This is a genomic window from Bacillus sp. T2.9-1 (assembly GCF_950097965.1).
Lineage (GTDB): Bacteria > Bacillota > Bacilli > Bacillales > Cytobacillaceae > Niallia > Niallia hominis.
The window spans coordinates 1-57,671 of the sequence record NZ_CATNHG010000108.1; the positions used below are offsets into that span (position 1 = coordinate 1).

Sequence of the window (57,671 nt, forward strand, 5' to 3'; positions counted from 1 at the left end):
TTTATTATTTTATGCATAGAAAAAGTCCTTTATAATGGATAAGTCAGGTGGTAACCCGTCCAAATCCACTAAAAAAGGACCAATCTCATGGACAAGATTACACGAAAAACTTCATTTGGACAATGGTTTTCGCCAATTAATCTTCAATTATTTGAAGAACAGGTGAAAACATTGAAATTAGATTGCTATACGAAAAAGTTAACGACAGAATCATTCCTAAAACTATTACTTTTTGCACAATTAGAAGAAGTTGAAAGTCTTCATGCGTTAAGTGATTGCCTTTTTGATGATCATCTTCAAAAGGAAATCGACCTTGATTCTATAAGCATTTCTCAGCTCTCGCGCCGTTTAAATGGTCTAAATCCAGATTTGTTTCAAAGACTTTTCCTTGATTTAGTCGGACAAATTCACGCCAAAACACACTACACAAAACTTGTCATGCCGTTAAAAATTATTGATTCAAGTACTTTGCCACTAAATTTGACCAATCATAAATGGGCGAAGTTCCGCAAAACTAAGGCAGGCGTAAAGTTACACTTACGCCTTGTATTTATGGAAAAGGGAGAATCCTATCCCGAAAAAGCCGTGATGACAACGGCAAGCGAACACGATCGTGGTCAACTTGAGATTATGGTTGACGATAAAGAATGCATGTATGTGTTTGACCGAGGTTATCTAGACTACGAGCGTTTTGATCGCATGACCGATGAAGGCTACTTTTTTCTTTCTAGGCTACGAAAAAACGCAGTCGTACGGGAGGTTTATGATTTTAAACTACCCAAGGATTCATCTGTTTTGTCGGATCAAATGGTGTTGATTGGTACAACTCAAAACCGAGCTGAAAACTATTTTCGACTTCTAAAAATAATAGATTCAAAAGGTAATGAACTTCATTTAATCACAAATCGTTTTGACTTAAGCGCCGAAGAAATATCGGAAATGTATAAATCACGATGGGCAATTGAGCTGTTTTTTAAATGGATTAAACAACATCTCAATATCAAGAAATTCTACGGTCAAAGTGAATGGGCGATTCAAAATCAAGTGTTTATCGCACTTATTGTTTTTTGTCTTCATGTTCTGGTACAACTCGAAACAAAAAGTAAGCGGAAAACCTTGCAAATTAGCCGTTATTTAAGGGCAGCATTGTGGAAACCAGCACATGTCTGGCTTCGCAAAATTGAAGGAAAAGCCATTCCTTAATCAACAAATTGTTGTCGTTGCACAGGTATAATTGTAAATAAATTTCCAAATGGACAGGAGCCGCCTTTAGAAAGGTANTCAATATCAAGAAATTCTACGGTCAAAGTGAATGGGCGATTCAAAATCAAGTGTTTATCGCACTTATTGTTTTTTGTCTTCATGTTCTGGTACAACTCGAAACAAAAAGTAAGCGGAAAACCTTGCAAATTAGCCGTTATTTAAGGGCAGCATTGTGGAAACCAGCACATGTCTGGCTTCGCAAAATTGAAGGAAAAGCCATTCCTTAATCAACAAATTGTTGTCGTTGCACAGGTCTAATTGTAAATAAATTTCCAAATGGACAGGAGCCGCCTTTAGAAAGGTAATTACTTTTTTGGCTCTAAGTAGAGTAAACAATTAAACTGAAAATTATGACACTATTTACGCAACACTAGTGAGTTATAATATACATAAAAGTTCGTGTTTATCATTTGGGAAAAAGGTTTAAAAACGAATTGAAATAGAGCGGAGGACGCTCGACTCCTGCGGGAAATAGAGGAAAGGCTGAGACCCCGTAGCGCAATGGAACGACTTAGTTTTTACACTTGATATATTTAAAAACATAGATAACCAACATGAGAAAGTAGCTTTATTTAAGAGCTAAATTAGAGATTGTTCTTTTTAAAAATTATTTATTTAGTTTTATCCCAGCCTCTTCTTTTTCCCTTTCTCTGTCAGCAATATGCAATAGAATACTACTCCAAATTATGTTCTATGAAAACAATCATTACAGATAGAAAATTTAAATCTAGATGACAGCTCTTTTCCACACTTTCTACATGTTTTAACACGCTTTTTCCCTTTAATTCCAGCTTTCAAATGATCATTTATTTGATCACTCAATTCTCCTCTTAACTTTTCCCAATAATATGCTTCTGTTCTTCTTTCCAATTTATATAAAAATAATAAATGAAGGCCGATAGCCTTATACGATAACTCTAACTCCTCCAAGCTGTCTGTTTTTAGTTTAGGTTCTGGTAAATCCTTATTTTCAACAATTGCCTCCATATTGATTTTCCATTGAGCACGTAAGGCTGCTTCACTTGTTGCAAACGGAAGCTTCAAGAAGCTGAATAAGTCATGTAAGGACATTCTAGCTTCCACCATTGTATCCATTATCATTTCATATAATAGTACTTCCTCTGCTAAGGATGCCTTTTTTGTTCCCTCTGGACTTTTAAAGTGTCCCCATAAATAGAAGAAAAGCCCAAGGTTATTAGAGTACTTTTGAAATCTTTCTAATACAGCATTAGTCGGTGCAATCGTAAATCCATAAAGATCATTATCCTTTTTTTCTAATAAATACTTCATCTTTTTACGATCGCTTGTAAAAGCAACTCTGCCAATATCGTATATTCCTTTTCTTCCTGCCCTACCTGCAATCTGCTTCACTTCCTGAGAGCTTAACATCCTTCTTCTTATACCGTCAAACTTGTCATTTTCTAAGAATACGATTCTTCTTATCGGCAAATTAAGCCCCATTCCAATGGCATCTGTGGAAACAATTACCTTTGTTTCTCCTTCAATAAACCGCTGCATTTGTTTTTTTCTAGCTTCTGGAGGCATACTTCCATAAATTACACTTACTTGCCAGCCATTTCTTTGTAACTCAGAAGCCGTTTCTAATACACCTCTCCTTGAAAAGCAAACAAGCGCATCTCCTTTCCTTGTTTTGCTCAATTGAAATAAATCCCCTTCTATTTGTAACGGCGTATCCCTACGATACTCGTGGACTTCCACATTTGCATCGCCTAGTAGCTGCAGAAGCATATTTTTTGCATGTAGACTTGCGATAATATGAATCTCTTTTGCATTTGCCTTCGTTATTGCTCGATACCATGAAAATCCCCGTTCCTTATCTGCAATCATTTGGGATTCATCGATAACCACTACGTCATAATATTCTTTCTCATGAAACATTTCTACTGTACTAGACTGATGTTGTGCCTCTAGTACAAGCTTTTCCTCTTCCCCTGTTTTAAGAGAGCAAGGTACACCTTGCTGATTTAGTTTTTCATAAATCTCTAATGCCAGCAATCTTAATGGAGCCAAGTATAAACCACTGTCTGCCTCCATCATGCGATTAATTGCTTGATACGTTTTACCAGTATTCGTTTCTCCGGTATGCAATACATATTTTATATTTCTACTAGTTGGAGGATAGTATTCTTTACCAAAAATATCCTCAATCATTCTTGCTTCTTCTTCTTTTCGCCGCCTTTGTTCCTCGCGATCCTCCGCTTCTTTCAGTTCTTTTCTTTTGCGATCCTTCTCCATTATCTCCTTATGAATCTCCATATCAAAAGGAATATCTAATAGCTTCTCTAAATCAATTATATATTCAGGAAATAAATCTTCTAGAAACTCTCCTGTAATTTCTTTAAGTAACGGCGTACTTGCTTCTAGTAAAAAGGAGTTGGATAAGGATTGATTAAATACTTCTTGATATTCCTCCTTTATACGTGTTGGTAGTTTATCTTTTACCCATGAAGGAAAAAAATCAATGAGATGTTGAAAAATTAAATTTTCATATGTTTCTGTTCTGTCTTCTAAAAAGTAAAATTGGTTATAAGACATGTCCATTTCATTCGATAGATATTCTTCAAACGTTATTTCCATGGAAGGCAAAATAATCCCATTTCTATCGATCTCAACAGCAATATTACATCCCGTTAAATAGCGTATATAAAGAAAAAGTTCCTCATAATGTTTTTCCATTAATTGTTCTATATAATAAGAGAATTTAGCGGAATATTTACGCTTTCTTTCCAAATCATTATTTTCCTCTACATGTTGTAAGTAGATTTTCCGTATCTCTTTATATCTATTTTCCCATTTCTCTTTATGGTCGCCTATATGTGCTTTAAGCCAACCCTCATATGAAAATACATCAACATCTCGAATTTCATTTCGAAACAATCGATTTATATCCTTTTTATTAAGATCACTTATATCAAAACCTTTACTAGTAAGATAATCCTTTTTTTCAGAATAACGAATATGGCTGGCAGCTGTATTAATCCATGTGTTTAACCATATTTGCTCGATAAACACCTTTCGATCAGCCATGTATTGTTCAAAGGATGGTTTAGTTTCTTGTTTTTCTAAATACTTATTTACGTCAGCCATGATAAGCGTTTTTGTTTGTTGAATCGCTTTATCGTATTGGGATTTTAATATTGAATTGACCATTTATGAACTCCTATGATATATATTTCCACTCTTCTTTTACTTATTTTCCTTTATTTTAGCGTAGTCATGTAAATTTTTTAATATTTTTTGGATTTTCTTGTGTTTTTGGATGGGAGTTTTACTATTTATAGAGAACACAGCCTTCCTTTCTTCGACAAGATACTGTTTAGTCAAGTAAGGGTATGTCGGTTTTTATCGTTTTTTAGAAAACGATTTTTCCTCCATTTAGGATTACATATGTAATGATAGGGGAAAGAAAAAGAATACAGATTCATTTCCTGAGAAATGAAAAAATCCTTGCATCTTGGCAAGGATTATTGGGAGGTCTTCTTTAATAGATTAAATTTGATGCTTATTTTTTCTTTAGGCTCAATTCTCTTTTGTACTTCTCTAACTCTTTCGTAGTACAACGCACAAAGTGACCTGGAGTAATTTCTCTTAACTCTGCTGGCTCACTAGTGTCATGTACGGATGGATCATAAGCGATTCTTGTACGTTCACGCTCATAACGTGGATCTGGAAGCGGAATTGCCGATAATAATGATTTTGTATATGGATGAAGTGGATTATCATAAAGCTCATCTGCTTCTGCTAACTCAACCATATTTCCCATATACATAACACCAATACGATCACTTATATATTTAACCATAGATAGATCATGGGCAATAAATAAATAAGTTAATCCACGTTCCTTTTGTAACTTTTTCAATAGGTTAACAACCTGTGCTTGAATAGAAACATCAAGTGCAGAAATTGGCTCGTCACAGATGATGAAATCTGGCTCTACAGCTAGCGCACGAGCAATCCCAATTCTTTGTCGTTGACCACCACTGAATTCATGTGGAAAGCGTGTAGCATGCTCTTTGTTCAATCCAACTACTTCAAGTAATTCTTCTACTCTCTGACGACGTTCTTCTGGTGTTTTTGCAAGCTTATGATTATCAATACCTTCTGCAATAATATCCAGTACCGTCATACGCGGATTAAGAGAGGAATGAGGATCCTGGAAAATCATTTGCATTTTTCGGTTAAACTTGCGAAGCTCTGCATTTGATTTTTTTCCATGCACATCTTCGCCTTCAAATTTAACTTCTCCACCTGTTGCATCATAAAGACGGATAATGGTTCTACCTGTTGTAGACTTTCCACAACCAGATTCACCAACAAGACCAAATGTTTCTCCCTTAAAAATGTCAAAGGATACACCGTCTACCGCTTTAATGATTCTATCTCTACCAGCTGAAAAGTGCTTTTGCAAATTCTTTACTTCTAATAATTTTTCGTTAGTCAACTTTTTTCACCGTCCTTGCGACCTGTTTTGGAGAAACCAAGCATTCTTTGTTTAACCGCTTCTGGTGGCTCAATCTTTGGTGCATCTTCATGTAATAGCCAAGTTGCTGCATAATGTGTATCAGAAACTTTAAACATTGGTGGTTCCATCACTGTGTCAATTTCTAGTGCAAATTGATTTCTAGGCGCAAAAGCGTCTCCTACTGGAGGCTTTAACATATTTGGTGGGCTTCCAGGTATAGCAAATAGTTCTTCATCCTTACTATCAAGTGTAGGCATTGATCCAATTAATCCCCAAGTATAAGGATGCTTTGGATTATAGAAAATATCATCTACTGTACCAATTTCAACAATTTTACCAGCATACATAACAGCTACGCGATCAGCAACATTTGCTACTACACCAAGGTCATGGGTAATAAAAATAATCGCACTCTCCGTTTTCTTTTGAATGTCCTTCATCAATTCAAGGATTTGAGCCTGAATCGTAACATCAAGTGCTGTAGTTGGTTCGTCAGCAATTAAAATCTTCGGATTACACGCAAGCGCAATTGCTACAACCACACGTTGACGCATTCCGCCTGAAAATTGATGTGGAAATTGATTAATGCGAATTGCTGGCTGTGGAATGCCTACTAATTCAAGCAACTCAAGCGCACGTTTCTTAGCGTCAGCTTTATTCATGTTTTGATGCTTGATTAGACCTTCCATGATTTGATTCCCGATTTTCATTGTAGGATTCAAAGAAGACATTGGATCTTGGAATACCATAGAGATATCTTTTCCGCGAATTTTTTGCATATCCTTCTTCGATTTTTTAATAAGATCTTCGCCTTCAAATAAAATTTCTCCACTTTTTATAATACTTTGTGGTTCAGGAAGAAGTCTCATTAAAGCATTGGAAGTAACGGATTTACCAGAACCGGATTCTCCTACAATTGCTAGTGTTTCCCCTTTATTTAACTCAAAGCTAACACCGCGAACAGCTTGTACTTCACCGTTGTAGGTGTTAAATGATACTCTTAAATCTTTGACTTCTAATAATTTACTCATTTATAAACACCTACTCTCCTATTTATGCATTTTTGGATCGAATGCATCACGCAAACCATCACCTAATATATTGAATGCAATCATTAATACTGATAATACAGCCGCTGGGAAAACTAGTAAATATGGGTACAATCGTAAATTGGCAAACCCTTGCTGAATTAAAGCACCTAGTGAAGCATTAGGTGGGACAATACCAAGTCCGATAAAGCTTAGGAATGCTTCGAAGAAGATAGCTCCTGGAATGGAGAACATGGTATTAACAATAATAATCCCAGTTATATTCGGAATTAAGTGTCTTCTAATTATCGTACCATTTGATGTTCCTAACGTTCTAGCAGCAAGAACAAATTCTTGATTTGTTAGCTTTAATACTTCTCCACGAACAATACGGGACATACCTATCCATCCTGTAATTGCTAATGCAATAACAATGGAGACAATACCAGGCTGGAGAATAAGCATCATTAAAAGAATTATTACTAGGTTTGGAATCCCTACTAATATTTCTGCAATACGCTGTAATACGTTATCAACTCTTCCGCCATAGAAGCCAGAGACACCACCGTATGTTACCCCAATTAATAAATCAAGAATTGCAGCAACAAATGCAATGATTAAGGATACTCTTGTACCTTCCCAAAGTCTTGTCCATTGGTCACGACCAAGTGTATCAGTACCAAACCAGAAATAGGTATCATCCATCTCCTTTGCTTCATAGATATGAAAGGTTGCTTTAACAGCAGCAGAATTTCTTGAACCGTCTCCTTCTTCAAGGACTTTAATATCAACAAACTCATCTGTACTTTTATAACGAGCCATTGCCTTTGTAGTTGCATCTTCCACATCAGTGCCTTCATATCGACCTGATAATGTACCATTTAGACCCAACCAAGAAACATTCTCTAATAATGGCACCCTAGGCGGAAGCTTTGCTCGAGAAAGTTCCTGATCATCGTTACCATAGTCATTCATACTTGGACCAATTATACTCATAATAATAATTAACAAAATTATGAATATGCTAACTATAGCAGGCTTGTTTTTCATTAACGTTCTTCTTGCATCCTGCCCAAAGGTTCTACTTGGTGCCGTTATTTTTTCACTAACATTTTCTTCTTGATTAAGAGGCTTAAATAAATTCTTATCAATTTGATTAAGATTTTTCTTTTCCATTTTATTTATTACCTCCTGCAATTCTAATTCTAGGATCGATTAATCCATATAGGAGGTCAATAATTAATATAATGATTACAAACCCAAAGGCAAACAATAATGTTGTCCCCATAATTGTCGGATAATCATTTACATTAACAGATGATACAAATTGCTCTCCAATTCCAGGAACAGCAAATATTTGCTCAATTACTAAGGATCCTGTCATTAAGCCAACCGCCATTGGCCCAATTACTGTAACTAAAGGAATCAATGCATTACGTAATCCATGCTTGAAAATAATTCCTGCTTCACTAACTCCTTTTGCACGAGCTGTCGTTATATAATGTGAATGCAGAACCTCGATCATTTCAGTTCTAGTGAACCTTGCAGCTACAGCTAGTGGTGAGATTGCTAGTGCAATAGTTGGTAGAATCGTATATTCAAACCCATCCCAAAGCGCAACAGGTAGTAAGTCCCATTTCACCGCCAAGAAATATTGTAATAGTCCTGCAAATACGAACGATGGAACTGATGTCCCGAGTACCGCTATAATGGTGGATGTAAAATCGATGGGACCATTCCTATAAATAGATGCTATTAAGCCCAGTAGAATTCCAACAACAGTTCCCAGCACTAAAGCCTGTCCACCTAAAAGCGCAGAAGGGCCAATTTTAGACGTTAGAATATCTGTAACCGGCGTATTATCAAATGCAAACGAAACCCCTAAATCCCCCTGCACTAGGTTTCCTAAATAACGTACATATTGAACAGGGATCGGATCATTCAAACCATATTTTTCCAATATAATTGTTTTTTGTTCTTCACTTAATTTATCGTCAGCCTTCAGCGGACTTCCTGGAAGGAACTTCATCAGGAAAAAGGAGACTGTTGCGATAATGAACAGTGTTATTAACATATACCATAAACGTCGAAGTAAGTATCGAGCCATCTGTGCACCTCCTAATTTTCTTTGTTTATTATAGCATAATAATTTATTTTTGCTATAATCAGAATTTTCCTACTCAAAAATACAAGAGAGTATATGCTATAAAAGCATACACTCCCTCTTATTTCATAGCATCGAATTTTTCAAAAAAGCGAAATTACTCTGCAGCTCCTACACTAGTCCATTTGTATTCATATGTTGGTCCAAATGGATTTTCGATTAAGCCTTGAATTTTTGGAGATGATAAGAATGCACCACCGCGTTGGTAAACAGGAGCAATCGCTGCATCTTCAAATAGAATTTTTTCAGCTTCTAAGAAGTTTTGGTAACGAGCTTCATTATCTGTAGCAAGTGTAGTTGTAGTTTCTTCTAACAATTTATCATACTCTGCATTTGAGTAACCCATTTTGTTATTTCCGCCATCTGTAACCCATAGGCTTAAGAAAGTATATGGATCAAGGTAGTCAGGACCCCAACCAGCTAATTGAAGATCGTAATCTTGATTAGTATCTAAATCTAAACGTTGTTCAAATGGTACTTGTTTTAAAGTTACTTTTAAACCTGGTAGATTTGTTTGTAATTGGTTAGCAAGATATTCGTTCATTGTTTTAGATACATCGGTATCTCCACCTAGGAATTCGATTTCCACTGAATCAGTTCCTAATTCTTCCAAACCTTTTTCCCAGAACTCTTTCGCAGCAGCAGTATCAAATGTTACAAGATCTCCACTAACTTCACGGAAATCACCACTACCGTCAGGCATTGGAGTAAAGTCTGCTGGAACTAGACCATTAGCAACTAATGAACCGTTATTTAAAATTGTATCTACTAAAGCCTCTTTATCAAACGCACGGCTGATAGCTGCGCGAATATTTTTATTAGCAAGTGCTTCGTTTCTTGTTTGATTTATTTTCAAATAGAATACAGAGTTGTCAGCTTTAATTGTATAATCTTCATCAGAAGAATATTGGTCAACTAAGTCTGAAGATAAACCAGTACGGTCTACTTCGCCTTTTTCATAAAGGTCAACCGCTGTTTGAGCTTCTTTTACTACTACATAGTTAATTGTTTCTAACTTAACTGTATCTGCATCCCAGTAAGTATCGTTTTTAGCAAGATTCCATTTTTGAGAAGTACTTTCCCAGTTTTCTAACGTGAAAGGACCGTTAGCTAGTAGATTTTCAGAGCTAGTAGCGAATGCATCGCCTTTTTCTTCAACAAATTTTTGGTTCAATGGTAAGAATGTACCAAAAGAAGTTAAAGATTCAAAATAAGGTGTTGGGTTAGCAAGTTCAACAACTAAAGTATAATCGCCGTCTGCTTTAACTCCCAAGTCTTCAACTGGCATATCACCTTGGCTAATTTCTGCAGCGTTTTTAATTACGCCACCCATCATATATGGACCGTACTCAGAACCTGTATCAGGATTTACAGCACGTTGCCAAGCATAAACGAAGTCATTAGCAGTTACAGGATCTCCGTTTGACCATTTTGCATCTTCACGTAACTTGAATGTCCAAGTTAAACCATCTTCAGATACGTCATGGCTTTCAGCGATACCAGGAACTGCTTTAGCGCCTTCACCTAAACGGTATAGACCTTCCATAGTAGCACCTAAGAATTGGAAACCATATTCATCTGTTGCCATTGATGGATCCATAGAAGGAATCGCATCTCCGTTAATTAAGTTTAATACTTGTTCAACATTTTCTTCTGATGAACCATCAGTACCTTCAGAGGCGTTATCATCGCCACCAGAACACGCTGCTAAAAATACACTCAGTATCAGTGTAAGTGAAAGCAGCCAAGTTAATTTTCGCTTCATTAAAAAAGACCCCCCATTGTTATATTATTCTGTAAATTACATCTAAAAAAGAAGCTAAAGTGAGTATACTATTATTCTAGTAGAGTTGTAAAGACTAAATATAGAGATAATTTCAAATATTGCTATAGTGCACTAGCGTGATTTTGCATTAGAATAACAAAGATAGCGCTTACTTTTATATTAAAATTCTAAAAATTTATATTAAAAATATAGCAAAAGATATGGCAAAAGAACGATTAATTGTTAAAAATATCCATATCCCAATATACTTTTCTCCCATAAATTAGAAGACAGTATTATTATTGTAGAATTTTATAATAGGATATATTTACATTATTAGTTCTTTTCTTCCTTAATATTGTAATTAATAATACGATTCCTCCTAGTTTAATTCAACTATATGAAAAAGAAGGTGACACTCTTTTTGACTATTTAATAGTATATATGCTCAATATTTTATAGTCATATGACTTCCGAAAATGTACATTCTATAAAAGTTAGGTTAAAATACGATTATTCGTGTTGCAAACATACTTAGTAAAGGTGAATAAACATGCTTAATAAAAAATGGTCTCTATTTCTAATAAATATCTTTATAACGGGAATTCTTTTTTTTATTTTTTCTTCTGAATATACTTTTGTTTCTTATATTAATACTGTCTTTTATCTTACTTTCTCTTATATCGTTGTTTTTCTATTTCAATATATTGCAAAAGGAGGCTTTTTTGACGGAGTAACGTTCAGCTTCCGAAGATTCCATCACGTGATTCTTAAAAATGATGACTACTTGGATGAATGGAAGGAAAAACCACTTCCATCTCAAAAGTTTAACAAAAGGTTTTACGCTACAATTAAATTTCAAGTACTACTTCTTTTGATTTATCTATTCATTTTGCTTTTCATTCACTATATTTAATACTACTGTTTTTATAGTCCTTTTTAATGAAGACTTTCCCATTAAAGAGGCTGGAACAAAACTAAATAACTAGTCTTTAAAGACGAACAATCTTTAATTTAGCTCTTAAATAAAGCTACTTTCTCTTGATGGTTATCTATGTTTTTTAATATAGTTAAGTGTAAAAATTCAGTCGTTCCATTGCGCTACAGACGCACGATGCGCCGGGGAGGAAGCTGAGCCTCCTCGCATGCTAGGGCACTGAAAAACTGCAATATAATCATAATTGTTGGTGGCCGACTTTTAAATTCGGGTATTTCATTTGTTTTCCGAGGCGACAGCTCGCTTTCCATGGGGCGAGCGCCGAGCCGCTTCGTCACTGCGTTCCTGCAGGGTCTCGGACTTTCTCGCAACTCCCATAGGAGTCGAGCTGTCGCCTCTCCAAACCAACTTTATATTCGCTTTCAAATAAATAAATACTTATTTAATTTGGAGAAACTATACTTTTTCAGTGCCCTCCTCGCATGCGCTGCGGGTTCTAAAGCGTCTCTATTTCCCGCAGGAGTCGAGCGTCTTCCGCTCCATTACACTTCGTTTTTAAACCTTTTTCTAAAAAACAAACACGAATTTTTTTGTAAATTAATTACATTATAGTTCTTGTTTAATGTTGGTAGAAATGCTTATTTCCCAGCCGCTTTATTCCTTTATATAGAAAAGTTTTAACTTATACCCCTATCCATTTTTTAAATGTAGGAATATTTATTCAATTACAACATTAAAATTGTATATATAGTGTTTTCCCATTATAATAGTGTTGTTAAAAAATTGAAATGAGGGGGATGTATGAATGAAATTGAAAGCGTTTCCACCTGTTAAAGGCAAGCATAACCTTGAGAACTATGAGGACTTGTACCAACATTTCAAATGGGACCAAGCAGAAAAGGAATTTTCTTGGCATCAGACTGGAAAAGTTAACTTAGCTTATGAAGCAATTGACCGTCATGCTGAGAATTACCGTGCCAACAAAGTAGCCCTCCACTATTTTCATCCATCAAGAAAAGAGACATACACATTCAAAGACTTAAAGAAATTATCAAATAAAGCTGGAAATGTTTTAAAAAAAGTAGGAAACGTAAAAAAAGGCGATCGAGTGTTTATTTTTATGCCTCGTTCCCCTGAATTATATTTCGCTTTAATTGGAGCGATAAAATTAGGAGCCATCGTTGGTCCACTGTTTGAAGCATTTATGGAGGATGCCGTAAAGGACCGTCTCCATGATAGTGAGGCAAAAGTTATCATTACTACACCTGAGCTTGTAAATAGGATTCCACATACAGAATTACCAGCTTTAGAAACAATTTTTATTGTTGGGGAAGATGTACAAGAGGATGATAAAACAAAAGATTTCCTTCAATATTTTCGCTCTGCTTCTATTGAATTAGACATAGAATGGGTTGATCGTAAAGATGGATTAATCCTTCACTATACCTCTGGTTCCACTGGAAAACCAAAAGGTGTGCTTCATGTCCACAATGCGATGATCCAGCACTACCAGACAGCAAAGTGGGTCTTAGATTTACAAGAAGATGATGTCTACTGGTGCACAGCTGACCCTGGTTGGGTAACAGGTACCTCCTACGGCATTTTTGGTCCTTGGCTAACTGGCTCAACAAATGTGGTTGCAGGTGGGCGCTTTAGTCCTGATATTTGGTATAAAACGATTGAAACATTTGGAGTGACCGTTTGGTACAGTGCACCTACCTCATTCCGGATGCTAATGGCAGCTGGGGATACGGTTACCGAAAAATACACCCTCTCCTCCTTGCGTCATATTCTAAGCGTAGGTGAACCGCTAAATCCGGAAGTAATCCGGTGGGGTCACGAAGTATTTGGACATCGCATTCATGATACTTGGTGGATGACTGAAACTGGTGCACAGCTGATATGTAATCTACCTTGTATGGATATCAAGTTAGGCTCAATGGGGAAACCTCTTCCAGGGATAGAAGCTGTTATTCTGGACGATAACGGAAATATTTTGCCGCCAAATCAGATGGGGAATTTAGCCATTAAAAAAGGTTGGCCATCAATGATGCATACAATTTGGAATAATCAGGAGAAGTTCAATAGTTATTTTCAACATGATGAATGGTATGTTTCTGGTGATTCCGCTTATATGGATGAAGAAGGTTACTTCTGGTTTCAGGGACGGGTGGATGATGTTATTATGACGGCTGGAGAAAGAGTTGGTCCATTTGAAGTGGAAAGCAAACTAATTGAATTTCCGGCAGTAGCAGAAGCAGGTGTAATTGGAAAGCCAGATCCTATTCGAGGTGAAATTATTAAAGCCTTTATTGCACTAGTTGACGGCTATAAAGAAACAGATGAATTAAAAGAAGAAATACGTATATTTGTAAAAACAGGCTTGGCCGCTCATGCCGCTCCAAGAGAAATTGAATTTTGCGAAAAGCTTCCTAAAACCCGTAGCGGAAAAATAATGAGACGTGTTTTAAAGGCTTGGGAACTCGGACTCCCTACTGGCGATCTTTCTACAATGGAGGATTAAAATTCAAAATAATAGGAAAAGAAATGGAGTGCTTCTTCCATCTCGAAATGGGAGTGCACTCCTTTTCTATTTTTTTTGCTAGAAAAGGAGTATTTTTCGATTTCATAAGTCTAAAGGTTGGTGTTCATCTCCTTTCTATGGCAAAATAAAAATGGTCTACTGTATTAGAAATTTTAATCTTGCACAATTATTAAAGCGTTTTCTATTAATAGAAGGGACTGAGAAACGTGAGAACAATCAAACTAGGTAGCAGTACTTTAGAAGTGCCTGTAGTAGCGGTTGGCTGCATGCGTATTAACTCATTAGAAAAAAAGGAAGCAGAGCAATTTGTACAAACTGCTTTAGAACAAGGGGCTAACTTCTTTGATCACGCAGACATTTATGGTAGCGGTACTTGTGAAGAGATATTTGCAGATGCTATTCATATGTCTCCAAGTGTACGCGAAAATATTATTTTGCAATCCAAATGTGGCATTCGCAAAGGAATGTTTGACTTTTCAAAAGAACATATCTTAAACTCCGTTGATGGAATATTAAGTAGGCTAAAAACAGAATACTTAGATACCCTTCTGCTTCATCGTCCCGATGCTTTAGTTGAACCTGAGGAAGTTGCAGAAGCATTCCAAATTCTTGAGCAATCTGGAAAGGTTCGTCATTTTGGCGTTTCTAACCAAAATCCGATGCAAATACAACTATTGCAAAAATATGTGAAACAGCCTCTTGTGGCTAACCAATTGCAACTAAGTATTACAAATGCCAATATGATTTCTAATGGAATCAATGTAAATATGGAGAATGACTCTGCAATTAATCGTGATGGCAGTATTTTAGACTTCTGTCGCTTGCATGATATTACAATCCAGCCTTGGTCTCCATTCCAATATGGTTTTTTTGAAGGGGTATTCCTTGGAAATGAAAAATTTCCTGAATTAAATCAACAAATAAATGAAATTGCTGAAAAGTATCAAGTCAGCAATACAACTATTGCGATTGCGTGGTTATTGCGCCATCCTGCTAACATGCAGCCGGTTATTGGAACAATGAATGTGGATCGTTTAATCGATTGCTGTAAAGCAAGTGATGTTCATTTAACACGAGAAGAATGGTACAGTATTTATCGCGCTGCTGGGAATATCTTGCCTTAATCCACAAAGGAAAATATGACTTTAAAAAGCCAGTCAACAACCACAAAATTGCGAGTTGTTAACTGGTTTTTTATTATCGATTATCTACTTTTTCTGGATACATATCATGGTTCATTAATCGATGGGCTGCCATCTCTTCAAATTTAGTGCCCGATTTTCCATAATTGCACCATGGATCAATTGATATTCCGCCACGTGGAGTGAATTTCCCCCAAACCTCGATATATCGAGGATCTAATAGTTTGATTAAATCATTCATGATAATATTGACACAATCTTCATGAAAATCACCGTGATCGCGAAAGCTAAATAAATATAATTTAAGAGATTTGCTTTCTACTATTTTCTTATTTGGGATATAGGAAATATACATTGTGGCAAAGTCAGGCTGTCCAGTTATTGGACAAAGGCTAGTAAACTCTGGACAATTAAATTTTACAAAATAATCTCTATCAGAGTGGAGATTATCTACCGATTCTAACACCTCTGGTGCATAATCACTTTTATATTGAGTATTTTGATTTCCTAACAAAGTTAAATCTGTTAATCCTTCTTCTTTCTTTCTTCCAGACATTTGAGCTCCTCCTTGTTTGGTGTTTCCCAACACTGCATAAAAGAGAGGTATTTTACCTTACGCAGAAACTAGCTGAATAAAACAAAAAAGCCATATCCTTTTTATGGACATGGCGTTGATTGCATGTATCCATAGTTTTTTATAGAGGGTATTCGCTATGAACCTCTCCCGTCTCAGTACGGGTATTTCGTTTTTAACTATATAGAAATCGCGAAATTTCGTCAATTAGAAATAAATAACTTTCTCTCTTCATGAAGATGTAACGTAATTTTTTTAATGAATCCACAGCCTCAATCGTTCCAATATTAATTTTCCTATCCAAAAAAATCAATCTATGCCTACTTGTGCTGAACTTCTATTGTTTCGATTCCTTCTTCTTCCATTTCAGCCTTTAAATCATCTTGTACTGTTACATCCGCAAGCTTTACTTTAGAACGATAGGCAGAACGCACGACTACATGGGATGCGACAGGTGAGGTTAGGAAAACAAAGAAAATTCCTAGAAATAAACGAATACTAAAAGTTCCCTCTATGATAAAAAAGACAAACGTTCCAACAAGAGTAAAAAGTACTCCCATTGTAGAGCCTTTGGATGCAGCATGTGATCTCGTATAAACATCTGGAAGTCTTATTAGTCCTAATGAGCTAAGAAAACAGAAGATAGCGCCAAAAAATATAAGTAGAACTGCTATAAGCTCAATCGGATTGTTTTCGCTCAATGACTACACCTCTTTCAATATATCGTGCAAAGGCAATGGTTCCAATAAATGATAGAATCCCTATTAATAAAATTACTTCAAAAAAACCTGTATTTCGAAGCAACACAGAAAAGATAGCTACTCCGGCAATTAAATTAATCCCCAAACAATCAAGCGCCTGAATTCTATCTGGAGCAGATGGACCTTTGACCAGCCGAAAAACCGTTGCAAATATAGATAGAACAAGTAAAATTAAGGATCCAACCAATAGATTATCAATCATAACGAGTCACCCTCTTAATAGCCTTTTCAAATTTTTCCTTCGAACGAAAGATGGATTCTTTTTGAGCGGGTATATCCATTGCATGGATAAAAAACTTATTATTATCAGAAGTGACCTCCACAACAACTGAGCCCGGGGTTAAATTCATTAATAAGGCTAACAAGGAAACCTCTAATTCCCCCTCTAATTCCGTCTCTAAGGAAAATATTCCTGGGGAAATATTAATCCTAGGTTTTATTATTTGTCGAATGACGACTACACTCGATGTAAACAGCTGTTCAATAAAAACAACGAACAACTTAATGACTGCAAAAAATGTCTCTAAATAAAAGTTAGTTGACATATAGCGGCGCAAGATAAAGAGAACGAGAATTCCAAATAAATAACCAGTAAAGAAGGTCAATACATTCCAGGTGTCTTGCAAAAACATCCAAATGACACCTATTAACAAGTTAATTAATATTTGCATAGGCATATTAATCACCTCTTTCCATCCATTTAATTACTCCTTTTATTTTCCATTTCCCAAAACAGCCTCTATATAATAAAGAGGATTCATTAACCCTTCCACTGCCATATCTACATATTCATGTATTCCTTCTGTCCCAATGCCTAAAGCAATCGTCAAGAAAGTAAGCACAGAAATTGGCAGCATTAATCCTTTTGTTGTCCCTTTTTCTTCTTCAAGTGTTAAATCCGTATATCCCCAAAACACCGACATAAATACTTTCATAATAGAGTAAAGAACAAATAAACTACTAATCAGTCCGAATGCGCCTAGCCAATAGTATCCTGCAGTAAATGTCCCCTCTGTTATAAATATTTTACCTAGAAAGCCACTTAAAGGAGGTATCCCTGATAAAGACAATGCTGCAATAAAGAACATCCAACCTAACTGAGGATGCAAGCGAATCAATCCGTTCATCTCATCTAATTTACTTGTTCCTGTTAGATGGATTATGGTGCCTCCTAATAGGAAAATAAGTGCTTTAATCACCATATCATGAATGAAATAATAGATAGAACCAGTCATCCCTACCGTTGTATAAGTAGCGACTCCTGCTAAAATAAAGCCGACACCAATGACCACATTATAGGTCATTACCTTATAAATATCTCTATAGGCAACCGCTCCGATTGCCCCAAGTGTCATCGTAATACCTGCAAGGATGCCAATTAATAAATGTGTTATTTGTACTTCATGATAAAAAATCAAAGTAAATACTCTGATAATTGCATACATTCCAACCTTTGTTAAAAGGGCAGCAAAAATAGCGGATATAGCCGTCGGTGGTGCACTATAAGAGCCTGGAAGCCAGAAGAATAAAAATAGCCCCGCCTTTAAACTAAACACAATTAAAAATAATATCGCTACGGTTGTCATTAATCCATCTTGACCAACTTCGGCAATTCGAACCGACAAATGTGCATAATTTAGCGTTCCTGTAATCGCATATAAATAAGCAATTGCCACTAGAAATAGAAAAGATGAGATAATGTTTATTAAAATATATTTGATTGATTCCCTTAACTGAACTCTTGTTCCTCCTAATGAAATTAATACATATGAAGCAACAAGCATTACTTCAAAACAGACAAATAGATTGAAAATGTCACCCGTGAAAAAAGATCCGTTAACCCCTGTTATTAAGACCAAAAATAAGGGATAAAAATAATATTTTTCTCTTTGCTCACCAATTGAATGAAATGCGTATAATAAACAACAAAATCCAATAATACTAGTAACTAAAACAAGAAGCGCTGCAAACATATCTGCAACCATGCTTACGCCAAACGGCGCCTCCCATCCCCCTAACTGAATGGACTGTATTCCTTCTGCTTTAATTTGAAAGATTAAAATAATCGTTACAATAAAAACAGAAATAATTGCTATTAGACTTAATATTCGATGAAGCGTAACTTTGTCTCTAAAAATCACCATAATCATCGCAAAAACGATAGGAAGGATGATCGGCAATATTACAATATTATTCATCCTCATTACCCCTCAATAAATCTGTATCATCGGTGCCAAGCACTTTAAATGCTCGATAGCTTAGGACTAAAAACAAAGCAGTCGTTGCAAAGTTTATAACAATAGCTGTTAGCAGCAATGCTTGCGGCAACGAATCAGCAAAAGTGTGATCGGTTATTCCTAAAAGGGGAGGACCACCTTTTTTCAATCCCCCCATTGTAATAATAAGCAAGTTTACACCGTGACCAAGTATAGATGTTCCTAAAATTATTCGTAATAATGTCTTTGTTAAAATAAGATAAATTCCAATGGAGAATAATACTCCCACTAGAATAGACATTAATGTCTCCATCAGCGATCATCCCCAATCGTCATAATAATGGTTATCGCTGTACCGATAACGGCTAGAGCAACGCCAATATCAAAAATGACAGCTGTCGCTAACTCTGTTTTTCCGAAAACAGGCAAGTCAAAATATCCAAATGCTTGAGTCAAGAAAGCTTCCCCAAATACCATTCCACCAACACCTGTTAAAACAGCAATTAATACACCTACCCCTGCTAACACTTTAAAATCAACAGGAATATTTTTTCGAACAGTCTCAATATCAAAAGAGAGAAAAAGCAAAATAATCGCGGCAGCAAAGGTAAGTCCGCCAATAAATCCCCCACCTGGAAAGTGATGTCCAGATACAAATAGATTTATGGCAAAGGTAAGGATAATAACGACGGCAACCTTTGTGACACTTCGAATGATAATATCATTTGGTTTCTTCATTCTTATCCCCTCCTACAAGCCTAACTTTTATTAATGTATACACTCCTAGACCAGCAACTGTAAGGACAAGGATCTCTAACATTGTATCTATCCCTCGGAAATCAACTAAAATAGCATTAACAATATTCTTTGCTCCTGCCAATTTATAGGAATCTTCATAGTAGCTCGAAATAGAGTCAAATAGATGGGTACCATTAGCTGAAAGAGCAACAATTGTAACAACTGCGCCTACTCCTATTGAAATAATGGCATTGACCGCTTTGAAACGAATCCTACTAATTTCCTTCTTTAATTGCGGCAAATGATAGAAGCACAGTAAGAATAAAACGGTTGTCACTGTCTCAACTACTAATTGTGTGAGTGCCAAATCAGGAGCTCTAAAAAGTACAAAGAAAAACGAGACAAGAAATCCTAGGGCACCAACTGCTACAATGGATGTAATCCTTGATTTAGAGAAAAGAACGGTAACCGAGCTTATAATCATTGCAATAACTATGCCAATATCAAAAAAACTAATTGGTGAGTCCTGAGACATATCGAACGTGACCCCATTAAACAACACGAGAGATCCCCCGATTATGACAATAAGGAATCCAAATATATAGACTAAATAATCACGAAGGAATCCTGTCATATAAAAATCTGTTATTGATTTTGCCACCTTCTCCATATATTCCAAACTAAGATTATATAAATTGCTTAAGGTGATAGCTTGTGGATAAAGGCGATAAATCTTATACCATTTTTTTAATAGTAAATATAAGATAATTCCAACAGCCACAACCCCAATCGTCATCCAAAGTTCTGTGTTGAATCCATGGAAGGCACTGATCTTTTTGGATTCCACCGTATGCGCAAGAGATGGTAAAACCGATGCAAAAGCTGGCTTTAATAAATACTTGGAAACAACATTAGGGATAAAGAAGAACAGAATAACTAATGCCCCTAAAATAATCGGCGAGACTAATAAACCAATTGGTGCTTCATGAATCGCTTTATCTAATTTTGGCGCTTTGTTTTTTCCTTTAAATGTTTTGAATACCAAGATCATGCAATAGATAAAGGTAAAGACACTTGCAATCCACGCAATAATGGGAATAATCATACCCAGATATGGAAGATTAAATATTTCCATATGGGAGGCATTCACTACAGCAGTAAAGAACATCTCTTTACTTAAGAAGCCATTGAATGGAGGAAGACCCGCCATTGAAAAGCCACCAATTACAGTAAGCGTAAAGGATACGGGCATTAAGTGAATTAATCCACCAAGTCTCCGAAGATCTCGAGTACCAGTCTCATGGTCAATAATCCCTACAACCATAAATAAAGAACCCTTAAAGGTGGAATGGTTTACTAAATGAAAAATAGCTGCAAAAATAGCTGTTGCATATAATCCCGCTTCTTCTACTCCTAAATCCTTATATAATGCAGCAGAACCTATACCCAGTAAACTCATAATCAGTCCCAATTGACTAATCGTTGAATAGGCTAATAATGCCTTTAAGTCTGTCTGTTTCACTGCATTAAAGGATCCATATAATAAAGTGAATAAACCAATTCCTACAACAAACCAAAACCACTCTGCTGTGCCGCCAAAAATCGGTGTCAAACGAGCAACTAGATAAATTCCTGCCTTTACCATCGTGGCAGAGTGTAAATACGCACTAATGGGCGTAGGTGCTTCCATAGCATCAGGCAGCCAGATGCTAAACGGAAATTGCGCCGATTTTGTAAAAGCGCCAAGCAAAAGAAGAATCATGGCTGGTATAAATAAACCGTGATTTTGGATTAGATGGACATTCGCTAAGGTCTCTCTAATACTTGTCGTATCTGCCATAATAGAGAGCATGATCAGTCCTGCTAACATAGCTAGCCCGCCAAAGACAGTAATCAACATTGCTTTTTGGGCACCATATCTTGAGCGATCTCTTTCATACCAATAAGCTATTAGTAAAAAGGAGGATACACTAGTAATTTCCCAAAATACATATAAAACAAAATAATTATCAGATACTACTAGCCCAAGCATCGCCCCCATAAATAACAATAAATAGACATAGAAGTTATGCAAAGCTTCCCGGTGTTTTGATAAATAGAATATAGAGTACAGAATCACCAAAGCCCCTATTCCAGCAATCAATAAACCAAATACTAAGCTTAGTCCATCCAAATACGTAGTAAAGTTAATATTATAAGCAGGTATCCAGTTGACTGTAGAAGTAAACACCTCTCCTTTCGCTATTTTAGGGATGTACATCAATAGGAAAAGAAAAATGGTGAATGGAACAAACAGGACGAACCAACCTGTATGAATCCGAGGCGTTAGCCTTTTATATATAAAAGGTACAATTAGTGCAAACATAAATGGCAGCAATATCATAAAATGTAACCATGTCATTTGTTGTATCCTCCTCCTTTTATGCAAGTTTATATTTTGGGTTTTCTTGAGATAAAACGTATTTATAATGGAAACTATGTCTAACCTTACTATTAGTAAAAGAAACGGATAATAATTGTCATTTGGATAATTTAAGAAATGCATTGACTCATAAAGTAGCATACGTTATAGTCATACATAGTTTATTATTAGTGGTGTAAATCATTCACATCTATTGAGGTGAAAAAAATTATGGTAAATGGAAAAGAACGCATGGATGAAAGTATTCTAGTATGCGTTTATTACGGACCTAACGGTGAACGCCTTATACAAAGAGGCTGTAAAATAGCGAATATGCTTGATTGTCCACTTTATATCCTTACGGTTGATCCGAAACCATTTGATGAGTTGGATGCAGAAAAATCAAATTATATTGCTAGATGGAAAGAATTAGCTAAACGTCATAGTGCCGACGCGTTTATCATTAAAGATAAGGAATCGAGACCAATCTCTAAAGTGATTGCAGAAGTAGCTAGAGAGAAGAAAATCACACAAATTGTTCTTGGTCAAACTGCACAAAGCCGTTGGGAACAAATTGCTAAAGGCTCCATTATTAATTCCTTATTGCGTGAAATCCCTTTTGTTGATCTTCATATTATTTCTGTTGCACGCTTTTTGAAAAACCCAGAAGGCCAATATGAAAAAGGTGTACGTGCATATTTAGTAAAAGAGGGAAATGGCTATCGCCTAATTTTCAATCATACAAAACATGTAATGTATGAGGGAATTTTCTTTAAAGAACAAGGCACTGATTTCAATAATGGTGTTTTTAAATTTATGAAAGATAAAGATACATTGCAAGTTCAAGTCCATGAGGACATCATTAACGAATTAACTAATGTTGATATTGATACAGATGCTAGTAATGATGATGACTATTTATAAGTTTGACTAATCTCCACCTAGTTTGGTGGAGGTTTTTTTAAAGATTGACATCCACTTTTACTAAACGCTTTTCTTGCTTATCAATCCCAATATACTTTAACGTTTCTGCCCTCGATGTATGATTATATACATTCATCAATAAGGAAATCGCAATCCCTTTTCGATATGCATGATAGCCAAAAGTTTTTCTCAACGTATGGGTTCCAATTTTCCCGGGAATTCCAACTAGCCTCGCCGCCTTATTAATAATCCGATAAGCTTGCTGGCGAGTAATTGGTTGATTATTTTTCTGTGACTTAAATAAAAACTCATCCTCTTTAAATTCGCGTTCCTCCATATATTTCTCTAACTCCGTATGCACCTTACCGTTTAAATAATATGCCTTTACTTCGTCAGCATCATGAAGATACAAAAACTCTTTCATTCCAGATTCATCTTTTACATCCTGAACCTTCAATGCAAGTAAATCGCTTACTCTTATCCCAGTATTTATACCTAACACAAAAAGCAACAAATCTCTTTGTGATTGTTTACGCAATACTTCTTTAATTGCATTAATACTTTCAATTTCTTTTATAGGATCGACATATTCCATCCGTTCGCCTCCTAATAATGTTACATAACTATATGTTATCATCATTTAAGTAACATTACAACGAATAAACTTTAATCTTAATTTTTTCTTTTGTAGTATGCTTCTTTTGTTTTGGAAATAGTCTGTTGAAGACGTTTCTTTGGAAAATGCTTTTAGCTGTAGTAGAGAAGGGGGTTTTGATTGATTTGAAAACGAATAGGAACGTGTTTTTTCTATTACCTTCTTTTTTATGAAAAATGGGCTTTGTTTTGACCACTCTGTTACCTTCGCGCTTCTTTTTTCTTCCATTCGAGCTTAGAGACGGGTTTGTTACCTCCGCGCTCCTTTTTTCTTCCGCTCGGGATCAGAGACGGATTCTCTGTTACCTTCCTGCTCGTTTTTCCTTCCATTCGGGCTTAGAGACTATTTTTTTAACTTGCTAATATCCTTTGAATCAACTCTCACATAAATAAAAGCAGTAAATGTCTCCCATCTACTGCCTCGTCTAATGATTAATATTCGAAATTCACTATCCATTCTTCTCCTGTTTTCATATCTCTCACTTTATACATATTGCCTGCCACTTCCTCGTCTCCTAGTATAATCACCTTTTTGACACCTTCTTTATTTGCTTTATCTAAAGCTTTCACCAGTTTTTTCTTTCCTAACTCGAGCTCTACTTTAAAGCCTTTGTCACGAAGTGTTTTCGCAACTAAAAAAGCTTCCAGCGGTCGACCAATCGGAATAATATAGTAATCCAGCTTTGCATCATCAAAATCTATTTTATCTAATAAAAGAGCAGATAATATAACATCCAACCCAAAGGAAATACCCACTGTTGCATAGGTTTGCTTTGAGCCAATTAATCCGCCTATCGCATTGTCATATCTTCCGCCGCTACCTATGCTCGACTTTATTCTCTTATCAGTTAAGAAAATTTCATAGATTGTTCCAGTATAAATTTCAAGACCTCTCGCAAGAAACGGATTGAATACGCAATATTGCTCCAGCCCCAACTTCTTTATATACGATTGTAATTCATTCCATTCTTCCAGCCCCTTTCTAATGCTCTCTTCTTTTTCTGCCAGCTGTTGATAGTACTCTATTATGCCGATTAAATCCTTTTGTAAAAAAGCATCAATCTCCTCTATTACTGTTTGTTCTAATCCAGCATCTCTTAGTTCTTCCTTTATTTTTTCTTTACTAATTTTTTCTATTTTATCTACTATCAAAATCACCCGATTTATCAATTGATCCGCAATATTCAATTGACGAAGAAACCCAACTAATAATTTTCGATTATTGTATTGAATCGTTACTTCCATCTTTAATTTATCAAAAATATTCAAAGCCATCATCATAAGCTCTGCTTCTGCCATTTGCGATGGAACACCTACAATATCGACATCACATTGTGTAAACTCTCGATATCTCCCCGTCTTTATCGGACCATCTCGAAATACTTTGCCAATCTCATAGCGTTTAAAAGGCATTTTTAGCGTTGGATTCGTCGCTACCACTTTCGCAAAGGGAATAGTTAAATCATAGCGCAACGCCAGCTCCCTTTTGCCACGATCAGAAAGAGTGTACATTTCTTCTAAAATTTCCGCTCCACCTGCGTATTTAGAAGCAAGCAATTCTTGGTAATTTAAGATAGGTGTCTCAAGCGGTTTGCAGCCATACTGAATAAATACATCTTCCATTGTTCTCCGAATATTTCTTCTGATTTCTTCCTCTCTCGGTAAATAATCCATTGTTCCTTTAACATTTTGGTAAATCATCTTCTTCATTTTTTCATGCCCCCTGTTTAAAATAAAAAACCGCCCTTGATTTAAGTAGTTAAAACTTAATCAAATGCGGTTTCATGAGAAATAGTCTTCCTATGTACGATTTTTAAATCGAAATAGCAAGACTACTTTTTATGATGATGTAATTGTGAAAGGTTGATGCTGTGCGTACGTTTAACCATTTCAATCACCTCTTATTTTCCAAATACTTTAACATATTGGAAATTATAAAACAAGACCCACTTTACTTTTTAATAAGTGGTTAACTTTCCTCACCCATTTTTATGTTTGCATCGCCATATTTCATCAGAAAAGAATCTAACATTTTAGTATGAATCTCCGGCTGTTCATCCTGAACTAAATGTGCCGCAAAAGGAACAACTGCAATGTGCATATTCGAATTTATTTCTTGATAATAGCAAGCGCCCTCTATCTCGTCTCTTTTTCCTTCGCCTACTATGCAAAGAATCGGCATCTTTAATGCATGTATATCCTTAATTTCATGAAATGGATACCACGTTGAATCTTGTGTTATTAAAAGGGCTTCTCTCCAATCCCCTCTATGAATTTGGTTGAAATAATCAGCTACCTCTTCCTTTTGCAAAAGGTGACTTTGTTGCTCTATGTCTTTAAGATGTAACTCTTCCCAATTATCAGGCTTTAAGGGCATAATCCCCGAGATAGTTAAACTCTTTACTTTTTTAGGATGCTTTTTTGCAAAAATGATGGCTACCAATGCTCCTATTGATCCTCCTACAATATGAGCAGAGTCTATTCCTACATGCTCCAACGTTTCAAACAAATCATTAGCAGATTCATCAAAGAAATTAGAAAAATTGGATACTACAGAATGCCCATGCCCTCTTAAATCAGGAGAAATCACCTGATAATGCCTTTGAAAAAAAGCTCTTTGATACTCAAAATCTGTTAACCCTGTTTGCAAACCAGTATGAAGAAATACAATCGGTTCTCCTTTTCCTTGAATAGAAGTATGTAATATCACTCAATTCCCTCTCCTTATTTCCCTAATTTTCTAAATTTTATATTTCATCAAGTATAACCGATTTTTCACAGTAAATATATGGTACACTTGCTAAATTAGACGTTAATTAAAAGGTGTTGAGACAATGATAAAAGAAATCTGCGTAGAAAACTTCACACTCGTCCCAAGAGCTATTCAAAATGGTGCAGATCGGATTGAGCTCTGCGATAATCTATCTGTAGGGGGAACGACTGTTAGCTATGGTGTTGCTGCTAAAACTATCTCCTTTTGTCGAAATACCAATACTAAAGTAATGGCAATTGTTCGTCCAAGAGGTGGGAATTTTATTTATACCGAAGATGAAGTGGATATTATGTGCCAGGATATTCATCTTTTTAAACAGCTTGGTGTTAATGGAGTGGTAATTGGTTGTTTAAATAAAGGGCAATGGATTGATGAAGAAGCAATGGAAAGATGCTTAACCGCTGCTACTGGTTTGGAGGTTACCTTTCATATGGCCTTTGATCATATTGCTCCTGAGTTAAAGAACCAAGCAATCGACTGGCTCATTTCCCATCGGGTAAACCGGATATTAACACATGGTGGTCCTCTATCTACTAAAATTGAAGATAATATACCTACGCTGAAAAGTTATATCGAATACGCTGCTGGAAAAATCATTATTCTTCCTGGTGGAGGGATTACCTCTGCTAACCTTCCAGTTCTATCTGTTCAGTTAGAGATGAAAGAAGTCCATGGATCAAAAATTTTTGGAGCATAGTAAATTATCGGAAACTACATAGTAAAAGGAGATATCCTAAACGGATACTCCTCAGATTGTAGAAAAACCCCCTATTTTTAAAAGTATGATTTTGAAAAAAGGGGGTTTTTGATGTTTTAATTGATTTCGACCACAATATATGGTTCGCAAGATATTATCAAACCACTATATGTTGTATAGTGAAATTGTGAAAAAAGCTGTCGAGACTTTCTCGACAGCCTGAGGAGATATCCTAAACGGATACTCCTTTACTACTTTTACCCTCTAAAAAAATCCTTCAACACTTGAAAATCCTCTCTAACATCAATCTTATTGGGCTCAACACTTTGTAATCTTTCAATAATAGCTGGAAGCTCGTTTAAATCCTTATTATCGGTATACTCAATAAATGATAATTCATGTAGCCAATCATTATACGAGTGCTTCGCTTTTCCGTAGCTATTCCCGAATACCAAGCAAGGAGTCTTTGTGATAATTGAAAAGATCATTGCATGCAACCGATCTGTGATTATTAATTTTTTAGAACCAATTTTATCAAGCATTTTTAATAATTGAGTTTCACGATCAGCATAATCAATCACATCAACTTCTGAAAGCACCGTATCCGTTCGTTCCACTGGATTATCTTTTCCAACCAAGTTCATTAAGTCTGAGACAAAATTTTCTTCTGTTACTTTTTCCTTGTCTGCTCTTAGAACAAATAGAACACCTTCCCTTTCAAGGTCCCTTGGTTCAATGGAAAGGGATAGCACCATATCTGGAGTGTACAGTACATTTGCTTGGAAAGTATCTTTTAAGATTTCTAATGTCTGATTCTCTCTTGCTACTAAAGTGAGGTTAGGATTTTTGTTATATGCTTCTTGGCTTTTTTTCTTTTCTGCTTGTCCTTCCTCTGTATCCTCAAAAAAGGCAGATTGAGGGAACACAATCGTTCGGTAATCTTTAAATGACTCGATGACCTTTCTGCGATCCTCCTCAATATCCAAGTACAGGCTTCCTAAATTTCCTCCACCGGTAAAACAAACAACATCATCCGTTTTAATAATCTTTTTAACTAAATCGATTCCTTCCTCTGTTGCATAATCCATAATTTCAATATATTCATAGTAAGGGAAGCAATTTTTAATAAATTTCTCTTCCGCATACGCTATGGCCTGATCGCCAATATTTGTATAACTCGGAGAGCCAAATAGAAACACTTTTCTTTTATTATTAAATAACGCTTCCTGATTTACATTCGGAGCAATTCCTTTTACTATATGAAACTCTTTTCTCGCTTGGTTTAACATAACGCCATTCCTCCTTCTATAGATCTTGTAGTTTTTGTCATATACCCCAAATGAGCAATATTTATTCCCAAATTAGTCACTTTCTCTCTTACTTCTTCTGTTTCCATGCCAATAGAATGGCCTTGCCATCACTTGGTGCATTTTCTCCATAATCAAAAGGAAGCAACGCAAAGAAGATATAGTATAGGGAGAAATACGCAAACTGATAGAAAAAGGAGCTTCTTGGGAAAACATCCTGCATAATGAATAAATTTATTACTAAAACGGACAATAGATTAAATAAAATTCCTCCACTATGAATTAAAATCCGTTGCCATCTCTTTTTTTCTTCAATTCCTTTATAATAGCAAGTTGCATCTATAAAATAGAACAAATGAACATGGATGGGACCAATACAGAATAGCTCATTCCCCTTTCCAACGATCAAATCACCCTTTCCGCCAAACAGCCAAACAAAAAAATGGTGTCCAGAGGCATGAATCAAGCTAACAATAGGCAATATAACGAAAAAGGCCCATGCGAATTTATCAAGATCGTCTAGAGAAAACATCCTCATCCTCCCTTCTTCCTATCAGGATGAACTAGTTTACAGATTATTACTCTTTTAAATTTGATATAGTTAAGATACCTCCATACTCTAAAAGTAAATCCTCCATTAGATATTTGATAGATTTTGGAAATATTTATACTATATAATGGATTTATCTGATAATTTCATAGAAAGGAGAACTATTTTGATACAAAAAATTGGACAAATTGGCGTAACAGTAAGAAATTTAGAACAAGCCGTTCACTTTTATAAAGAAAAACTTGACCTTCCACTTTTGTTTCAAACAGATAATATGGCCTTTTTTGTTTGTAACGGTTTGCGTTTACTCATCACTCTACCTGAAAATGAAGAATTTGATCATCTAAGCTCAACCATCTATTTTCAAGTGGAGGATATCAAATCAGCTTATGAGAAGTTATGGAAGAAGAAGGTTCTTATGGAAAGTGAACCACACCTTGTTGCTAAGATGGGAACTACCGAAACCTGGATGGCCTTCTTTCGTGATTCCGAGGGGAATATGCATGCATTAATGAGTGAGATAGAGGCTGCCTGATTAGGTAGCTTTTTGTTTTTACTTTTTGGGTTAGGTTGATGAACTTTATTCCTCAAGCTTTGTTTATTCCGTTATTATTCACCTGCTTAAAGCCACACATTCTTCGAGATGCCGGCTTTTCTTTTTATTTAGTTGAATAGCTATGAAAATCTTCTCTTGTATCCTTATTCCTGTGCTTACCTTCCCTTTTATAGGGGGCAAAGCAATTGCTTACCTTTTCCCTTTGTATTAGACAATTTCCATTCCCCTGTACCTTTCTTTTAAAAAAATATAAACTCATGCAGGTATGGTTCTTTATTAAACCATTTAAAGCCTCCAAGTTTCACGTGAAACAAGGAGGCTTTTAACAATATATTTATATATTTCCTAGAAAATAATCTAATTCACTTCTTCCTTTAAACTAAAAATGCAAACAATTTGATGATAGGAGCTAAAGTTTTTATAGCTATTCTCTTCCAAAATGCCACATCTGCTTGCTCTACATCTTCTTTTGCTTTATAGCTTCCATCTTCTGAAACCTGAAGACTATGGTTATCGACCGTTTTATTTAGTTCTTTCTGCAAAAAGTGAGCAAATTCTTCACTATCAATCAAAAGCATGGTTTCTGTGTTTAGGAACGTACTTCTGGCATCTACATTGTAGGAACCAATCAAACTAATTTTTTCATCAAAAATATATGTTTTTCCATGAAGGGACTCTGTCTTTTCCTGATATTCAAATAATTCATCGACCCAATTAATGATATAGTGTCTGTTTGACCAATATCCTGAAAAAGCAACCATATTAGGTGTTGATGCAGCAGAGTTTGTCAGCACCTTCCAATGATCTACTTTTATTTTCTCTGGCTTTACATATTCAAGCATTTTCTTCGTAGGAACAATATATGGACTTTCTAAGTAAATGGACTTTGTAGATTGCTCGGTTAAAGAAATTAGTTCCTTCCAAATTAATGGATCTTTATTAACCCGCTGATGTGGATTGTGCAGCAAAAATACCTTGTCAGTTGAATAAGCATCTTTTTTCCAATCTATTGCTTTATCTATTGGCAATGGATACACATCTTTTGCATGTGTTAGAAGGTCCATTGCTTCTTCCGCTTTTTCTTTCCCTAATTGTATCTTCCTATGTGATATTTTTTTAACTGCATTCTTTGAAAAAGGATGTTCCCAAACATATTGATAATAATCATCTATTTTCATTAATACACTGGTATCCTTTTGTTCCTCTGTAAATACAATAACATCTCGATCATTTGACGCTCCTTTTGTTCCTGCTGCGCTAAAGTATTTATCCCCTATATTTCTTCCACCCACTATAGCAAGTTCACTATCAATGATAAATAGCTTATCATGAAATCGATTATTCCATGTCCAAGGCTTTCCTAAATGAAGAGGTTCATAATACTTCAATTCAATATTTGGATGAGTAAATATCGCATAGCTATATAAACGTAAATCTTTGTTGAATTGATTGACTATGCCATCTAATAAAAGCCTTACTTTGACACCACGATTGGCTGCATCAAACAAACAGCCGAAAAATAAATCTGCATATGGTCCCTTATGTATTGCATAAGTAGATATATCAACAGATTTCTTTGCATTCTTTATCAATTGTAGCCTTGCTAAACCTGAGTCTTCCCTATCTTGTAATAAAACGACTTTATCAGGCGAGACCACTTTTTTATCATTCTGATTGAGTTTAGTCGCTGGCTTCCAAAAAGGGTCTGCCTTGGGATGATAAAAATAAGGAACAACGACACAAGAAATTACAATATAAAGAAGGTAAACTCCAACAAATACCATGATTGTCTTCAGACTATGACCGATCATATTGTCTCCCACCATTTTTTATCTTATTCTTACTATCTTCTCCCTAATTTGAATTATTATTAAAAAGAAAAATTCTATTGAATACTAATTACTATTTATTGTTTTAAAAAGTATTCATGGAGGAGTAGAAAGAAGTCAGTCTTGATTCAATAAAGTAGGGATTTAAAAGAGGCTGAGACATAAGCATTTCAACCAACAACAAACACGAACTATAATGTAATTAAATTACATTATAGTTCGTGTTTGTTTTTTAGAAAAAGGTTTAAAAACGAAGTGTAATGGAGCGGAGGACGCTCGACTCCTGCGGGAAATAGAGGAAAGGCTGAGACCCCGCAGCGCAGCGAGGAGGCTTAGCTTCCTCCCCGGCGCATCGTGCGTCTGTAGCGCAATGGAACGACTGAGTTTTTACACTTAACTATATTAAAAAACATAGATAACCATCAGAAAGTAGCTTTATTTAAGAGCTAAATTAAAGATTGTTCGTCTTTAAAGACTAGTTATTTAGTTTTGTCCCAGCCTCTTTTAATGATCTTATATCCAAATCTTAAATAAACCATCATTGATTCCGATGTTATACATATAATAAATTCCAAATAGGATACTGATGCTTCCTGTGATTTTTGTAAAAAGGGCATTTACCGTTACCCCTTTGTTTGAGAATACAAATGGGACACCTAATACAGTAGTAAATAGTAACATGCCGACACAGGTCCCTATACCAAAAATAATGATATAAATTGCACCTTCCCATATGGTATGTACTGTACTCATCGTTAATAGAACCATTGCTGCACTTCCCGCAAGCCCATGAACTAATCCTAATAAAGTGGACTTCCAATAAGAAGTTGCTCCATTTCTGTGATGGGAATGTGTTTTTCTTTCTTTTAAAAAAACATTTGAAATTCCTAAATAAACAAGGACGATGCCAACTATAAATTCCAAAGACATCGCTACTGGATCTGATATTTCCTGTTTTAATCCAATGACAATTAACCCAAATACAAATAATGTAAAGGTATGTCCAATTCCCCAAAATACCCCAGACAAAGAGGAATTCCATAAATTTTTGCTTCTACTCGCAATCGTAGAAACTGCAATTACATGATCTGGTTCTAATGCATGCTTAAATCCAAGTATTAGTCCAAATAATAAGATGGACAGCAATCCAAATTCCATTATTGATGTTCCTCCGTTTGACTTATTATGTTAGTATTTTCTCCATCTAAGTGCTTCTTTTCCTAAAAGAAACTTCCGTGCATAGGTATGCACTGATTGAAAGATTCTCTCAATTACTCCGGTATTACAAGCTAAAATGCGTAAAATGACTCCATTTTCAGGTAGTTTGGAAATACCAAGGCGTATATCCTCTTCCTCCTTTTCCACTAAGTGATTCAATTCTTGATAAAAGGAGCGATCCGCTTGGTCATGTACAAGTACAAGTGTTCCAATATGGGTGAAACCTTCCATTTGCATAATAGATGTAAAGTCTTCTTCCGGTTTCAAATAAAGATGATCAAAGAAGATTAGTTTATTATTTCTATATATTTTTTGCTTGGAGCGAATCCATGCATATTTAAAGAAACTCCCATCCGCCGCCCATCCAGGAGTAATGATATCACTAGCAAAATAACAGGATCCTTCTTCCATATGTACAACTGTATTTTGAAAATATTTAGCTTGTTCATAAGCGATTATAGGATCAGGAAAGTGTTCTAATATACTATTTCTTTCAAGGGTAATCACCGTATCTTGCTTCACATAGTCCATTGGTGTTCGATATATTTTTGTAGAGGATTGGGTGGTAACAGAGATTGCGGCGTCTTCCTCCACACAAATGGATGTTTTATATCTATCTCCATCCACATAACCTCCTCCTACATGAATACAATAAATGGATGGTGCACTTTCTTCTAAATAAACTGGCCGCGTAATTTTCATAGCTCCTTCATAATAACAATCACTAAGCACTGTTTTATGTTGTCTTTTCTTTGCAGAAAATTGCAAAACACCTGTATAAGTCATTATCTATAGTCCAATGAGAAATGCTTGCTTTTTAATCCATTCCACTACTTCTGAAAGTCCAATTTCCTCTTTCAAGTTTGTAAAAATATAAGGCTTCTCTCCTCTTGCTGCAATCGTATCTCGCTCCATTACTTCCAAGCTCGCACCAACATATGGAGCTAAATCAATTTTATTAATAATAAACAAGTCCGATTTAATCATCCCTTGCCCACCTTTTCGTGGGATTTTTTCTCCTTGAGCTACGTCAATAATATAAATAGAAAAATCTACAAGCTCTGGACTGAAGGTTGCAGCCAAGTTATCTCCACCACTTTCGACAAATATTAGCTCTAAGTCTGGATGTAATTCCTTTAGCTCATCAATAGCTGCGAAATTCATTGACGCATCCTCTCTAATGGCGGTGTGAGGACATCCTCCTGTTTCTACACCGATAACTCGATCTTCTGGCAACACACCATTTTTCAGTAAAAATAATGCATCCTCTTTCGTATAAATATCATTTGTTACAACGGCCATGCTAAGCTCATGTTGCATAGAACGAGTTAATTTTTCAACAAGCAACGTTTTCCCTGCACCAACTGGGCCTCCGATTCCAATTCGTATTGCTTCCATTTATTTCACTCTCCATTTGCTAAATAATTAAACTTATGACATAAAAAGACGGACATGTAACTGTTCATGCCTCATTTGTGCTATCTCAAGTCCGGGACTAACACTCGCAAAATCATCTATTGTTAACCCCATAATGGTATCCACACACGTATCTATTAACGGCTGGATTTCAACCAGTATCTTTTGTCCATTGGTTTGTCCTAAAGGGATGCCGCGCACAGCATTTTGAACAAGGGAAGAGACGGATGTGAAAAGATAGGTTTTCATAGCAAGCACTTCTTCCACATTCAAATAGTGAGCAAGAATCGCAAATACAATGCTTGTATGTCCAAAAGCATCCTTTTCTTTTATATGGGAAATATATTTTGTTATATTAGCAGAGTGATAGAGGTCTTGGCAGAGCTTAGCCATCCTTTCCCCCATTCTTTTATTTCCCATTCTTGTTTCTTCAGCTAGAGAGGAAACGTATAAAATTCTATCTACTTCTAAAACTTTATCCCAGCTACTTGTTGCGATTCCTTCATATGCTAAGTGAAAGGCAAGACCATCTACATAGACGAGCTGTTTCTTTAAATAAATTGTTAATGCCTCATAAAAGCTGTGCTTATCCGTAACTGTCCCTTCTTGGATATATGTTTCCAAGCCAAAGGAGTGAGAAAATGCCCCCGAAGGAAAGTTAGAATCACTTAGCTGTAGCAATGGATATAAAGAATTAGTCATGGCTATGCCCAATATGGCGGAAAGCCTGCTTTACCTTTCGATTCTCTCTTTTATAGGGAATTAATAATTGCTGTAATAATTCTTCAACCAAATAATCATATTGAACAATCATTTCATTGCCTTCAAATTGTGCAGGTAAATGACGGTTACCAAGCTGGTGTGCAATTTCACCCATTTGCTGGATGCTTAATGGCTGAATGGTTAGAACATCATCTTCCTTCACAGAAATGACAATCATATTCTTATCATCCATGTATAATACGTCTCCATCAAGGAGTTCCCTCTTATCTGCTAAGCGAATGCCGATTTCCTTTCCATGGTCTGTCACAACTCGCTGGACTCTTTTTAATAAATCATCACTGTGCAAATAAACTCTTTCTACGTGATTTGCTCTTTTTTCTAATGTTGCTATATTTCCGACAATCTTTTCAATAATCATCTTAATCACCTCAAAATAAAAAATATCGCTGTGCCATTGGCAGCGTCTTTGCTGGCTCGCATGTCGCAAGCTTTCCATCCACCTTTACTTCATAGGTTTGCGGATCAACTTCAATGGTTGGCGTCTCTCCGTTAAAAAGCATATCTGCTTTTTTTAATTTTCTTATTCCAGCAACAGGCTTAACTATTTTTTGCAAATTAAGCGCTTGATGAATTCCTTTTTCATAGGCTGCTTTTGAAACAAATGTCATCGAGGTTTGATATTTTGCACGACCAAAACTTGCAAACATCGGCCGATAAAAAACAGGCTGTGGTGTGGGAATACTAGCATTAGGATCCCCCATTATGCTATGTGCAATTAAACCTCCTTTTAAAATAAGATCCGGTTTCACTCCAAAGAAAGCAGGATCCCATACAACTAAATCAGCTAATTTTCCTACTTCAATGGATCCAACATAATCAAAAATCCCATGAACAATTGCTGGATTAATCGTATATTTTGATACATATCGCTTTAGACGAAAGTTGTCGCCAACTCCCTTGTCTTCCTCCAGTTTCCCTCTTTGCTTTTTCATCTTATCCGCCGTTTGCCATGTTCTAGTAATTACTTCCCCTATCCTTCCCATAGCTTGAGAGTCTGATGAAATCATGCTGAAGATGCCTAAGTCATGAAGAATATCTTCTGCTGCAATGGTTTCTTTGCGAATACGAGAATCAGCAAATGCAATATCTTCCGGAACCGATGGATCTAAGTGATGACAAACCATCAGCATATCTAAATGCTCTTCCAGTGTATTTATCGTATAAGGTCTTGTTGGATTTGTAGAAGATGGCAAAATATTCGAATAACTAGCTGCCTTTATAATGTCTGGTGCGTGGCCCCCACCTGCGCCTTCTGTATGATAAGTATGGATAACTCGTCCATCAATGGCAGCAATGGTATCTTCAACAAAGCCGCCTTCATTTAAAGTATCTGTATGTATTGCTACCTGCACATCATATTTATCCGCAACTTTTAAACTTGTATCAATAGCTGCAGCTGTAGTCCCCCAATCCTCATGCAGCTTCAAGCCTATCGCTCCTGCTTCAATTTGCTCTGCCAACGCGTCTTCACTTGATGCATTCCCTTTTCCAAGAAACCCTAAATTCATCGGAAAGGCTTCTGCTGCCTCAAGCATGCGATGAATATTCCAAGCTCCCGGTGTACATGTTGTTGCATTCGTTCCTGTTGCAGGACCAGTACCTCCACCAATCATTGTAGTAACTCCTGAACTAAGGGCCGTTTCTATTTGTTGAGGACAAATAAAATGGATATGTGCATCAATCCCACCAGCCGTAACTATCTTTCCTTCTGCGGCAATTACTTCTGTAGCAGCTCCAATCACTATATTGACACTATCCATCAACAAAGGATTTCCAGCTTTTCCGATTGCTGAAATTTTCCCATCTTTTACGCCAATATCCGCCTTATATATTCCTGTGTAATCAAGAATAATGGCATTTGTTAGGACAAGGTCAACCGTATCCTTCCGTGTAGCCAGCGGGTGCTGTCCCATCCCGTCACGTATTACTTTTCCCCCACCAAACTTTACTTCATCTCCGTATATCGTGTAGTCTTTTTCTATCTCTAAAAAAAGTTCTGTATCTGCTAAGCGAATAGCGTCTCCAACTGTTGGGCCAAACATATCTGCATATTGATTTCTCGTCATCCGAAAACTCATTAATAAGCCTCCTTTCTTGCACTCTCTTATACCAAACCGTTTGTTAGATTGTTTAAACCATAGACCTTTCTCTGCCCTGAAAAGGGAACAAGCTGTACTTCCTTTTCGTCTCCCGGTTCAAAGCGGACAGCAGTACCGGCTGGGATATTTAAATGCATTCCAACTGCCTCCTCTCTACTAAACTGCAAGGAATTATTTACTTCATAAAAGTGAAAATGAGAACCAACCTGAACGGGACGATCTCCTTTATTTAGCACTTTTACTGTGATAGCATTTTTTCCTTCATTGCAAATAATTTCTTCCTTTTTCAAAACGTATTCACCAGGAATCATTGCACTTCTCCTTTATCGTATGGGATTATGAACGGTAACAAGCTTCGTTCCATCAGGAAAGGTTGCCTCTACCTGTATATCTGGGATCATTTCCGGGATGCCTTCCATTACATCCTCTCTTTTCAAAATAGTTGCTCCATATTGCATCAGCTCTGCTACTGTTTTGCCGTCTCTCGCACCCTCTAAGACTTCATATGTAATAATGGCAATCGATTCTGGATAATTTAATTTCAAGCCTCTACCTTGCCGGCGACGGGCAAGATCTGCAGCAACTACAATCATTAATTTTTCCATTTCCCTAGATGTTAGTTTCATCTTAAACTTCCTTCCCACCATAAAATAACTTAATTTTTTAAATTATCGAAAATTACTATATACTGTTTTCTACTAAAACGATTAAAATTCCTTCTACAAGTTTAGTAGAGGGAAAGACTTTTACGAATAAATTTTGTTAATGGTCCTTAATTGAGAAAAAACCTTAACAAATGAAAATCACTGAATATGCAACAAAAATAACTTGAATTTCATACTAATGTTTTCTACTTTTTACAAAAGGAAGCGAGAAATATGGTATATAAAAATTAAAATAATTATTATTAAGTTCTATCTTATCCTTGACAAAATAATTAGGTTTATATAATAATAAATGTTGAATTGTAATAATTATTATTTGCATAAGTTTGGATTATTCGTCTAAACTAGTAATAAATTTTATTCATAATAGGAGGAATTTAAAAGATGTCAATTATTGGAAGAGAAGTTGCGCCATTTAAAGCTCAAGCATTTCAAAAAGGTGAATTTATTGAAGTAACAGAAGAAAACTTAAAAGGTAAATGGAGCATTTTCTGTTTCTACCCAGCTGATTTCACTTTCGTTTGCCCAACTGAACTAGAAGACTTACAAAATGAATATGCTACATTAAAAGACCTTGGTGTAGAAGTGTACTCTGTTTCTACAGACACTCATTTCACACATAAAGCATGGCATGATCATTCAGATGCTATCGGTAAAATCGAATACATCATGATTGGTGACCCAACACAAAAAATCTCTCGTGATTTCGAAATTCTAAATGAAGAAGCTGGTCTTGCAGATCGCGGAACGTTCATTATCGATCCAGATGGTAAAATCCAAGCTGTTGAAATCAACGCAGATGGCATCGGCCGTGACGCTAGCACACTTGTAAACAAAATTAAAGCTGCACAATATGTTCGCAACAATCCAGGTGAAGTTTGCCCAGCAAAATGGCAAGAAGGTAGCACAACACTTAAGCCAAGCCTAGACCTTGTTGGTAAAATTTAAGGGAGTGGCTCTATATGTTATTAGATAATGAGATAAAAGGGCAACTGAATCAATATCTGCAAATGATGGAAGGCGATGTAGTTCTTAAGGTTAGCGCGGGTTCTGATGATGTTTCCCGCGACATGCTAGCACTAGTTGATGAACTAGCTACTATGTCTTCACACATTAAAGTAGAAAAGACCCAATTAGAGAGAACACCAAGCTTTAGTGTAAATCGTGTCGGTGAGGACACTGGAATCACATTTGCCGGTATCCCTCTTGGTCATGAATTTACTTCCTTAGTATTGGCTTTACTTCAAGTAAGTGGTAGAGCTCCTAAAATAGACCAAAAAGCAATCGATCAAATTAAAGCAATCAAAGGTGACTATCGCTTTGAATCTTACATTAGCTTAACTTGCCATAACTGTCCTGATGTTGTGCAAGCATTGAATGTGATGAGTCTATTAAACCCTGGCATCACACATACAATGATTGATGGGGCAGCTTTCAAAGAAGAAGTAGAAAGCAAGGATATCATGGCTGTCCCTACTGTTTTCCTTAATGGAGAATCATTCGGCAGTGGTCGTATGTCATTAGAAGAAATTTTAGCAAAAATGGGTAGCACAGCTGATGCTTCTGAATTTGCTGACAAAGATCCTTTTGATGTATTAGTAGTCGGTGGTGGTCCCGCTGGAGCAAGTGCTGCAATCTATGCTGCTCGTAAAGGAATTCGCACAGGTATTGTTGCAGAGCGCTTCGGTGGTCAAATTATGGACACTTTAGCTATCGAAAACTTCATTAGTGTGAAACAAACAGAAGGTCCAAAACTTGCTGCTAGTTTAGAAGAACATGTCAAAGAATATAACATTGATGTTATGAACCTTCAACGTGCTAAACGCCTAGAGAAAAAAGGTTTAATAGAAATCGAGTTAGAAAATGGTGCTGTACTTAAAAGTAAATCTGTGATTCTATCAACTGGCGCTCGCTGGCGCAATGTTGGCGTACCTGGTGAAGCAGAATTTAAGAACAAAGGTGTAGCATATTGCCCACACTGTGATGGACCATTATTCACTGGAAAAGATGTTGCTGTAATTGGTGGCGGTAACTCAGGAATTGAAGCTGCTATTGACTTGGCAGGAATTGTGAAACACGTAACAGTGCTTGAATTCATGTCAGAATTAAAAGCTGATTCTGTTTTACAAGAGCGTCTTTATAGTCTACCAAATGTAACAGTTCTTAAAAATGTTCAAACAAAAGAAATTACTGGTACTGATAAAGTTGACGGTATTACTTATATTGAACGTGAAACAGGCGAAGAAAAACATGTCGAGCTTGCAGGTGTATTCGTTCAAATCGGTCTTGTTCCTAATACAGATTGGTTAGAAGGTACTGTTGAACGTAATAGAATGGGTGAAATTCTTGTTGATAAGCATGGCGCTACAAGCCTACCAGGTGTATTTGCAGCTGGAGATTGTACAGACAGTGCTTATAAGCAAATCATTATTTCTATGGGTTCAGGTGCAACTGCTTCTTTAGGTGCTTTTGATTATTTGATTCGTAATTAATAGATGTTAATCTCAAGGAGCTTCCTTTTTTGGGAGCTCCTTTTATTTTGTAAATTTTGATTGAGGTTGTGGATTGTTTTAGCAAATTTCTTTGCTGAGCTAGCTTTCTCTGTTACTTTCCTCCCTTTTTCCTAACAAAACGGTCTTTAATCAAACTCCACTCTCGCCTACAAACTGTTGATAAAAAACCCCTCAACAATTAAAAAAAACTGCCCTCTAAAGCAGGACAGCCTTTTTCTCTTTATAGCTCCAACTCCATCCACTCATCTGTTTCCTTAAAGCCGAACTTCTTATAAACAGGTCTACCAAGCTTTGAAGCGCCTAGCCACATTTTCGTAATGTTTAAGTTTTTGGCTTCGTCTACTAATTTTGTTAATAGACTTGTAGCAATTCCTTTTCCACGATAATCATTTTTCGTATACATATTGGTTACATAAGCCTTTTTTCCACTCTTATTAGTATAGGAAGGAGGAAAGTCATAAATAACAATTGCTCCTGTTGCTATGATCTCGTTTTGCTCCTCTTCCTCTACTACCCATTGAATAAGAGTTCCTTCAGCTAATTTCTTCTGAAAGAAAGTTTTCAGCTCGTTATCAATATCTTTATCAGCTTTAATTCCTTCATCAACTAATTGAATTTTCCTCATTTCCACTAGCAAGTTGATATCGTCAACAGTCGCTTTGCGATATTTCATCCAATCTCTCTCTTTCCTATAAACGTTAATCTGTTATTATTTATCAGATTTTCCTTTAATAAGCTTTTTTTCCGAACCAAAAAGCATTGTTACACTAAGGCCTAATATAAAAGTAATCAAGCAGAATATAAGGGTTGTTATTCCTGTAACCATTCCTGGAAAAACAACGAAAAGGGAGCCAAGAATTAGCCCTATAATGATTGCATAAGTGATATGCGGAAAATGGGATAGTGAATATTTAATCCCTTTACTACTTCCAATAAATCCAACTACTGCACCAAGTCCAATAACCAAGATTACTGGGATATTTAATGTAGATAATGCATTAATGGCTGTTGAATATACACCAAGCAGCAGTAAAATAAACGAGCCACTAATTCCAGGAAGCAACATTGCCATACTGGCAAGCCAGCCAGAGAAAAATAACCCAATGACCGATAATAAAGATAAAGAGGTTATTGGTTCGGTAGTCTTTTCTGGGTTTAAAAAAGCCATTGAAGCAATTAGAATAGCCGCTAATGCTAGAATAATATAATGTCGGGAACCAAAGTTTTTTTTCGGCTGTGCCTGCTTAAGCATAAGTGGAATGACACCAATGATTAATCCAATAAAAAAGAATTGTGTGGGCTCATGATAATTTTCCAATAAAAATTCAATCAATCTGCTTAACAATAAAAGAGCAGTACCCATTCCGACCGCTAACGGTATTAAAAAACCTAATTGCTCTTTCCAGCGTTTACTAAAAAAACCACTGATGGCATCTAGCAAACGATCATAAATACCCAAAATGACGGCAATTGTTCCACCACTCACACCAGGTATTAAATCACTAATTCCCATAATAAAGCCTCTATATAAATTCTTCCATTCCATTAATTCTTATTTCCTCCCTATCAATTCGCTCATAGATTTACACATTTTGAATAGTTTACAAACTATTTTCCAATTCTATCATACCATATTTTCTAGTATCTTATTTTTTTCTAAATAAAAAAACACACTATGCAATAAAAACAAAGAAATCATCCCCAAATATATTAATCTCTTCAATAATTATCCAACAATACTTTACAAATTGACTAATTAATAGGTATAATCATTTTTATAGTTTTGAATGTTCTTTACATATACAATATTCAGAATTAACAAACATAAATAACAGGGGGAATACTTCATGAAGCGAAAAAATTGGTTATTACTTCTCACTTTCGCATTTGTGCTAAGTGTATTAGCAGCATGCTCTGGTGATAATACCAACGTTTCTACAGATGCAGACGACAATGAAAAAAATTCCGGCGAAAAGGTCCTTAACTTTTTAAATCCTGAGGCCATTCCATCAATGGATCCATCTTTAGCTACAGATGAATCTTCATTTATCTATTTAGGAGCTACTATGGAAGGTCTTTACCGCTTAGATAAAGATACACAACCATCACCTGGTATTGCTACAAAGCATTCCGTTAGTGAAGATGGTTTAACTTGGACTTTTACATTAAGAGAAGATGCTAAGTGGTCAAATGGAGAGCCAGTTACAGCAAATGACTTTGTTTACGCATGGCAACGTGCTGTCAATCCTGATACTGGATCAGAATATGGTCCATATATGATGAATGGCGTAATCAAAAATGCTTCTGCTATCAGCAGTGGTGAACTTGCTGTTGACCAACTAGGAGTAAAAGCTGATGGAGATTATACACTTGTTGTAGAATTAGAAAACCCAACTCCTTATTTTGAAACATTAACTACATTCGGCACATTCTTACCACTTAATCAAAAGTTTGTGGAGGAAAAAGGGGATAGCTTTGCAACAAGTTCTGAAAGCCTATTAGCAAACGGACCTTACACAATGTCCGATTGGGATAGCACAAGTAATTCATGGGTACTTGCAAAGAACGATAATTATTGGGATGCAAGCACAGTTCAAATGGATAAATTAACATTTGAAGTAGTAAAAGATCCACAAACAGCACTTAACTTATATGAAAAGGGATCTGTTGACCGTATGGATCTTACATCTGATTTAGTTGACCAATATTCAACAGATGAGAATTATGTGGTTTCAGCAGATACATTTGTCTACTTCCTTAAATTTAACCAAACAACATCTGAGGCTTTAGCAAACCAAAATATTCGTCTAGCTATTAGCCGCGCATTTGACAAAGAGGCTTTAGTTAACGAAATCTTAAATAACGGTTCTATCGTAGCGGATGGACTTGTTCCAACAGACTTCACTCCAATGCCAGAAACTGGAGAAGACTTCCGTGAAGTTAGCGGCGATCTTGTATCCTATGATTTAGAAGCAGCTAAAGAATACTGGGCAAAAGGTTTAGAAGAGTTAGGTACTGATAAAGTAGAGCTTGAGTTTTTAGCAGATGATGATGCGACAACAAAAACATTAATCCAATATGTTGCTAATCAGCTATCAACAAACTTAGAAGGACTAACAGTTAACATCAAACAAGTTCCAAAAGAGCAACGACTTGACTTAGATACTAATATGCAATATGAGCTTCAACTTTCTAGATGGGGTCCAGACTTCCTTGATCCATATACATTCATGAACCTGTGGATTACAGACGGAGGAAACAATAAAACTGGATATTCCAATAAAGAATATGATCAGTTAGTTAGCGATACTGCAACAAAATATGCAACAGATAATGTTGCTCGTTATGAAAATTTCCTAAAAGCAGAGAAATTATTATTTGAAGATGCACCAATTGCACCTGTTTACCAAGCATCTAGAGCACAACTAATTTCACCAAAAGTTCAAAACGTATTCGTAAATCCATTTGGAGCAACTTATGAGTATAAGTGGGCTGACGTAGCAGAATAAGAAAAAAGCTATTTAAAAAGTGGGAATATTACCGAAAAGGTAGATTCCCACTTTTTTTAAACTATTTTTTAAGTGCATACTTCCTCTTATTTATGCTTCTTTCATTATTCGTAAAAATTCCTCATAAGAGCTTGCTTTTAATATTTTATGAACGCTCGAATGATCCTCGATAAATTTCCCAAGGACATCATACATTTCTTGCAAGTCTTCCTGGCTATTTCTTTTCACACATAGTAAGAAGACAATTTGCACCGGATTGTTATTCCAGTCAATGGGCTTATCTAACGTGCAAACACATAAAAATGTTTTTTCTGTCTGCGGAGTAATTGGATGTGGGATTGCAACCAAATTTCCATAAGAGGTTGGGGCCACTTTTTCCCGTTCATATACTGCTTCTAAAAAGGCTTTCCCCACAAAACCCTGCTCCATTAATTGTCCATGTAAAAAGGCTAATACTTCCTCTTTTGTATGCAATGCTTGCTTAAAGAAAACAAGATCTTGAAGGAAAAATGATTCCATTGGCTGATGATTACTTTGCGTTAAAATAAATTTTTCAATTGCTTTTAAATCACTTTCCTTTAGAATCGCATTTACCTCTATCACAGGTACAGCAAAGCTTTCCTTGATTGGAATGGAGCTTACAATAAAATCAATCTCATTTAAATTATATTGATCAAGCATATAATATTCGGTTGTCCCAATCACTTCTAAGTTGCTTCCAAAATAAGATTTTAATCGGTAATAAATTAACTGTGCTGTTCCTAAGCCAGAAGCACAAACTACAAGACAGCGCTTTGGACCTGAATGTAATTTTTTTCTTTCCATTGCCGCACCGATATGCAAAGCTAAATAGCCAATCTCATTCTCATCCATTTCAATTTCTGTATACTCTTTAATTGCCAGTCCTGCAATAATTCCCGCCTCATAAGCAAGTGGATAATTGTTCTTAATCTCTTGCAACATCGGATTTCTAATATTCATGCCATACTTGATTCGATTAACAGCTGGCTTCAAATGCATGCTCATGCCAAAGATAAGCTCTTCATCCTTCGAAATCCCTAAATCGAGTTTTTCTTCCATCTTTGCCAAGACAAAATCAACTAGCTGAAGAATATCATCCTCAATCACATGATCAATATGACCTTTTTTCTGGGTAACTAGCTTTGTTCCAAGTAAGTGCATGGCAATATAGGCTATTTCTGCTTGCGGAAACTTAATTTGATATAGTTCCTCTACTTCTTTTGCAATTTCATTTGCCACATGATATTCCCTTTGTTGTTCAATCTCATCCATATCTGCATGGAATATCGCCACATAATGACCACTAATAATTCGTTTTCGAGCAATGACAATGTGAATGAATAAATTATTTATAGCAATATCAGAAAGGGTTATTTGGTACTTCTTTATTTGTCTTAAAATAATTTCTTGAATAGCTTCCATATTCTCGTCGTCAAAAATGGAAGGAAGCGGGCTGTCAATTGTATTGGTTGACTGTTTTTTTCGATCAAGTACATATTCTGATAAACAAAAACGAACCTTTATTTCATCCCCTACTGCCTTAAGTCCATAATTTGGTCTTGCCTCAAGTGTAATGTCATATTTTTGCAGAATCTCTTTCACATTTTTAATATCTTGTTGAATCGTAGACTTACTTACAAATAATTCATCTGCAAGATCATCCAATTTAAGATAATGGTCATTTAATAAAAAACGGATAATAATATAGGTAACCCTATCCTCAGGTGTTTTAGGAATACTAACATGAGACAGAGTGTTTTCTACAAAGATTGAATGTAAGTATTGTTGGAAGACAGGCTTATCCCAAATTTCTAATGTATAGCCTTTGGATATAACAGAGATTATTTTGGCACCATGATTGTTTAATAGCGCATCTAAATTTTTAATATCTTCTCTCGTTGTTCGAGCAGTAACATGATTAACAGTAGCTAAATATTCGCCTGTAACAGGTGTATCCGCTGCCAATAATTCACGTAAAACTTGTTTCATTCGGGAGCTTAACAAAATAAAGTCTCCTTCCTTTATAAATTTACATTAATACTATATAAATATAATTCCTTCCAGCTATTATAACAAGGTAAGTTGCTTGTTATTTCATAGGAGCTTGGTCGCTCAATAATTTTTGAGGTATTATTCTATTCAAAAAACATTCTTACTCAAAAAGGTTCTGATCTTAATCCTTGATCAGAACCTATCCTTTATATCTTGAAAATATTTTATCAGAAATGATAAAGTGAACCTTCCATCAGTTAGGCTGACACGAACTGATGGTTAGTTAGTTGCGCCATTCAAACAATGGAACTCCCAACCAATCCCTCGAGTTCTCATTAGCAATAGACGAGATCTTTTGTCCATTATGTGATGGATAAGAAAATTCTTTAAAACCCATTATTTTTTGCTACATTTTTAAACCAGTGGGCACTTTTCTTTGGCGTTCTTTGTTGTGTCTTTATGTCTACTGAAATAAAACCATAGCGATTTTTATAGGCATTAGACCAAGACCAATTATCCATGAATGTCCATAGATGATATCCTTTTACATTGCAGCCTTCTTCTAAGGATTTATGCAACCATTGTAAATGGCCTTCAATGAATTCAATTCGATAGTCGTCTTGAATTTGTCCGTCTTTCAAGAAACGCTCTTCGTCTTGAACTCCCATGCCATTTTCAGAAATAAAGGACTCTACATTTCCGTAGTTTTCCTTTAAATTCACCATGATATCGTAAATTCCTTTTTCGTAAATTTCCCAGCCACGATAAGGGTTCATCTTTCTGCCTGGCATCTCATATGGATCAAAGAACCATTCTGGCATAAAAGGACTATATGGATTAGGTAAATGCTCTTTTGCTTTTACTCTGCGTGGCTGATAATAGTTAACACCAAGGATATCCACTGTATTTTCCTTTATTATTTCTAAGTCGCCTTGTTCTACATGTGGCATTTGTCCATGTTCACGTAGTATTTCTACCAATTCCTCTGGATACTCGCCGAGAACAGCAGGACCTAAGAAGCTTCTATTAAAGAATAAATCACAAATATTTGCCGCTTTTAAGTCGTACGGATTTTGGCTTCTTGGATAAGATGGAGTTAAATTTAAGACAATCCCAATTTTCGTGTCTTCGTCTTTATTCCAACCCCTGAAAGCTTGGACAGCTTTTGCATGTGCTAAAACTGTATGATAAGCAACTTGTGCTGCCTTTTTAAAGTCGACAATATTCGGATAGTGAAAATCGTACAAGTATCCACCTTCAACAGGAACAATCGGCTCATTGAATGTAAACCATTTTTTCACACGATCACCAAATAGTTGGAAAGCTTGCAAAGCATATGCTTGGTATGCATCCACTACTTCACGATTCTCCCAGCCACCGATATTCTGCATTTCTAATGGCATATCGAAATGATACAGGGTAACGAATGGCTCAATTCCATTAGCTAGAAGCTCATCAATTACATTATTATAAAAGCTCACTGCTTCTGGATTAACTTCTCCCCGTCCGTTTGGAATTAATCTAGACCACGAAATAGATAGGCGGAACGAATTATGTCCAATTTCCTTCATCAATTGAATATCTTCTTTATATTGATAATAAAAATTAGAAGTATTTCCAGGTCCTACATTATCAAAAAAGCGATTTGGCTCTGCCTCATACCAATGATCCCAAATGTTTTTTCCTTTTCCTGCTTCATTTGCTGCACCTTCAATTTGCGTTGCAGATGTGGCACTTCCCCACCAAAAACCTTCAGGAAATTTGTATTGAACAGTCATTTTTTGAAACCCCCAACTTATTTATTACGATAGATTTCTATTATCTCAGTAGCTAAATCGCGAACAGTAATAGCAGTCATTAAATGATCTTGAGAGTGAACTAAAATTACGTTCACACCTGCTCCATTTCCACTCGCCTCTTCTTGGAGTAATTTCGTTTGAAAACCATGCGCTTTTCCAAGTTCTGCACTTGACTCTTCTATTAACCGATCCGCCTCGTCAAAATTCCCCTCTTTTGCTTCTTGTATTGCTTCCATCGCACATGAACGACCATTTCCAGCAAAAAGAATAATTTGAAAAGCTATTTCTGTCATCTTGTTATCTGTTTCCATCCCTGTCACTCCATTCTCGAATACCAAAGGGGGTTTACACTTATACTTAACGAAGGTAAAACCCCTTTCCTTAAATTTAAATTTCTATTTTATACTTTTATTATCCTTGTTTTTCTGTTTCATAATAATTTTTATCTAATACTTTTAGGAATGGCCACCAAATCGCCATTACAACAAGTAAGTTAAAGATTTGAAGTGCTGCACCTCTCCAGTCATTACCTGTTGCTAAAAATCCACTAATACCAATTGGTGTTGTCCACGGAACAATGATTCCTGCAGGTTTTGGAACAATACCAGCTGACATTGTAAGATAAGTAATTACCGTTACAACTACTGGCGCTAATAGCCAAGGAATAAGAACTAATGGATTCATAATGATTGGTAATCCAAAGATAATTGGTTCATTTACGTTAAATATCCCTGCTGGACCACCTAGTTTACCAAGTTCTTTTGTTTGTCTGCTCTTACCGATTAAGAAGATAAGGATAACAACACCTAATGTCATTCCTGTACCACCCATACCAACTAAGAACGTGTCCATAAATTGCTTTGTAACAACGTTTGGAAGCTCTGTTCCTGCTTGGAAGGCACTGAAGTTTTGATCATTCAATGCATACCAAATTGGATCTAGGACAGAGTTCATAATAATCTGACCATGTAAACCGAAGAACCAGAATAATTGAATTAATAGTACAACTACGATTGTTGCTGGCAGACTACTACCTAAAGCAGTTAATGGCTCTTGAATAATGGTATAAATAAAGTTCTGTACTGTATCAAACGGTGTAAAGCTAAATAGAATACGAATGATTAAAAAGATTGTCAATGTTAATGTAATCGGAATCAATGCACTAAATGATCGAGATACAGAATCTGGAACACCAGGAGGCATTTTTATCGTCCAGTTTTTCTTCACAAAGAAGCGATATAGCTCTGCAGAAAGAAATGCAGTGAAAATTCCTAAGAACATCCCTTGTGCACCAAGAATAGCAGTCGGGATAACGCCTGTTACTTCCCCTAATTCTTGTGGGTTTAAGATAAGAAATGATGCTACCCCCACTACTGCACCATAAATCGCTTCAAGCCCATAATGTTGGGTCAATTTATATCCTATACCCATTATTACAAATAGCCCCATTATACTTAAAGTTGCAGCAGATGCCGGACCTAACGCATTTTGGTAAGCTGTATATGCTTCTGGGCTAATCCATTTATCTAGGAAAGGAAAGTTCGCAATTACAACAAAAATTGAACCAAAAATGATTAGCGGCAAGGCAACCATAAAACCATCACGTAACGCTGCTAAATAACGATTGTTATTCAATTTTTCAGCAATTGGCAACAGAATATTTTCCAAAACCTCCATAAATTTATTCATAAGGTTTATCCTCTCTTCCTTAAATTAGTAAGTGTTTTCATTTTTAAAATAAATGATTACTTATTATTTTCGATTAATTCTAATGCTTTATTTAATACTGCTAATCCGTCGATACGTCCATAAGCAACCGGATCAATAACATCTAATGGAATACCAACTGTTTCAGCCGCAACAGCAAGCTTCTTTTTCAAAAAGCGCATTTGTGGACCAATTAAAAGTACATCTGCACGTTCCATATCTGTTTGCGCTTTATCTTGAGCAACAGCCCAAATTTCTGCTTCAATTCCTTTCTCTTTTGCAGCATCTTTCATTTTAGATACTAGTAAACTTGTAGACATACCTGATGAACAAGCTAATAGAATTCTTTTCATTTTAATGACCTCCAACATGATTTATTGTTAATGGAATTATTTAATATTTACTACACTTTTATCTTACAATGAAAACTCTTACAACTTAACATATTGTTTTTCCGTCTAAAGGAGGAAATTAAATGTTAGCACTTTCATTCATCCTTGTGTCTAAATTTCCGCCATGCTAAAAAGGGAGCTTTCAAGAAGAATTTAAAAAGCTGGTCCATAGGTATTCCAACCAAATAAAAAACCCAAACAATTTATACGGAAATGCTCATAAAAATTCCGTATAATTGTTCGAGTTTTATAATTTCAAGAAAGAAAATTAGTGAAATTAAATAGCTATTTGAAAGATTTTTCACCTTTCCCGTTATATATTTTGATTTGTCTCAGACTTGCAGCTTTACTCTTTTTCATCATAACGGAAATACTTAAAGTCTGCTGGTATGTTTTGGCCGCTTGTATCTTGACATTGCATTCCTACAAATGCTCCTGTGAAGAAGCCTCCTCCGCGAATATAATCATCCGATAATTTCTTAGATTCAAAATTAATATCTATTTTATGCCATTCTTCTTTATTAAAGGAATACGAATAGTAGTAGATTTCATTCTCGACAGTTACGCTTAAATATACATATTCCGCTTCACTTGGGACAATAATTTTCTCCTTTAGTGGCTGGGAGAACGAGAAGTTATCACAAACCGTTAAATCAAGGATGCGACCAAGATTTTCATCGTATGTTATTTGTAATGCTGTCCAATTTTCTGTGTTGTAGTAATTTACTAATCCGGCAGCCTGTTGTATATTTTCCGGTGTAAAAGCTACTGCTGTTTCTGCCTCAAATTGAAGACTTTGCCAGCGTCTAGCTACAAAAGACTGTGTAAAAGTGGATGTTAATGATTCCTGACCAAATAAGCGTAAATGATTAGGTCTTTCCGTTAAGGAACCTAATTGTTCTGTAAATGGAATACGTAATGTTTGAAAATTTATATTTAGCTTATCTTGAGTAAATTCATCCAATACTGGATAGGTGGAAGGAAACTTGGTTTCAGGAATCTTTGGTGCTTCTACCTCCAAGCTTCCTTCTTTTCCACCTACAACATATGGCCAGGCATCTCTCCATTCAAGCTTTTGAATAGCTGTTTCTCTGCCTAAAGGACAGTATCCTCTTTGTTGAATAATTGACGCATCATCTGGATGAATAGGGCGACCCGTTAAATGGGCTAAATACCATTCATCTGTATGTGTTTGGATAATAGACGCATGTCCACATTTTTGCAATGGATTTCTAGGGTCGTGCCAAGATGTTAAAATTGGATTATTTGGATGAACCTCATACGGACCCTCTATGTTTTTGGAACGCGCAATCGTTGCTGCATGCTCATACTCCGTTCCACCTTCTGCAGTTAACAAATAATAATATTCGCCAATATGATAAAGATGCGGTGCTTCTGTCAATTTAATATCCGTACCTTTAAAGATATTTTGAGGTTTATTGATTAACTTTTTCTGCTCTGTGCAATATTCCTGCATCACAATTCCACCAAATGGATGACGATCTATTCGTTGGTCCCAAAGCATATTTAACAAATACTTCTTTCCATCCGTATCATGGAACAAGGAGGCATCAAATCCAGAACTATTTAATTTTACTGGCTCTCCCCAATCACCATCAACCGTTTCAGAAGTAACCAAATAGTTATGACAATCCTTCCAAGCACCATCTATTACTTTTACATCTGTGTAAATAAGCCAAAACTTTCCGTCACTATAACTCAAGCAAGGTGCCCACACACCACCAGAGTTAGGATTTCCTTTCATATCTAATTGGGATACTCTTTGTAATGGGTGTGCAACTAATTCCCAATTAACTAAATCTTTAGAATGATGAATTTGTACTCCCGGAAACCATTCGAAAGTAGATACTGCAATATAATAGTCTTCGCCAACTCTGCAAATGCTAGGGTCCGGATTGAATCCTTTCAGTACTGGGTTGATAATCTTCATCTTAATTTCCTCCTTCGCGGTCCTTTTTAATCAGTTAGTTTGTTCGTCATATTAACTACGTTAACTCTTTTTGAAAGCGTTGTCAATCATATCGTAAAAATTACATGCATTTTCTTTTAGTATAACTAGGAAATGTCCACAGATGATTTGTTACATATAAGCTCCAGAAGTCTATTTACCTATTAGACAGAAAAAAAAGAACTCCCATCTAAGATGAAAGTCCTTTTGTATATGATATTTAGTTCAAACAATTAGTAAAACAGAGGATTCTTTCATTATCAACCGAGCAATAAATGATAGTGACTTTAAAGGATGTGCTTAAAAAAATTTTTTTCTCCCATATTACTAGCTTCTCTTTCCAATCAACTATTAGTTATAAATTGGTTTTTTCTCACTTAAACGAAGTGTCTGTGCAGTTAATGTATGAACTTCATGCAGAAGCTTAGGGTTTTCCTTTAATGGTATTCCATATGATGGAATCATTTCTTTTAATTTTGATTCCCATTCTGGTATTTGCTCTGGAAAACATTTTCGAATAACTTCAAGCATGACATGAACAGCAGTAGAAGCTCCAGGTGAAGCTCCAAGCAATGCTGCTATCGAACCATCAGCAGCAGTCACAACCTCTGTACCAAATTGAAGTGTTCCTTTGCCCCCAGCCTCTGTATCTTTGATTACCTGCACACGTTGACCTGCTACAATAAGATCCCAATCATCTGCTTTAGCATTCGGAATAAATTCCCGTAACTCTTCTATGCGCTTCTCTTTGGATAACATGAGCTGCTGAATTAAATAGCTTGTTAAAGACATATTTTTGGCACCTGCTGCCAACATGGTAAACAAGTTATCTGGTTTGACGGATGAAATTAAGTCAAACATCGAGCCTGTTTTTAAAAATTTGGGCGAGAACCCTGCAAATGGACCAAATAGTAAAGATTTTTTATTGTCGATAAAACGGGTATCCAGATGAGGAACAGACATTGGTGGAGCCCCAACTTTTGCTTTCCCATATACTTTTGCATGATGCTTGGCAACAATATCTGGATTCTTGCACACTAAAAATATTCCACTTACCGGGAATCCGCCCATATGCTTCCCTTCAGGAATGCCAGATTTCTGCAGTAAATGTAGACTACCTCCACCGCCGCCGACAAAGACGAACTTGGCAGAATGAGTTTCAGTGATGCCACTATCTAGATTTTGCACCTTCACTTCCCAATGGCCATCTGCTGTTCGTTTTAAATCATTCACACTATGCTTGTAGTGAATTCCAACATCTTTTTTTGCTAAATTGGCAAACAACAGTCGCGTTAAAGCGCCAAAATTCACATCTGTGCCTGAATCCATCTTAGTTGCTGCTATCGGCGCCTTATAATCACGGTTTTGCATTATTAGAGGGATCCACTCTTTCAGTTTTTCCGGATCCTTTGAAAATTCCATTCCTTCAAACAGCGGATTTCTCACCATTGCCTCAAAACGCTTTTGTAAAAAATCCACATTCTTTTCCCCTAATACTAGACTCATATGTGGCAATGGCATAATAAAGTCTTCTGGATTATGTAGTACTTGATTGTTTACAAGATAAGACCAAAATTGCAAGGAAACTTGAAACTGTTCGTTGATTTCTAACGCCTTCTTAATGTCTACTGAGCCATCTGGTTTTTCCACTGTGTAGTTTAGCTCACATAGTGCTGCATGCCCCGTTCCCGCATTATTCCATTCATTGGAGCTTTCCTCTCCTGCACTTGCTAATTTTTCAAACACTGTAATTTGCAGATTAGGGTCTAATTCTTTTAAAAGCATCCCTAACGTTGCACTCATAATCCCGGCACCAATTAAAATAACGTCTGTTTTCGTTTCTTGTCTGCTCATTTTAACCTTCCTTATACTTTTAGATTTTCAGAAAAATGTAAGCGTTCCCTTTTTGGCGCGATTAAACTGATACATTTTTTCTGTCTCAAGCATTTACCTGGTTAAAGCCTCATTTATTTTCAAAAAATTTTAAATAGTTTCCTTTTATTATACGATAGTTATTCCTTTTTTAAAAGTCAGAAATGAACAAGAATTGTCCAAACAAAAGAAGCCTTACCCTAAGAAAAACTGGGATAAGGCATTGATATGCTATTTATCAATAAAATATGCTTCCAAGAACCTTGCAATTAAAAGGCAGGGATCGCTGTTTCAGCATAATTTTCTTCTAAGAATTTACGAACCTCTGGGCTCGTCATAGCTTCTGCTAGCTTTTGAATTGGTTCCCAATCCGCATTATCCTTACGAGCTACTAACGTAATCGCAAAGTCATTCTCTACACCTTCTGTTAGCAATGCATCGCTTTTTGGTGTTAAGCCAAGCGGTGATGCATAAGCTGGTGTCATTACAACTAATTCAGCGTCATCATACATTCTAGCAAGCATTAATAAATCTACTTCTTCAAACTTTAAATTTTTCGGATTTTCTACAATATCTGCTTTTGTATAATAAGATCCCGTTTTCTCTTTTAATGTAATTACATCATGTTGAGCCAGCAATGCTAAGGAACGGTCAATATTGGATACATCATTTGCAATCGCAACTACCGCTCCATCTGGTACTTTATCCATGGAATCATATTCCTTTGAATACACACCATAGTTTGCAAAATAGATTTCTTTAACAGGAACTAGCTCTGCATCATTACTACGGTTAAATTCCTCCATATATGGAACATGTTGAAAAAAGTTTGCATCTACTTCTCCAGCTGCAAGAGCAGTATTTGGTTGCACGTTATCACTCAATACAACCATATCAAGGTTGATACCTTCTTCTGCTAATGTTGGCTTTACAAGTTCAAGAATTTCAGTCATTGGAGGAATTAAGGAAGCAACTTTTAATGTTACTTCTTCTTTTTCTGTATTCTGTGCATCCTTTTTATCTGACTCATTCTCTTTCCCACAAGCTGCCAACACGAATATACCTATCATCATTAAAAATAATATTTTTTTCATTTTTTTCTCCTGTCATTACCTTTTATCAATCACTTTTGCTACTGCTGTACCAGTAAATTGTATAAGCTGTACAAAAACAACCATTATAATAATCATATAAATCATTAAGTCTGTTTTAAACTGCTGATATCCATAGCGAATGGCAAAATCCCCAATACCTCCGCCCCCGACAACTCCCATAATTGTCGAATAAGAAATAAAGCTAATAATCGATGTTGTTAATCCTAATACAAGGCCTGAACGAGCTTCTACATAAAGAAATTTAAAGATGACTTCCTTTACAGATGCCCCCATCGAAATGGCTGCCTCTATAACACCCTTTGGTACTTCCAAAAGGGATTGCTCCACTAAACGAGAATAATGAGCGATTGCTATGATGGATAATGGAACAGTTGCAGCAGCTGTTCCAATGGCTGTTCCAATAATTATTCTTGTAAACGGAATAAGGAAGACAACCAATAATAAAAATGGAAACGAGCGAATAATATTTACTATTAAATTCAGCGTAGAAAAAACAAAAGGATTCTCCAACATTTTGCCCTTTCTAGTTAAGAAAAGCAAGGTACCAACTGGAAGACCTATTATAATGGCTGCTAAAATAGATATACCAACCATTACAAAGGTTTGTCCAATTGATTGCCAAATTTCCATTCTATATTGAATCAATATCTCAGGCATGGTCTAGCTCACCATCCTTTTTCAGCTGCTCTACCAAGCGTTTTGAAGTATTATTGATTTGCTGTATTCCTTTTGGTTCAATTGCCACTGTATCATAAATTTCACCGTCTTCAATGACCGTCACTCGATTGCATATACTTTTAATTACTTCCATCTCATGGCTGACGATTACAATCGTTACGCCTAGCCGTTTATTTACATCCTCTAATACATGTAAGATTTCAGCTGTCGTTTTCGGATCAAGAGAAGATGTTGGTTCATCGCATAATAATACTTGCGGATTATTCGCAATTGCCCTAGCAATCGCAACACGCTGCTTTTGTCCACCGCTTAATTGGGCAGGATACTTCTCCATAAAGCTTTCCAATCCAACAAATTGTAGACACTCTATTACACGATTTCTTCGTTCTTTCCTTGGATAATTAGCCAACTCTAAAGAGACTAAAATATTTTCATAAACTGTCTTATTAGCTACAAGATTGAAATGCTGAAAAATCATCCCGATGGATTGGCGAGCTTGACGAAGTTCTTTGTAGCTCAAGCTAGTCAACTTTTTGCCGTCCACTTCCACTACCCCGTCTTCAGGTACCTCTAATAAATTCATTAATCGAAGTAACGTGGATTTACCGGCACCACTCGCACCAATAATCCCGAAGATTTCTCCTTTATGTATCGCTAAACTAATAGACTTAATGACCTGGTAATTCGCATAACTTTTACTGACATTATGCAATTGAATCATCTAAAAAAACCCCCTTTATCATTTGAAGGGTAATTACAACCTTTTCATTATAGCGAAATATTGGTAGGTTGTCATTTTGGATGCCCAAATAGATTAACAGACGTGGCCATGGTCCTCTACAAGGTTAACAGATTTGTTCCCAAATAAAGTGCCATTCCCCAAATGATTATGGCAGATAGCTGATTCATGCGCTTTAAAACGATCCCATGGGTATCAATTTGCCCAAGCTTTCGACCTAGCAAAACTAAAAAACAAAACCATATCCATGAAACACTCATGCAAGCAACCGCAAAAATAATTTTTTCTTCACCACTATAAGCAAGAGAGCTTGTACCGATGACTCCAATCGTATCCAGAATTGCATGTGGATTTAATAAAGAAACGGAGGCGGCGAACGTAATTTGTCGACGTGGAGAAAACCGTATTTTTTCTTGTTTAATTCCCACTTCCGCAGCACTCTTCCACATAGCCCATCCCATATATACTAAGAAAAAGAATCCAATAAAAAACAAAAATGCTTTTACCCATGCAAAGGTAAATACCACCACAGAGACACCAGCAACAGCTAAATAGATTAGTAAACTGTCACAGATACTAGCTGTTATGATTGCCGGTAACGCATATGTGAATTTTTTATGTGTTGCTCCTTGATTAAACAAAAATATATTTTGAACGCCTAAAGGTAGTATTAACCCAAATGCCAATATCATTCCATGTAATAATGCTTCCATCCTTATTCCCCCTCTTCTTCCTACAGAATAGCGAAGAAGAGGCGTTCTGTCTCCATCCAATTGGATGGTCATTAACCCAACCATTTTGATAAAATAAGAGAAAATAAAGATAGGAGTATACTCATGGCAGAAATTGAATGGAAACCACAAAAAAGCTCAACCGTTTCTTTACACCAGCAAATAACTTCCTTTATGAAAAAGAAAATAACGCATGGAGAATGGACAATTGGTATGAAGCTCCCCTCTCAACGGAATTTAGCCAAGCAATTCCAAGTTAACCGAAGCACCATTATAACAGCCCTAGAGGAACTAGCTGCTGATGGGTTAATTGAAGCAAAGGTGGGGAGCGGAACAAAGGTAATAAATAATACGTGGAGCTTGCTTGCATCTACTCCTCCGCCAGATTGGATTAGTTATGTAAAATCAGGCATACATCAACCAAACATTTCTATCATCCAAGAAATTAATCAAGCAGAAGCAAATCCAAGTATTATTAGGTTGGGAACAGGTGAGCTTTCTCCAGAATTGCTACCTAAAGAACGCATGGAACAAACATTTCAATCTAGCGGAAAATTAAATCTCTCTCTTGGATATACAGAACCGAAGGGAAGCTTAGCTTTACGCCAAACAGTAAGTGCCTATTTGAAGACGAAAGGAATTATAACTTCCTCTGAATCCATTTTAATCGTTTCAGGAGGACTTCAAGCATTGCAATTACTTTCTATTGGGCTATTAAAAAGAGGGTCTACTATCTTTCACGAAGCCCCCTCCTATTTAAATTCTATTCATGTATTTCAATCTGCGGGAATGAACTTAATAGGACTTCCTCTTGATGAAGAAGGGTTAGCGTACGATGCTATTGGACGAATTAAGAGTAAGACCCAGCAAAAATCAGCATTACTATATGCCATCCCTAATTTTCACAATCCAACAGGTACATTAATGTCTGAAAAGAGGCGAGCTGACTTAATAGCAGTTTGCCAAAAAGAATCGATTCCTATTATTGAAGATGATGTGTACGGAGATTTATGGCTGGACAGCCCTCCGCCTAGGCCTTTAAAAGCAATCGATACGCAAGGAAATGTTCTTTACATTGGCAGTATCTCCAAATCCTTAAGTCCTGGACTGAGAATTGGTTGGATTGTAGGACCAGAACCAGTC

52 protein-coding genes, 1 pseudogene and 1 riboswitch (1 of these 54 running past the window's edge) are annotated in these 57,671 nt (G+C 36.1%); of the genes and pseudogenes, 12 read left to right on the forward strand and 41 right to left on the reverse strand.

The genetic code is table 11. From position 1 onward, the window contains the following. Window positions 1-87 precede the first annotated feature (87 nt). Both QQZ16_RS15620 and QQZ16_RS15625 read left to right on the forward strand, forming a co-directional pair. Complete coding sequence (locus QQZ16_RS15620) at window positions 88-1,203, forward strand: IS4 family transposase (RefSeq protein ID WP_169188410.1); 1,116 nt, start codon at window positions 88-90, stop codon at window positions 1,201-1,203. 78 nt (window positions 1,204-1,281) lie between these two features. Further along, window positions 1,282-1,490 (forward strand): annotated as a pseudogene (locus tag QQZ16_RS15625) (IS4 family transposase); the annotation flags it as partial. Between the two features lie 457 nt (window positions 1,491-1,947). On the opposite strand, the gene QQZ16_RS15630 reads toward QQZ16_RS15625, so the two are convergent. From QQZ16_RS15630 to QQZ16_RS15655, 6 genes are all read right to left on the reverse strand, one after another. After that, complete coding sequence (locus tag QQZ16_RS15630) at window positions 1,948-4,434, reverse strand: helicase-related protein (RefSeq protein ID WP_235250981.1); 2,487 nt, start codon at window positions 4,432-4,434, stop codon at window positions 1,948-1,950. Window positions 4,435-4,786: 352 nt separating this feature from the next. Next, complete coding sequence (locus QQZ16_RS15635) at window positions 4,787-5,728, reverse strand: ABC transporter ATP-binding protein (protein ID WP_031539418.1); 942 nt, start codon at window positions 5,726-5,728, stop codon at window positions 4,787-4,789. Next, window positions 5,725-6,780, reverse strand: a complete 1,056-nt coding sequence (locus tag QQZ16_RS15640; RefSeq protein ID WP_031539419.1) for an ABC transporter ATP-binding protein — start codon at window positions 6,778-6,780, stop codon at window positions 5,725-5,727. The genes QQZ16_RS15635 and QQZ16_RS15640 overlap by 4 nt, the downstream gene beginning before the upstream one ends. 18 nt (window positions 6,781-6,798) lie before the next feature. Further along, window positions 6,799-7,953, reverse strand: coding sequence for an oligopeptide ABC transporter permease (opp3C, locus tag QQZ16_RS15645; RefSeq protein ID WP_031539420.1), 1,155 nt, complete (start codon window positions 7,951-7,953; stop codon window positions 6,799-6,801). 1 nt (window position 7,954) lies between these two features. Then, a complete protein-coding gene (opp3b, locus tag QQZ16_RS15650; RefSeq protein WP_031539421.1) occupies window positions 7,955-8,884 on the reverse strand; it encodes an oligopeptide ABC transporter permease in 930 nt (309 codons plus the stop codon). A gap of 154 nt (window positions 8,885-9,038) precedes the next feature. After that, a complete protein-coding gene (locus QQZ16_RS15655) occupies window positions 9,039-10,706 on the reverse strand; it encodes a peptide ABC transporter substrate-binding protein (protein WP_235250979.1) in 1,668 nt (555 codons plus the stop codon). 553 nt (window positions 10,707-11,259) lie between these two features. On the opposite strand from QQZ16_RS15655, the gene QQZ16_RS15660 reads away from it, so the two are divergent. The 3 genes from QQZ16_RS15660 to QQZ16_RS15670 all read left to right on the forward strand — a co-directional run bounded on the left by QQZ16_RS15660 (window position 11,260) and on the right by QQZ16_RS15670 (window position 15,312). Then, window positions 11,260-11,622, forward strand: a complete 363-nt coding sequence (locus tag QQZ16_RS15660; protein WP_235250977.1) for a DUF3899 domain-containing protein — start codon at window positions 11,260-11,262, stop codon at window positions 11,620-11,622. Window positions 11,623-12,448: 826 nt separating this feature from the next. Further along, the gene (gene acsA / locus QQZ16_RS15665; protein WP_235250963.1) at window positions 12,449-14,167 is read left to right on the forward strand and encodes an acetate--CoA ligase; all 1,719 of its coding nucleotides are present in this window, start codon (window positions 12,449-12,451) and stop codon (window positions 14,165-14,167) included. 227 nt (window positions 14,168-14,394) lie between these two features. Further along, window positions 14,395-15,312 carry an aldo/keto reductase gene (locus QQZ16_RS15670; protein ID WP_031539272.1) on the forward strand — a complete coding sequence of 306 codons (918 nt, stop codon included), beginning with the start codon at window positions 14,395-14,397 and terminating at the stop codon, window positions 15,310-15,312. A gap of 73 nt (window positions 15,313-15,385) precedes the next feature. On the opposite strand, the gene queF is transcribed toward QQZ16_RS15670, so the two are convergent. From queF to QQZ16_RS15710, 8 genes are all read right to left on the reverse strand, one after another. After that, a complete protein-coding gene (gene queF, locus QQZ16_RS15675) occupies window positions 15,386-15,886 on the reverse strand; it encodes a preQ(1) synthase (RefSeq protein WP_031539273.1) in 501 nt (166 codons plus the stop codon). Window positions 15,887-16,011: 125 nt separating this feature from the next. Further along, window positions 16,012-16,058: riboswitch (PreQ1 riboswitch) on the reverse strand. A 166-nt stretch (window positions 16,059-16,224) separates the two neighbouring features. Further along, a complete protein-coding gene (mnhG, locus tag QQZ16_RS15680; protein WP_031539274.1) occupies window positions 16,225-16,605 on the reverse strand; it encodes a monovalent cation/H(+) antiporter subunit G in 381 nt (126 codons plus the stop codon). Next, on the reverse strand, window positions 16,583-16,867 hold the full coding sequence (locus tag QQZ16_RS15685) for a Na(+)/H(+) antiporter subunit F1 (protein ID WP_031539275.1): 285 nt from the start codon (window positions 16,865-16,867) through the stop codon (window positions 16,583-16,585). Before QQZ16_RS15685 ends, mnhG begins: the two co-directional genes overlap by 23 nt. Next, complete coding sequence (locus QQZ16_RS15690; RefSeq protein WP_031539276.1) at window positions 16,860-17,342, reverse strand: Na+/H+ antiporter subunit E; 483 nt, start codon at window positions 17,340-17,342, stop codon at window positions 16,860-16,862. The genes QQZ16_RS15685 and QQZ16_RS15690 overlap by 8 nt, the downstream gene beginning before the upstream one ends. 36 nt (window positions 17,343-17,378) lie before the next feature. Beyond that, window positions 17,379-18,863 (reverse strand): Na+/H+ antiporter subunit D, encoded by a 1,485-nt coding sequence (locus QQZ16_RS15695; RefSeq protein WP_031539277.1) that lies wholly within the window; start codon window positions 18,861-18,863, stop codon window positions 17,379-17,381. Continuing rightward, the gene (locus QQZ16_RS15700; RefSeq protein WP_031539278.1) at window positions 18,856-19,194 is read right to left on the reverse strand and encodes a Na(+)/H(+) antiporter subunit C; all 339 of its coding nucleotides are present in this window, start codon (window positions 19,192-19,194) and stop codon (window positions 18,856-18,858) included. The genes QQZ16_RS15695 and QQZ16_RS15700 overlap by 8 nt, the downstream gene beginning before the upstream one ends. Next, window positions 19,194-19,619 (reverse strand): Na(+)/H(+) antiporter subunit B, encoded by a 426-nt coding sequence (locus QQZ16_RS15705; RefSeq protein ID WP_031539279.1) that lies wholly within the window; start codon window positions 19,617-19,619, stop codon window positions 19,194-19,196. Before QQZ16_RS15705 ends, QQZ16_RS15700 begins: the two co-directional genes overlap by 1 nt. Beyond that, complete coding sequence (locus tag QQZ16_RS15710) at window positions 19,603-22,020, reverse strand: Na+/H+ antiporter subunit A (RefSeq protein ID WP_235250961.1); 2,418 nt, start codon at window positions 22,018-22,020, stop codon at window positions 19,603-19,605. The genes QQZ16_RS15705 and QQZ16_RS15710 overlap by 17 nt, the downstream gene beginning before the upstream one ends. A gap of 231 nt (window positions 22,021-22,251) precedes the next feature. Here QQZ16_RS15710 and QQZ16_RS15715 point away from each other — a divergent pair, with 231 nt between their 5' ends. Then, window positions 22,252-22,944 carry a universal stress protein gene (locus QQZ16_RS15715; RefSeq protein WP_284561516.1) on the forward strand — a complete coding sequence of 231 codons (693 nt, stop codon included), beginning with the start codon at window positions 22,252-22,254 and terminating at the stop codon, window positions 22,942-22,944. A gap of 37 nt (window positions 22,945-22,981) precedes the next feature. Here QQZ16_RS15715 and QQZ16_RS15720 read toward each other — a convergent pair whose 3' ends face one another. From QQZ16_RS15720 to QQZ16_RS15730, 3 genes are all read right to left on the reverse strand, one after another. Further along, complete coding sequence (locus QQZ16_RS15720; protein WP_031539282.1) at window positions 22,982-23,539, reverse strand: tyrosine-type recombinase/integrase; 558 nt, start codon at window positions 23,537-23,539, stop codon at window positions 22,982-22,984. A gap of 491 nt (window positions 23,540-24,030) precedes the next feature. After that, window positions 24,031-25,308, reverse strand: a complete 1,278-nt coding sequence (locus QQZ16_RS15725; protein WP_235250953.1) for a histidine--tRNA ligase — start codon at window positions 25,306-25,308, stop codon at window positions 24,031-24,033. Between the two features lie 259 nt (window positions 25,309-25,567). Beyond that, window positions 25,568-26,308 carry an alpha/beta fold hydrolase gene (locus QQZ16_RS15730; protein WP_235250950.1) on the reverse strand — a complete coding sequence of 247 codons (741 nt, stop codon included), beginning with the start codon at window positions 26,306-26,308 and terminating at the stop codon, window positions 25,568-25,570. A gap of 124 nt (window positions 26,309-26,432) precedes the next feature. Here QQZ16_RS15730 and QQZ16_RS15735 point away from each other — a divergent pair, with 124 nt between their 5' ends. Further along, complete coding sequence (locus QQZ16_RS15735; protein WP_031539286.1) at window positions 26,433-27,068, forward strand: copper homeostasis protein CutC; 636 nt, start codon at window positions 26,433-26,435, stop codon at window positions 27,066-27,068. 257 nt (window positions 27,069-27,325) lie between these two features. Here QQZ16_RS15735 and QQZ16_RS15740 read toward each other — a convergent pair whose 3' ends face one another. Continuing rightward, window positions 27,326-28,357: a polysaccharide pyruvyl transferase family protein gene (locus QQZ16_RS15740; protein ID WP_235250948.1), complete on the reverse strand. Its 1,032-nt coding sequence runs from the start codon at window positions 28,355-28,357 to the stop codon at window positions 27,326-27,328. Window positions 28,358-28,445: 88 nt separating this feature from the next. Beyond that, window positions 28,446-28,907 carry a hypothetical protein gene (locus QQZ16_RS15745; RefSeq protein WP_031539288.1) on the reverse strand — a complete coding sequence of 154 codons (462 nt, stop codon included), beginning with the start codon at window positions 28,905-28,907 and terminating at the stop codon, window positions 28,446-28,448. Between the two features lie 145 nt (window positions 28,908-29,052). On the opposite strand from QQZ16_RS15745, the gene QQZ16_RS15750 reads away from it, so the two are divergent. After that, window positions 29,053-29,460 carry a VOC family protein gene (locus tag QQZ16_RS15750; RefSeq protein WP_235250939.1) on the forward strand — a complete coding sequence of 136 codons (408 nt, stop codon included), beginning with the start codon at window positions 29,053-29,055 and terminating at the stop codon, window positions 29,458-29,460. Between the two features lie 395 nt (window positions 29,461-29,855). On the opposite strand, the gene QQZ16_RS15755 is transcribed toward QQZ16_RS15750, so the two are convergent. The 9 genes from QQZ16_RS15755 to QQZ16_RS15795 form a co-directional block, all read right to left on the reverse strand. After that, window positions 29,856-31,304: a phospholipase D-like domain-containing protein gene (locus tag QQZ16_RS15755; protein WP_284561517.1), complete on the reverse strand. Its 1,449-nt coding sequence runs from the start codon at window positions 31,302-31,304 to the stop codon at window positions 29,856-29,858. 519 nt (window positions 31,305-31,823) lie between these two features. Continuing rightward, window positions 31,824-32,468 (reverse strand): urease accessory protein UreH, encoded by a 645-nt coding sequence (locus QQZ16_RS15760; RefSeq protein ID WP_109768068.1) that lies wholly within the window; start codon window positions 32,466-32,468, stop codon window positions 31,824-31,826. Window positions 32,469-32,498: 30 nt separating this feature from the next. Continuing rightward, window positions 32,499-33,314, reverse strand: a complete 816-nt coding sequence (locus tag QQZ16_RS15765; RefSeq protein ID WP_031535425.1) for an urease accessory protein UreD — start codon at window positions 33,312-33,314, stop codon at window positions 32,499-32,501. Window positions 33,315-33,317: 3 nt separating this feature from the next. Then, window positions 33,318-33,926, reverse strand: a complete 609-nt coding sequence (gene ureG / locus QQZ16_RS15770; protein WP_235250929.1) for an urease accessory protein UreG — start codon at window positions 33,924-33,926, stop codon at window positions 33,318-33,320. A gap of 33 nt (window positions 33,927-33,959) precedes the next feature. After that, window positions 33,960-34,646 carry an urease accessory protein UreF gene (locus QQZ16_RS15775; protein ID WP_031535429.1) on the reverse strand — a complete coding sequence of 229 codons (687 nt, stop codon included), beginning with the start codon at window positions 34,644-34,646 and terminating at the stop codon, window positions 33,960-33,962. Continuing rightward, entirely contained in the window at window positions 34,639-35,085 is a 447-nt protein-coding gene (gene ureE, locus QQZ16_RS15780) for an urease accessory protein UreE (RefSeq protein WP_235250921.1), read from the reverse strand. Before ureE ends, QQZ16_RS15775 begins: the two co-directional genes overlap by 8 nt. Before the next feature lie 10 nt (window positions 35,086-35,095). Further along, a complete protein-coding gene (ureC, locus tag QQZ16_RS15785; RefSeq protein WP_284561518.1) occupies window positions 35,096-36,805 on the reverse strand; it encodes an urease subunit alpha in 1,710 nt (569 codons plus the stop codon). Between the two features lie 26 nt (window positions 36,806-36,831). Further along, window positions 36,832-37,137, reverse strand: coding sequence for an urease subunit beta (locus QQZ16_RS15790; protein WP_031535434.1), 306 nt, complete (start codon window positions 37,135-37,137; stop codon window positions 36,832-36,834). Between the two features lie 12 nt (window positions 37,138-37,149). Then, a complete protein-coding gene (locus QQZ16_RS15795; protein WP_031535436.1) occupies window positions 37,150-37,452 on the reverse strand; it encodes an urease subunit gamma in 303 nt (100 codons plus the stop codon). 423 nt (window positions 37,453-37,875) lie between these two features. On the opposite strand from QQZ16_RS15795, the gene ahpC reads away from it, so the two are divergent. Further along, window positions 37,876-38,439 carry an alkyl hydroperoxide reductase subunit C gene (ahpC, locus tag QQZ16_RS15800; RefSeq protein ID WP_031535438.1) on the forward strand — a complete coding sequence of 188 codons (564 nt, stop codon included), beginning with the start codon at window positions 37,876-37,878 and terminating at the stop codon, window positions 38,437-38,439. Window positions 38,440-38,453: 14 nt separating this feature from the next. Continuing rightward, the gene (gene ahpF / locus QQZ16_RS15805) at window positions 38,454-39,983 is read left to right on the forward strand and encodes an alkyl hydroperoxide reductase subunit F (protein ID WP_235250904.1); all 1,530 of its coding nucleotides are present in this window, start codon (window positions 38,454-38,456) and stop codon (window positions 39,981-39,983) included. 241 nt (window positions 39,984-40,224) lie between these two features. Here ahpF and QQZ16_RS15810 read toward each other — a convergent pair whose 3' ends face one another. Together QQZ16_RS15810 and QQZ16_RS15815 are read right to left on the reverse strand one after the other, a co-directional pair. Beyond that, on the reverse strand, window positions 40,225-40,677 hold the full coding sequence (locus QQZ16_RS15810; protein ID WP_235250897.1) for a GNAT family N-acetyltransferase: 453 nt from the start codon (window positions 40,675-40,677) through the stop codon (window positions 40,225-40,227). 36 nt (window positions 40,678-40,713) lie between these two features. Further along, window positions 40,714-41,550, reverse strand: a complete 837-nt coding sequence (locus QQZ16_RS15815) for a DUF368 domain-containing protein (protein ID WP_048718642.1) — start codon at window positions 41,548-41,550, stop codon at window positions 40,714-40,716. 301 nt (window positions 41,551-41,851) lie between these two features. On the opposite strand from QQZ16_RS15815, the gene QQZ16_RS15820 reads away from it, so the two are divergent. Next, complete coding sequence (locus tag QQZ16_RS15820) at window positions 41,852-43,513, forward strand: peptide ABC transporter substrate-binding protein (protein WP_109768069.1); 1,662 nt, start codon at window positions 41,852-41,854, stop codon at window positions 43,511-43,513. A gap of 90 nt (window positions 43,514-43,603) precedes the next feature. On the opposite strand, the gene QQZ16_RS15825 is transcribed toward QQZ16_RS15820, so the two are convergent. The 11 genes from QQZ16_RS15825 to QQZ16_RS15875 all read right to left on the reverse strand — a co-directional run bounded on the left by QQZ16_RS15825 (window position 43,604) and on the right by QQZ16_RS15875 (window position 56,510). Further along, entirely contained in the window at window positions 43,604-45,523 is a 1,920-nt protein-coding gene (locus QQZ16_RS15825) for a BglG family transcription antiterminator (RefSeq protein WP_284561519.1), read from the reverse strand. Window positions 45,524-45,912: 389 nt separating this feature from the next. Further along, window positions 45,913-47,304: a glycoside hydrolase family 1 protein gene (locus QQZ16_RS15830; protein WP_284561520.1), complete on the reverse strand. Its 1,392-nt coding sequence runs from the start codon at window positions 47,302-47,304 to the stop codon at window positions 45,913-45,915. 17 nt (window positions 47,305-47,321) lie between these two features. Next, window positions 47,322-47,636 (reverse strand): PTS lactose/cellobiose transporter subunit IIA, encoded by a 315-nt coding sequence (locus tag QQZ16_RS15835; RefSeq protein ID WP_035416035.1) that lies wholly within the window; start codon window positions 47,634-47,636, stop codon window positions 47,322-47,324. 100 nt (window positions 47,637-47,736) lie between these two features. Beyond that, window positions 47,737-49,014, reverse strand: a complete 1,278-nt coding sequence (celB, locus tag QQZ16_RS15840) for a PTS cellobiose transporter subunit IIC (protein ID WP_235250887.1) — start codon at window positions 49,012-49,014, stop codon at window positions 47,737-47,739. Window positions 49,015-49,070: 56 nt separating this feature from the next. Then, the gene (locus QQZ16_RS15845; RefSeq protein ID WP_031535456.1) at window positions 49,071-49,385 is read right to left on the reverse strand and encodes a PTS sugar transporter subunit IIB; all 315 of its coding nucleotides are present in this window, start codon (window positions 49,383-49,385) and stop codon (window positions 49,071-49,073) included. Window positions 49,386-49,770: 385 nt separating this feature from the next. Next, window positions 49,771-51,375, reverse strand: coding sequence for a xylan 1,4-beta-xylosidase (gene xynB / locus QQZ16_RS15850; protein ID WP_235250877.1), 1,605 nt, complete (start codon window positions 51,373-51,375; stop codon window positions 49,771-49,773). A 369-nt stretch (window positions 51,376-51,744) separates the two neighbouring features. Further along, the gene (locus tag QQZ16_RS15855) at window positions 51,745-53,247 is read right to left on the reverse strand and encodes a malate:quinone oxidoreductase (protein WP_235250869.1); all 1,503 of its coding nucleotides are present in this window, start codon (window positions 53,245-53,247) and stop codon (window positions 51,745-51,747) included. Window positions 53,248-53,534: 287 nt separating this feature from the next. Further along, the gene (locus QQZ16_RS15860) at window positions 53,535-54,359 is read right to left on the reverse strand and encodes a MetQ/NlpA family ABC transporter substrate-binding protein (RefSeq protein ID WP_235250853.1); all 825 of its coding nucleotides are present in this window, start codon (window positions 54,357-54,359) and stop codon (window positions 53,535-53,537) included. A gap of 15 nt (window positions 54,360-54,374) precedes the next feature. Then, entirely contained in the window at window positions 54,375-55,037 is a 663-nt protein-coding gene (locus QQZ16_RS15865) for a methionine ABC transporter permease (protein ID WP_235250848.1), read from the reverse strand. Next, window positions 55,030-55,779, reverse strand: coding sequence for a methionine ABC transporter ATP-binding protein (locus tag QQZ16_RS15870; protein ID WP_235250847.1), 750 nt, complete (start codon window positions 55,777-55,779; stop codon window positions 55,030-55,032). Before QQZ16_RS15870 ends, QQZ16_RS15865 begins: the two co-directional genes overlap by 8 nt. A 116-nt stretch (window positions 55,780-55,895) precedes the next feature. Beyond that, window positions 55,896-56,510, reverse strand: coding sequence for a LysE/ArgO family amino acid transporter (locus tag QQZ16_RS15875; protein ID WP_048718628.1), 615 nt, complete (start codon window positions 56,508-56,510; stop codon window positions 55,896-55,898). A gap of 123 nt (window positions 56,511-56,633) precedes the next feature. On the opposite strand from QQZ16_RS15875, the gene QQZ16_RS15880 reads away from it, so the two are divergent. After that, on the forward strand, window positions 56,634-57,671 hold the 5' portion of the coding sequence (locus QQZ16_RS15880) for an aminotransferase-like domain-containing protein (RefSeq protein WP_235250846.1). Its footprint extends 432 nt past the window's final position; 1,038 of the gene's 1,470 nt are visible here — the first part of the coding sequence; it begins with the start codon at window positions 56,634-56,636; its stop codon lies off the right edge, out of view.

Bases quoted from the DNA above. Each gene is read 5' to 3' on its own strand.
- opp3C (WP_031539420.1), bottom strand. From the start codon at position 7,953: ATGGAAAAGAAAAATCTTAATCAAATTGATAAGAATTTATTTAAGCCT.
- QQZ16_RS15830 (WP_284561520.1), bottom strand. From the start codon at position 47,304: ATGACTGTTCAATACAAATTTCCTGAAGGTTTTTGGTGGGGAAGTGCC.
- QQZ16_RS15865 (WP_235250848.1), bottom strand. From the start codon at position 55,037: ATGCCTGAGATATTGATTCAATATAGAATGGAAATTTGGCAATCAATT.
- opp3b (WP_031539421.1), bottom strand. From the start codon at position 8,884: ATGGCTCGATACTTACTTCGACGTTTATGGTATATGTTAATAACACTG.
- QQZ16_RS15815 (WP_048718642.1), bottom strand. From the start codon at position 41,550: ATGGAATGGAAGAATTTATATAGAGGCTTTATTATGGGAATTAGTGAT.
- QQZ16_RS15735 (WP_031539286.1), top strand. From the start codon at position 26,433: ATGATAAAAGAAATCTGCGTAGAAAACTTCACACTCGTCCCAAGAGCT.
- QQZ16_RS15685 (WP_031539275.1), bottom strand. From the start codon at position 16,867: ATGATTGATAATCTATTGGTTGGATCCTTAATTTTACTTGTTCTATCT.
- QQZ16_RS15660 (WP_235250977.1), top strand. From the start codon at position 11,260: ATGCTTAATAAAAAATGGTCTCTATTTCTAATAAATATCTTTATAACG.
- QQZ16_RS15710 (WP_235250961.1), bottom strand. From the start codon at position 22,020: ATGACATGGTTACATTTTATGATATTGCTGCCATTTATGTTTGCACTA.
- ahpF (WP_235250904.1), top strand. From the start codon at position 38,454: ATGTTATTAGATAATGAGATAAAAGGGCAACTGAATCAATATCTGCAA.
- QQZ16_RS15845 (WP_031535456.1), bottom strand. From the start codon at position 49,385: ATGAAAAGAATTCTATTAGCTTGTTCATCAGGTATGTCTACAAGTTTA.
- ahpC (WP_031535438.1), top strand. From the start codon at position 37,876: ATGTCAATTATTGGAAGAGAAGTTGCGCCATTTAAAGCTCAAGCATTT.
- QQZ16_RS15790 (WP_031535434.1), bottom strand. From the start codon at position 37,137: ATGATTCCTGGTGAATACGTTTTGAAAAAGGAAGAAATTATTTGCAAT.
- QQZ16_RS15720 (WP_031539282.1), bottom strand. From the start codon at position 23,539: ATGGAATATGTCGATCCTATAAAAGAAATTGAAAGTATTAATGCAATT.
- QQZ16_RS15705 (WP_031539279.1), bottom strand. From the start codon at position 19,619: ATGAAGAAACCAAATGATATTATCATTCGAAGTGTCACAAAGGTTGCC.
- ureE (WP_235250921.1), bottom strand. From the start codon at position 35,085: ATGATTATTGAAAAGATTGTCGGAAATATAGCAACATTAGAAAAAAGA.
- QQZ16_RS15875 (WP_048718628.1), bottom strand. From the start codon at position 56,510: ATGGAAGCATTATTACATGGAATGATATTGGCATTTGGGTTAATACTA.
- QQZ16_RS15745 (WP_031539288.1), bottom strand. From the start codon at position 28,907: ATGTTTTCTCTAGACGATCTTGATAAATTCGCATGGGCCTTTTTCGTT.
- QQZ16_RS15825 (WP_284561519.1), bottom strand. From the start codon at position 45,523: ATGAAACAAGTTTTACGTGAATTATTGGCAGCGGATACACCTGTTACA.
- QQZ16_RS15655 (WP_235250979.1), bottom strand. From the start codon at position 10,706: ATGAAGCGAAAATTAACTTGGCTGCTTTCACTTACACTGATACTGAGT.
- QQZ16_RS15760 (WP_109768068.1), bottom strand. From the start codon at position 32,468: ATGGAATTTGGATTGCTGTCCATCTTATTATTTGGACTAATACTTGGA.
- celB (WP_235250887.1), bottom strand. From the start codon at position 49,014: ATGAATAAATTTATGGAGGTTTTGGAAAATATTCTGTTGCCAATTGCT.
- QQZ16_RS15870 (WP_235250847.1), bottom strand. From the start codon at position 55,779: ATGATTCAATTGCATAATGTCAGTAAAAGTTATGCGAATTACCAGGTC.
- QQZ16_RS15640 (WP_031539419.1), bottom strand. From the start codon at position 6,780: ATGAGTAAATTATTAGAAGTCAAAGATTTAAGAGTATCATTTAACACC.
- QQZ16_RS15715 (WP_284561516.1), top strand. From the start codon at position 22,252: ATGGTAAATGGAAAAGAACGCATGGATGAAAGTATTCTAGTATGCGTT.
- QQZ16_RS15835 (WP_035416035.1), bottom strand. From the start codon at position 47,636: ATGGAAACAGATAACAAGATGACAGAAATAGCTTTTCAAATTATTCTT.
- QQZ16_RS15695 (WP_031539277.1), bottom strand. From the start codon at position 18,863: ATGAATAATATTGTAATATTGCCGATCATCCTTCCTATCGTTTTTGCG.
- QQZ16_RS15725 (WP_235250953.1), bottom strand. From the start codon at position 25,308: ATGAAGAAGATGATTTACCAAAATGTTAAAGGAACAATGGATTATTTA.
- QQZ16_RS15765 (WP_031535425.1), bottom strand. From the start codon at position 33,314: ATGACTTATACAGGTGTTTTGCAATTTTCTGCAAAGAAAAGACAACAT.
- QQZ16_RS15630 (WP_235250981.1), bottom strand. From the start codon at position 4,434: ATGGTCAATTCAATATTAAAATCCCAATACGATAAAGCGATTCAACAA.
- ureG (WP_235250929.1), bottom strand. From the start codon at position 33,926: ATGGAAGCAATACGAATTGGAATCGGAGGCCCAGTTGGTGCAGGGAAA.
- QQZ16_RS15855 (WP_235250869.1), bottom strand. From the start codon at position 53,247: ATGAGCAGACAAGAAACGAAAACAGACGTTATTTTAATTGGTGCCGGG.
- xynB (WP_235250877.1), bottom strand. From the start codon at position 51,375: ATGAAGATTATCAACCCAGTACTGAAAGGATTCAATCCGGACCCTAGC.
- QQZ16_RS15860 (WP_235250853.1), bottom strand. From the start codon at position 54,359: ATGAAAAAAATATTATTTTTAATGATGATAGGTATATTCGTGTTGGCA.
- QQZ16_RS15775 (WP_031535429.1), bottom strand. From the start codon at position 34,646: ATGACTAATTCTTTATATCCATTGCTACAGCTAAGTGATTCTAACTTT.
- acsA (WP_235250963.1), top strand. From the start codon at position 12,449: ATGAAATTGAAAGCGTTTCCACCTGTTAAAGGCAAGCATAACCTTGAG.
- QQZ16_RS15810 (WP_235250897.1), bottom strand. From the start codon at position 40,677: ATGAAATATCGCAAAGCGACTGTTGACGATATCAACTTGCTAGTGGAA.
- queF (WP_031539273.1), bottom strand. From the start codon at position 15,886: ATGTCTGGAAGAAAGAAAGAAGAAGGATTAACAGATTTAACTTTGTTA.
- QQZ16_RS15620 (WP_169188410.1), top strand. From the start codon at position 88: ATGGACAAGATTACACGAAAAACTTCATTTGGACAATGGTTTTCGCCA.
- QQZ16_RS15740 (WP_235250948.1), bottom strand. From the start codon at position 28,357: ATGTTAAACCAAGCGAGAAAAGAGTTTCATATAGTAAAAGGAATTGCT.
- QQZ16_RS15820 (WP_109768069.1), top strand. From the start codon at position 41,852: ATGAAGCGAAAAAATTGGTTATTACTTCTCACTTTCGCATTTGTGCTA.
- QQZ16_RS15795 (WP_031535436.1), bottom strand. From the start codon at position 37,452: ATGAAACTAACATCTAGGGAAATGGAAAAATTAATGATTGTAGTTGCT.
- QQZ16_RS15750 (WP_235250939.1), top strand. From the start codon at position 29,053: ATGGATTTATCTGATAATTTCATAGAAAGGAGAACTATTTTGATACAA.
- ureC (WP_284561518.1), bottom strand. From the start codon at position 36,805: ATGAGTTTTCGGATGACGAGAAATCAATATGCAGATATGTTTGGCCCA.
- QQZ16_RS15700 (WP_031539278.1), bottom strand. From the start codon at position 19,194: ATGGAGACATTAATGTCTATTCTAGTGGGAGTATTATTCTCCATTGGA.
- QQZ16_RS15690 (WP_031539276.1), bottom strand. From the start codon at position 17,342: ATGCCTATGCAAATATTAATTAACTTGTTAATAGGTGTCATTTGGATG.